This window comes from Dactylosporangium thailandense (genome assembly GCF_059739745.1).
The window spans coordinates 3,930,001-3,985,140 of record NZ_AP029195.1 but is presented as its reverse complement, the minus strand read 5'-3'; the positions used below and the strand labels follow the sequence as shown (position 1 = coordinate 3,985,140).

Annotated in this window: 57 protein-coding genes (2 of these 57 cut by a window edge); 33 read left to right on the top strand and 24 right to left on the bottom strand. The window is 74.0% G+C overall.

The window, feature by feature from the left end:
* Both AC6JBM_RS17910 and AC6JBM_RS17905 read left to right on the top strand, forming a co-directional pair.
* Positions 1–754, top strand: partial view of an FAD binding domain-containing protein gene (locus tag AC6JBM_RS17910; RefSeq protein ID WP_497984719.1) — the 3' portion only. The gene continues 50 nt to the left of window position 1, outside the view; only the last 754 of its 804 coding nucleotides appear in the window; its start codon lies off the left edge, out of view; its stop codon occupies positions 752–754.
* Between the two features lie 2 nt (positions 755–756).
* Entirely contained in the window at positions 757–1,236 is a 480-nt protein-coding gene (locus AC6JBM_RS17905; RefSeq protein WP_497984718.1) for a (2Fe-2S)-binding protein, read from the top strand.
* A gap of 41 nt (positions 1,237–1,277) precedes the next feature.
* Here the strand turns inward: AC6JBM_RS17905 and AC6JBM_RS17900 are convergent, their stop codons facing one another.
* The 8 genes from AC6JBM_RS17900 to AC6JBM_RS17865 form a co-directional block, all read right to left on the bottom strand.
* The gene (locus AC6JBM_RS17900; RefSeq protein ID WP_497984717.1) at positions 1,278–1,676 is read right to left on the bottom strand and encodes a ChaB family protein; all 399 of its coding nucleotides are present in this window, start codon (positions 1,674–1,676) and stop codon (positions 1,278–1,280) included.
* Positions 1,677–1,760: 84 nt separating this feature from the next.
* Positions 1,761–2,510, bottom strand: coding sequence for an AraC family transcriptional regulator (locus AC6JBM_RS17895; protein WP_497984716.1), 750 nt, complete (start codon positions 2,508–2,510; stop codon positions 1,761–1,763).
* A gap of 1 nt (position 2,511) precedes the next feature.
* On the bottom strand, positions 2,512–2,814 hold the full coding sequence (locus tag AC6JBM_RS17890; protein ID WP_350625417.1) for a putative quinol monooxygenase: 303 nt from the start codon (positions 2,812–2,814) through the stop codon (positions 2,512–2,514).
* A gap of 112 nt (positions 2,815–2,926) precedes the next feature.
* The gene (locus AC6JBM_RS17885) at positions 2,927–3,334 is read right to left on the bottom strand and encodes a four-helix bundle copper-binding protein (RefSeq protein WP_497984715.1); all 408 of its coding nucleotides are present in this window, start codon (positions 3,332–3,334) and stop codon (positions 2,927–2,929) included.
* Between the two features lie 85 nt (positions 3,335–3,419).
* Complete coding sequence (locus AC6JBM_RS17880) at positions 3,420–4,016, bottom strand: Hsp20/alpha crystallin family protein (protein ID WP_497984714.1); 597 nt, start codon at positions 4,014–4,016, stop codon at positions 3,420–3,422.
* 87 nt (positions 4,017–4,103) lie between these two features.
* Positions 4,104–4,517 carry a rhodanese-like domain-containing protein gene (locus AC6JBM_RS17875; protein WP_497984713.1) on the bottom strand — a complete coding sequence of 138 codons (414 nt, stop codon included), beginning with the start codon at positions 4,515–4,517 and terminating at the stop codon, positions 4,104–4,106.
* A gap of 29 nt (positions 4,518–4,546) precedes the next feature.
* Entirely contained in the window at positions 4,547–4,774 is a 228-nt protein-coding gene (locus tag AC6JBM_RS17870; RefSeq protein WP_497984712.1) for a hypothetical protein, read from the bottom strand.
* A 109-nt stretch (positions 4,775–4,883) separates the two neighbouring features.
* Entirely contained in the window at positions 4,884–6,401 is a 1,518-nt protein-coding gene (locus tag AC6JBM_RS17865) for a cellulose binding domain-containing protein (protein ID WP_497984711.1), read from the bottom strand.
* A 245-nt stretch (positions 6,402–6,646) separates the two neighbouring features.
* On the opposite strand from AC6JBM_RS17865, the gene AC6JBM_RS17860 reads away from it, so the two are divergent.
* The 6 genes from AC6JBM_RS17860 to AC6JBM_RS17835 all read left to right on the top strand — a co-directional run bounded on the left by AC6JBM_RS17860 (position 6,647) and on the right by AC6JBM_RS17835 (position 14,237).
* A complete protein-coding gene (locus AC6JBM_RS17860; protein WP_497984710.1) occupies positions 6,647–7,102 on the top strand; it encodes a hypothetical protein in 456 nt (151 codons plus the stop codon).
* Positions 7,103–7,174: 72 nt separating this feature from the next.
* Entirely contained in the window at positions 7,175–7,264 is a 90-nt protein-coding gene (gene kdpF, locus AC6JBM_RS17855; RefSeq protein WP_344617409.1) for a K(+)-transporting ATPase subunit F, read from the top strand.
* Complete coding sequence (gene kdpA, locus AC6JBM_RS17850; RefSeq protein WP_497984709.1) at positions 7,264–8,931, top strand: potassium-transporting ATPase subunit KdpA; 1,668 nt, start codon at positions 7,264–7,266, stop codon at positions 8,929–8,931. The genes kdpF and kdpA overlap by 1 nt, the downstream gene beginning before the upstream one ends.
* Entirely contained in the window at positions 8,928–10,940 is a 2,013-nt protein-coding gene (kdpB, locus tag AC6JBM_RS17845; RefSeq protein ID WP_497984708.1) for a potassium-transporting ATPase subunit KdpB, read from the top strand. The genes kdpA and kdpB overlap by 4 nt, the downstream gene beginning before the upstream one ends.
* The gene (locus AC6JBM_RS17840) at positions 10,940–11,740 is read left to right on the top strand and encodes a potassium-transporting ATPase subunit C (RefSeq protein ID WP_497984707.1); all 801 of its coding nucleotides are present in this window, start codon (positions 10,940–10,942) and stop codon (positions 11,738–11,740) included. The genes kdpB and AC6JBM_RS17840 overlap by 1 nt, the downstream gene beginning before the upstream one ends.
* 1 nt (position 11,741) lies before the next feature.
* Positions 11,742–14,237 carry a sensor histidine kinase gene (locus tag AC6JBM_RS17835; protein WP_497984706.1) on the top strand — a complete coding sequence of 832 codons (2,496 nt, stop codon included), beginning with the start codon at positions 11,742–11,744 and terminating at the stop codon, positions 14,235–14,237.
* Positions 14,238–14,246: 9 nt separating this feature from the next.
* On the opposite strand, the gene AC6JBM_RS17830 is transcribed toward AC6JBM_RS17835, so the two are convergent.
* The gene (locus AC6JBM_RS17830; protein WP_497984705.1) at positions 14,247–14,675 is read right to left on the bottom strand and encodes a DUF6069 family protein; all 429 of its coding nucleotides are present in this window, start codon (positions 14,673–14,675) and stop codon (positions 14,247–14,249) included.
* An 86-nt stretch (positions 14,676–14,761) separates the two neighbouring features.
* Complete coding sequence (locus AC6JBM_RS17825) at positions 14,762–15,370, bottom strand: TetR/AcrR family transcriptional regulator (RefSeq protein WP_497984704.1); 609 nt, start codon at positions 15,368–15,370, stop codon at positions 14,762–14,764.
* Between the two features lie 49 nt (positions 15,371–15,419).
* Between AC6JBM_RS17825 and AC6JBM_RS17820 the strand changes: the two genes are divergently transcribed.
* The 6 genes from AC6JBM_RS17820 (at position 15,420) to AC6JBM_RS17795 (ending at position 24,274) form a co-directional block, all read left to right on the top strand.
* Positions 15,420–16,328, top strand: a complete 909-nt coding sequence (locus AC6JBM_RS17820; RefSeq protein ID WP_497984703.1) for an NADP-dependent oxidoreductase — start codon at positions 15,420–15,422, stop codon at positions 16,326–16,328.
* Positions 16,329–16,393: 65 nt separating this feature from the next.
* Positions 16,394–17,110 (top strand): class I SAM-dependent methyltransferase, encoded by a 717-nt coding sequence (locus tag AC6JBM_RS17815; protein ID WP_497984702.1) that lies wholly within the window; start codon positions 16,394–16,396, stop codon positions 17,108–17,110.
* 167 nt (positions 17,111–17,277) lie between these two features.
* Positions 17,278–21,369: a SpoIIE family protein phosphatase gene (locus AC6JBM_RS17810; protein ID WP_497984701.1), complete on the top strand. Its 4,092-nt coding sequence runs from the start codon at positions 17,278–17,280 to the stop codon at positions 21,367–21,369.
* The gene (locus AC6JBM_RS17805) at positions 21,366–21,683 is read left to right on the top strand and encodes an STAS domain-containing protein (RefSeq protein WP_350625385.1); all 318 of its coding nucleotides are present in this window, start codon (positions 21,366–21,368) and stop codon (positions 21,681–21,683) included. Before AC6JBM_RS17810 ends, AC6JBM_RS17805 begins: the two co-directional genes overlap by 4 nt.
* Positions 21,680–22,882 (top strand): PP2C family protein-serine/threonine phosphatase, encoded by a 1,203-nt coding sequence (locus tag AC6JBM_RS17800; RefSeq protein ID WP_497984700.1) that lies wholly within the window; start codon positions 21,680–21,682, stop codon positions 22,880–22,882. Before AC6JBM_RS17805 ends, AC6JBM_RS17800 begins: the two co-directional genes overlap by 4 nt.
* Before the next feature lie 120 nt (positions 22,883–23,002).
* Positions 23,003–24,274 carry an SGNH/GDSL hydrolase family protein gene (locus tag AC6JBM_RS17795; protein ID WP_497984699.1) on the top strand — a complete coding sequence of 424 codons (1,272 nt, stop codon included), beginning with the start codon at positions 23,003–23,005 and terminating at the stop codon, positions 24,272–24,274.
* A 19-nt stretch (positions 24,275–24,293) separates the two neighbouring features.
* On the opposite strand, the gene AC6JBM_RS17790 is transcribed toward AC6JBM_RS17795, so the two are convergent.
* The 3 genes from AC6JBM_RS17790 to AC6JBM_RS17780 form a co-directional block, all read right to left on the bottom strand.
* Positions 24,294–25,196: a PfkB family carbohydrate kinase gene (locus AC6JBM_RS17790; RefSeq protein WP_497984698.1), complete on the bottom strand. Its 903-nt coding sequence runs from the start codon at positions 25,194–25,196 to the stop codon at positions 24,294–24,296.
* Complete coding sequence (locus tag AC6JBM_RS17785; protein WP_497984697.1) at positions 25,193–25,459, bottom strand: hypothetical protein; 267 nt, start codon at positions 25,457–25,459, stop codon at positions 25,193–25,195. The genes AC6JBM_RS17790 and AC6JBM_RS17785 overlap by 4 nt, the downstream gene beginning before the upstream one ends.
* A 114-nt stretch (positions 25,460–25,573) precedes the next feature.
* Positions 25,574–25,948 (bottom strand): STAS domain-containing protein, encoded by a 375-nt coding sequence (locus AC6JBM_RS17780; protein WP_497984696.1) that lies wholly within the window; start codon positions 25,946–25,948, stop codon positions 25,574–25,576.
* Positions 25,949–26,044: 96 nt separating this feature from the next.
* Here AC6JBM_RS17780 and AC6JBM_RS17775 point away from each other — a divergent pair, with 96 nt between their 5' ends.
* The 6 genes from AC6JBM_RS17775 to AC6JBM_RS17750 all read left to right on the top strand — a co-directional run bounded on the left by AC6JBM_RS17775 (position 26,045) and on the right by AC6JBM_RS17750 (position 29,447).
* Positions 26,045–27,283, top strand: a complete 1,239-nt coding sequence (locus AC6JBM_RS17775) for a PP2C family protein-serine/threonine phosphatase (RefSeq protein ID WP_497984695.1) — start codon at positions 26,045–26,047, stop codon at positions 27,281–27,283.
* 96 nt (positions 27,284–27,379) lie between these two features.
* Positions 27,380–27,808, top strand: a complete 429-nt coding sequence (locus tag AC6JBM_RS17770; RefSeq protein WP_497984694.1) for an ATP-binding protein — start codon at positions 27,380–27,382, stop codon at positions 27,806–27,808.
* 71 nt (positions 27,809–27,879) lie between these two features.
* Complete coding sequence (locus AC6JBM_RS17765; protein ID WP_497984693.1) at positions 27,880–28,281, top strand: phage holin family protein; 402 nt, start codon at positions 27,880–27,882, stop codon at positions 28,279–28,281.
* Positions 28,278–28,718 carry a DUF3618 domain-containing protein gene (locus AC6JBM_RS17760; RefSeq protein WP_497984692.1) on the top strand — a complete coding sequence of 147 codons (441 nt, stop codon included), beginning with the start codon at positions 28,278–28,280 and terminating at the stop codon, positions 28,716–28,718. Before AC6JBM_RS17765 ends, AC6JBM_RS17760 begins: the two co-directional genes overlap by 4 nt.
* A 10-nt stretch (positions 28,719–28,728) precedes the next feature.
* A complete protein-coding gene (locus AC6JBM_RS17755) occupies positions 28,729–29,061 on the top strand; it encodes a hypothetical protein (protein WP_497984691.1) in 333 nt (110 codons plus the stop codon).
* Between the two features lie 80 nt (positions 29,062–29,141).
* Positions 29,142–29,447, top strand: a complete 306-nt coding sequence (locus tag AC6JBM_RS17750) for an STAS domain-containing protein (protein WP_497984690.1) — start codon at positions 29,142–29,144, stop codon at positions 29,445–29,447.
* 69 nt (positions 29,448–29,516) lie between these two features.
* Here AC6JBM_RS17750 and AC6JBM_RS17745 read toward each other — a convergent pair whose 3' ends face one another.
* Both AC6JBM_RS17745 and AC6JBM_RS17740 read right to left on the bottom strand, forming a co-directional pair.
* Positions 29,517–30,782: a radical SAM protein gene (locus tag AC6JBM_RS17745; RefSeq protein ID WP_497984689.1), complete on the bottom strand. Its 1,266-nt coding sequence runs from the start codon at positions 30,780–30,782 to the stop codon at positions 29,517–29,519.
* Between the two features lie 119 nt (positions 30,783–30,901).
* The gene (locus tag AC6JBM_RS17740) at positions 30,902–31,918 is read right to left on the bottom strand and encodes a LacI family DNA-binding transcriptional regulator (RefSeq protein WP_497984688.1); all 1,017 of its coding nucleotides are present in this window, start codon (positions 31,916–31,918) and stop codon (positions 30,902–30,904) included.
* 57 nt (positions 31,919–31,975) lie between these two features.
* On the opposite strand from AC6JBM_RS17740, the gene AC6JBM_RS17735 reads away from it, so the two are divergent.
* Positions 31,976–32,773, top strand: a complete 798-nt coding sequence (locus AC6JBM_RS17735; protein WP_497984687.1) for a phytanoyl-CoA dioxygenase family protein — start codon at positions 31,976–31,978, stop codon at positions 32,771–32,773.
* A gap of 15 nt (positions 32,774–32,788) precedes the next feature.
* Here AC6JBM_RS17735 and AC6JBM_RS17730 read toward each other — a convergent pair whose 3' ends face one another.
* Positions 32,789–33,100 carry an STAS domain-containing protein gene (locus AC6JBM_RS17730; RefSeq protein ID WP_497984686.1) on the bottom strand — a complete coding sequence of 104 codons (312 nt, stop codon included), beginning with the start codon at positions 33,098–33,100 and terminating at the stop codon, positions 32,789–32,791.
* 337 nt (positions 33,101–33,437) lie between these two features.
* On the opposite strand from AC6JBM_RS17730, the gene AC6JBM_RS17725 reads away from it, so the two are divergent.
* From AC6JBM_RS17725 to ctaD, 4 genes are all read left to right on the top strand, one after another.
* Complete coding sequence (locus AC6JBM_RS17725) at positions 33,438–33,992, top strand: vitamin K epoxide reductase family protein (RefSeq protein WP_497984685.1); 555 nt, start codon at positions 33,438–33,440, stop codon at positions 33,990–33,992.
* A gap of 64 nt (positions 33,993–34,056) precedes the next feature.
* Complete coding sequence (gene ctaF / locus AC6JBM_RS17720) at positions 34,057–34,479, top strand: aa3-type cytochrome oxidase subunit IV (protein WP_497984684.1); 423 nt, start codon at positions 34,057–34,059, stop codon at positions 34,477–34,479.
* Positions 34,476–36,002, top strand: coding sequence for a cytochrome bc1 complex cytochrome b subunit (gene qcrB, locus AC6JBM_RS17715; RefSeq protein ID WP_497984683.1), 1,527 nt, complete (start codon positions 34,476–34,478; stop codon positions 36,000–36,002). Before ctaF ends, qcrB begins: the two co-directional genes overlap by 4 nt.
* Positions 35,999–37,663 (top strand): aa3-type cytochrome oxidase subunit I, encoded by a 1,665-nt coding sequence (ctaD, locus tag AC6JBM_RS17710; RefSeq protein ID WP_497984682.1) that lies wholly within the window; start codon positions 35,999–36,001, stop codon positions 37,661–37,663. Before qcrB ends, ctaD begins: the two co-directional genes overlap by 4 nt.
* A gap of 10 nt (positions 37,664–37,673) precedes the next feature.
* Here the strand turns inward: ctaD and AC6JBM_RS17705 are convergent, their stop codons facing one another.
* Positions 37,674–39,122, bottom strand: a complete 1,449-nt coding sequence (locus AC6JBM_RS17705; protein WP_497984681.1) for a GGDEF domain-containing protein — start codon at positions 39,120–39,122, stop codon at positions 37,674–37,676.
* 73 nt (positions 39,123–39,195) lie between these two features.
* A complete protein-coding gene (locus tag AC6JBM_RS17700) occupies positions 39,196–41,064 on the bottom strand; it encodes an acyltransferase family protein (RefSeq protein ID WP_497984680.1) in 1,869 nt (622 codons plus the stop codon).
* A 269-nt stretch (positions 41,065–41,333) separates the two neighbouring features.
* Between AC6JBM_RS17700 and AC6JBM_RS17695 the strand changes: the two genes are divergently transcribed.
* Positions 41,334–41,564 carry a CDGSH iron-sulfur domain-containing protein gene (locus AC6JBM_RS17695; protein ID WP_497984679.1) on the top strand — a complete coding sequence of 77 codons (231 nt, stop codon included), beginning with the start codon at positions 41,334–41,336 and terminating at the stop codon, positions 41,562–41,564.
* Here AC6JBM_RS17695 and AC6JBM_RS17690 read toward each other — a convergent pair.
* Entirely contained in the window at positions 41,516–42,523 is a 1,008-nt protein-coding gene (locus AC6JBM_RS17690) for an iron-containing redox enzyme family protein (RefSeq protein ID WP_497984678.1), read from the bottom strand. The two genes, AC6JBM_RS17695 and AC6JBM_RS17690, sit on opposite strands and share 49 nt — an antisense overlap.
* A 60-nt stretch (positions 42,524–42,583) precedes the next feature.
* Here AC6JBM_RS17690 and AC6JBM_RS17685 point away from each other — a divergent pair, with 60 nt between their 5' ends.
* Both AC6JBM_RS17685 and AC6JBM_RS17680 read left to right on the top strand, forming a co-directional pair.
* A complete protein-coding gene (locus tag AC6JBM_RS17685; RefSeq protein WP_497984677.1) occupies positions 42,584–43,564 on the top strand; it encodes a methyltransferase in 981 nt (326 codons plus the stop codon).
* Entirely contained in the window at positions 43,561–44,700 is a 1,140-nt protein-coding gene (locus AC6JBM_RS17680) for a carboxylate-amine ligase (RefSeq protein ID WP_497984676.1), read from the top strand. Before AC6JBM_RS17685 ends, AC6JBM_RS17680 begins: the two co-directional genes overlap by 4 nt.
* On the opposite strand, the gene AC6JBM_RS17675 is transcribed toward AC6JBM_RS17680, so the two are convergent.
* Positions 44,690–46,285: an MFS transporter gene (locus AC6JBM_RS17675; protein ID WP_497984675.1), complete on the bottom strand. Its 1,596-nt coding sequence runs from the start codon at positions 46,283–46,285 to the stop codon at positions 44,690–44,692. The genes AC6JBM_RS17680 and AC6JBM_RS17675 overlap by 11 nt on opposite strands.
* Before the next feature lie 45 nt (positions 46,286–46,330).
* On the bottom strand, positions 46,331–47,017 hold the full coding sequence (locus AC6JBM_RS17670) for an MgtC/SapB family protein (protein ID WP_497984674.1): 687 nt from the start codon (positions 47,015–47,017) through the stop codon (positions 46,331–46,333).
* Positions 47,018–47,188: 171 nt separating this feature from the next.
* Here AC6JBM_RS17670 and AC6JBM_RS17665 point away from each other — a divergent pair, with 171 nt between their 5' ends.
* Both AC6JBM_RS17665 and AC6JBM_RS17660 read left to right on the top strand, forming a co-directional pair.
* A complete protein-coding gene (locus tag AC6JBM_RS17665) occupies positions 47,189–47,311 on the top strand; it encodes a hypothetical protein (RefSeq protein WP_497984673.1) in 123 nt (40 codons plus the stop codon).
* Positions 47,312–47,445: 134 nt separating this feature from the next.
* Positions 47,446–48,474: a hypothetical protein gene (locus AC6JBM_RS17660; protein ID WP_497984672.1), complete on the top strand. Its 1,029-nt coding sequence runs from the start codon at positions 47,446–47,448 to the stop codon at positions 48,472–48,474.
* Here AC6JBM_RS17660 and AC6JBM_RS17655 read toward each other — a convergent pair.
* Complete coding sequence (locus tag AC6JBM_RS17655; RefSeq protein WP_497984671.1) at positions 48,468–50,525, bottom strand: WD40 domain-containing protein; 2,058 nt, start codon at positions 50,523–50,525, stop codon at positions 48,468–48,470. The genes AC6JBM_RS17660 and AC6JBM_RS17655 overlap by 7 nt on opposite strands.
* Positions 50,526–50,616: 91 nt before the next feature.
* Between AC6JBM_RS17655 and AC6JBM_RS17650 the strand changes: the two genes are divergently transcribed.
* A complete protein-coding gene (locus AC6JBM_RS17650; protein WP_497984670.1) occupies positions 50,617–51,102 on the top strand; it encodes a DUF3500 domain-containing protein in 486 nt (161 codons plus the stop codon).
* Here AC6JBM_RS17650 and AC6JBM_RS17645 read toward each other — a convergent pair.
* The gene (locus AC6JBM_RS17645) at positions 51,075–52,355 is read right to left on the bottom strand and encodes an MFS transporter (protein ID WP_497984669.1); all 1,281 of its coding nucleotides are present in this window, start codon (positions 52,353–52,355) and stop codon (positions 51,075–51,077) included. The genes AC6JBM_RS17650 and AC6JBM_RS17645 overlap by 28 nt on opposite strands.
* A gap of 175 nt (positions 52,356–52,530) precedes the next feature.
* Between AC6JBM_RS17645 and AC6JBM_RS17640 the strand changes: the two genes are divergently transcribed.
* Together AC6JBM_RS17640 and AC6JBM_RS17635 are read left to right on the top strand one after the other, a co-directional pair.
* Positions 52,531–53,316 carry a class I SAM-dependent methyltransferase gene (locus tag AC6JBM_RS17640; RefSeq protein ID WP_497984668.1) on the top strand — a complete coding sequence of 262 codons (786 nt, stop codon included), beginning with the start codon at positions 52,531–52,533 and terminating at the stop codon, positions 53,314–53,316.
* 336 nt (positions 53,317–53,652) lie between these two features.
* On the top strand, positions 53,653–54,351 hold the full coding sequence (locus tag AC6JBM_RS17635; protein ID WP_497984667.1) for a DUF6193 family natural product biosynthesis protein: 699 nt from the start codon (positions 53,653–53,655) through the stop codon (positions 54,349–54,351).
* A 352-nt stretch (positions 54,352–54,703) separates the two neighbouring features.
* On the opposite strand, the gene AC6JBM_RS17630 is transcribed toward AC6JBM_RS17635, so the two are convergent.
* Positions 54,704–55,140, bottom strand: the 3' portion of a protein-coding gene (locus AC6JBM_RS17630) for an alpha/beta fold hydrolase (RefSeq protein ID WP_497984666.1). 313 nt of this gene lie beyond the right edge of the window; only the last 437 of its 750 coding nucleotides appear in the window; its start codon lies off the right edge, out of view — the gene reads right to left on this strand; its stop codon occupies positions 54,704–54,706.

Genomic DNA, 55,140 nt, shown 5'->3' with positions numbered 1-55,140 from the left:
CCTCGACGCGCTGGCCGGCGGCGGGACCCGGGTGCTCGCCGGCGGGCAGAGCCTGGTGCTGGAGATGAACGCCCGGGCCGCCCGGCCCGCCCGCCTCGTGGACATCAACCGGGTGCCCGGCTTCGACCGGCTCGAGGTCGTCGGCGAGGAGCTGCGGATCGGGCCCCTCGTGCGGCACCGGGCGTTCGAGTCCGGCCGCGTCGGGGGTCCGCTCGGCTCGCTGCTGCACCGGGTGGCGCGGCACATCGCGCACCCGCCGATCCGGGCGCGCGGCACGATGCTCGGCAGCCTCGCGTACGCCCACCCGGCCGCCGAGTGGCCCGCGGTCGCCGTCGCGCTCGACGCCCGGCTGGAGCTCGCGAGCGCCGAGGGAAACCGGATCGTCGCGGCCGCCGACTTCTGGACCGGCCCGTTCACCACCGTGCGGGCGGCCGGGGAACTGCTGCTGGCGGTACACCTGCCGCTGCTGCCGCCCGCAACGGCCGTCGGATTCGTGGAGCACCGGCGCACCCAGGCGAGCTTCGCCACCCTCGCGGCCCTGGCGGCGGTGACCGTCGACGGCGGCCGGGTCACCACCGCCCGCATCGGCCTGGTGAACGCCGCCGACCGCCCGGTGCGCGCCGCGGACGCCGAGCGGGCGCTGACGGGCCGGCCGTTCGACGACGCGGCGATCGCCGGCGCCGCCGCCACGCTGGAGCACCCCGCCGGCGTGCTGGTGCGGCGCGCGCTGGGCCAGGCCCGGGACGGAGGCTGAGGGTGCGCGTCGTCCTGACCGTCAACGGCTCGGCCTTCGAGGTGGACGTGCCGCCGCGGCGCACGCTCGCCGACGCGCTGCGCGAGGAGTGCGGGCTGACCGGCACCCACCTCGGCTGCGAGCACGGCGTCTGCGGGGCGTGCACGGTGCTCGTCGACGGCGAGGCGGTGCGCTCGTGCCTGATGTTCGCGGTGCAGTGCGACGGCCGTGCGGTGCGGACCGTCGAGGGCCTCGAGCGCGACGGCCTCGAGCACCCGCTCCAGGCCGCGTTCTCGGCCGAGCACGCGTTGCAGTGCGGGTTCTGCACGCCCGGGTTCCTGATGCTCGTGGCCGGTGCGCTGGAGTCGGACCCGGCGGTCCTGGACGATCCCCAGCGGCTGCGGGAGCTGCTGACGTCGAACCTGTGCCGGTGCACCGGCTACGAGGGGATCAGGCGCGCGTGCGAGCGCGTGCGCGGGCTTCGGCCGCCGCCTCCCGGCTGAGCCGCGTCACTTGGCTGAGCCGGTCACTTGGCTGAGCCGTGTCACCTGCCGCGCGCGGCGCGGGTGGCGCGGTTGTTGGCCTTCTGGATGGCGTCGACGAGCTCGGCCTTCGTCATCCGGCTGCGGCCGGTGATGTCGAGCCGGCGCGCCTGGTCCATCAGGTGCTGCTTGCTCGCGTTGGCGTCCACCCCGCCCGCGGTCTGCGCGCGGGTGTTGCGCCCGCCGGCGGCCTTGGCGTCGCTCGGGCCCTTGCGGCCCTTCGCCTCCCAGTGGTCGCCGGTCTTCTCGAACGAGTGCTTCACCGCGGCGAACGCGGTCCGGTGGGCGCGCTCGCCCTCGCCGTACTCCTCGACGGCGGCGTCGTGCGCCTTGACGTAGGTGTCCTGGGCCTTCTTCGGCGACCGCTTGAGCGTGCTCGGCATGTCCTTCCTGGCGGGCATCGCATCCTCCTTCGAACGTGGGTCTGCAGGTCGCATTCCCGGCGGCGTGCCGATCAAACGCGCCGCACCGGGCACCGGCCCCGCTCAGAGGAAGCTCTCCCGGTACTGCGTGGGCGACTTGCCCGTCAGCTCCCGGAACGCCGCGTTGAACGCCGACAGGGAGGTGTACCCCACCGCGAACGCGATCTTCGTGACCGGCGTGTCGCCCGCGGCCAGCTCCTCGATCGCGCGCATGATCCGCATCCGGCGCAGCACCGCGCGCCAGGTGAGCCCGGTCTCGTCCTCGAAGCGGCGGGCGAGGGAGCGCGGGGCGAGCCCGATCTCGGCGGCGATGTCCTCGAAGCGGACCTGCTCGCCGATCCGGTCCTCGGTCAGCCGCAGGGCCCGGCGCAGCTCCGGCGACCGCCCGGCCGGCACGACGACCGGGCTCGGGGTTTCCGCCAGGCGCCAGGCGACGGCGGCCAGGGCGGCGAAGAGCTTTTCGCCGTACCGGGGCAGGGGTTCGGCGCTGTCGCCGAAGGAGCCGCACTCGGCGAGCAGGGCCCGGGCGAGCGGGCTGAGGTCGAAGACGGTCAGCGGCGCCGGCGCCGGCTCGGTGAACCCGGGCTCGAACAGCACCGACGCCGTGGTGACCGGCTGCGGGAGGCTGACCTGGATCGGCTCGCCGGCCGCGATGAGCGCGGCCCGGGCCGGCGGCAGCAGCCAGGCGCGGCCCCGCGCCTCCAGCCGGAGGGCACCGGCGGAGGCGCAGAGCAGGTAGTGCCGGTCGACGCACAGCTCGCGCGCGGGTTCGGGCGCGAAGGTGCGCACGAAGCTGTACGCCTGCCGGGTCATCTCAGGCCACCGTCTCCAGCAGTTCGGCATGGAAGCGCCGGCTCACCGGGGAGCCGGTCATCATGGGCCGCAGCACCTGGCCGGAGCGGATGAAGGCCTCGGAGGCGAGATACGGCTTGAACGCCTCCTCATCTTGCCACTCGTGCACGACGGTGACGGTCGAGTCGTCCTCCCGGGAGGCGTACACCCGGAACGCGAGATTGCCCGGCATGGCGCGGATCTGGTCCCGCTCGGTCTCGAGCTGGGCGAGGGCCGCGGGCCGATCGGCGGCGGCGGTCTGGAAATCGAGAATCGCGATGAACATGCACCGATCCTCGCGTTTCCGGACCTGTCGCTGCCGCCGCCGGTCGGACACGTTCACGCTTCCATCGGACATCCGGGCGCGGTCACCGGCGCCGGCCGGTGACCGCCCGGGGTCAGGCCATCGCCGTCAGCAGGCGGCGGCACGCCTCCTCGCACGCCCGGCAGGCCTCGGCGCAGATCCGGCAGTGCTCGAGCGTCTTCGCGTGGGCCGAGCACTCGTCCCCGCAGCTGCGGCACGCCGTCACGCAGGTCTCCAGCAGCGCGCGGGTGAGGTTCGGGTCGTAGTCGCTGTGCCGCAGCAGCACCCGGATGGTCGCGCCGCAGACGTCGGCGCAGTCGAGGTTGATGCGGACGCACCTGGCCAGCTCGGCGACGGTCCGCTCGCTCATGCAGGCGTCGGCGCAGGCGATGCAGGCCTGGGTGCACACGGCGATCGCGTCGATCGCCGCCGCGAGCTGGGCCCGGTCGACCTTGATGCGCTGCGGGTGGGTCTCCATCATCGGCACGGTGGTAGCGGTCATGGTTCCCTCCTTCGGAGTGGGTCGCGCCTTCGGTATTCACACGGGCCGCCCGAGCGGCGGCCCGGACATGGGGTCGCCGCCGGGTTCAGCGGCGCGGGCGGGGCGAGCCGCTCTGGCCGGGCATGCCGGGGCCGGCCTGCTGGGTCTGGGACGACGACCGGCCGACCTGGCGGTCGCGGGAGCCGGTGCCGGTGCCGCGGTCGATCGCGATGCGCCGCGGGTGCGTGTCGCGCGTCTTGCCGACGGTGATCGTGAGCACGCCGTTGTCGCAGGTGGCCTCGACCCGATCGGCGTCGATGCCGCTCGGCAGCTCCACGACGTATTCGAACTCGCCGCTCTGGCGGCCCTGGCGGCGCATGACGCCGCCGCGGTCGCGCTGCTCGAAGCTGCCCGAGACGCGCAGCTCCTCGCCGCGAATCTCCAGGTCGATGTCCGAGGGGTCGACGTTGGGCAGGTCGACGTCGATGACGTAGGCGTCGTCGGTCTCCTCGATGTCGACCGGTGGCTGCCACGCCGTCGCCATGGCGAGCGGCGAGGCCAGGACCGGCTCGCCGAAGTACGACCGGATCAGCTGCCCGAAGCGGGCGTTGAGCTCGTCGACCTCGCGGGCGGGGTCCCAGCCCTGCCTCCGGGCGAGGCCGCCGCCGTGACGGTGGCGGGCGGAGAACGGTGCGAGTGACATGGCGGGTCGTTCCCTCCTGAGCGCCGGTTGTCGCGTCCATGCTCGACCGGCCCCGGGTGAGGATGTCTCGCCTGGGCGGGATGGGGGTCAGCGGCGCACGTCGGCCTCGCCGCGGTGCAGCGGCCGGCCCGCCGCCAGCCAGGCCTCGACCCCGCCGGCCAGGTCCGTCGCCCGGTGCAGGCCCACCCGGCGCAGGCTCTGCGCGGCGAGGCTGGAGCTGTAGCCCTGCCGGCACACCACGACGATCTCGACGTCGTATCCGGTCGCCTCGGGAATCCGGGCGTCGGACGCGGGGTCGAGCCGCCATTCGAGCACGGTCCGGTCGATGACGATCGCGCCCGGCAGCTCACCGGTCTCGGCCCGCTGCGTCTCGGTGCGGGTGTCGACGACCAGGGCACCGCGAAGGCGCGCGGCCTCCGTCTCCTCCGGGCTGTACCGCCGGATGCCGCGACGGGCCTCGTCGAGCACCCGATCGACCCCGGCGGCGCTGCGTAGCTGCATGCCCCGATTCTGCCCGACGGGCGCGGGCGCTAGAGCTCGATCCCCGCTCCGGCCAGGCGCCGCCCGCGGACCACCACGACCCGCGCGCCGACCTCGCGGCCCTCGCGGGCGAGCTGGACGCCGTGGACGTAGTACCAGGGTTCGTCATTGTAGATGATCGGGTCCTCGGCCTCGACGAGCTGGACGCGCAGGGTGAGGTCTCCGACGCCGTACAGGTAGTCGTGCTCGGCAAGGACCAGCACGAGCCGTTCTGACACGGCGATGATCATATGCTTGCCGCCGGGCAAGTAAATGCCACGAGCCACCCGTTCGGGTCGCTCGTGGCAATTCCCACAGGCCCACCGGCCCCACAGCCCGGGGCGGGGGCTACCAGGTCAGCGGCAGGCCGTTGATGAAGCTGGTCAGGGTGTCGGCGATGATCCGGTCGTCGTGCAGCGAGGGGTGCCAGTCGCAGCCGAGGTGGTCCAGGCCGAGCGCGTTGTCGTCGTAGTACAGGCTCTTCACGCGCTGGTCGCCCTGGCTGTTGCGGGTCTGGACGATCTGCTGGACCGAGGTGGCGAACGCGGTGGTCTGGTAGGACAGGTCGGGGTAGGTGAGCACGATGTACGTGTTCGGGCCGTACCGGTCGCGCAGCCGGCCGATGAACGCGAGGTAGGCGGTGCGGTAGTCGGCGGCCAGCGCGTCGATCGTGCTCCACCGCTCGCCCGCCGTCAGCGCGGTCGAGAAGTCGTTGATGCCGAGGCCGACGACGACCACCTGCGGCTTCCAGGTGCCCGGGTTCGGCCACGGGGCGCTGTTGTAGAGCGCCTGCAGGTCGGTGTCGTAGTAGTCGCGGAAGCTCGTCGCGGTGTTCTGGCCGCCGTAGTTGCGCACCATGCCGAGGCCGGACCAGGCGATGGTCTGGTAGTCGGCGCCGAGGCTGCGGGCGCTCAGCGCGCCGAAGGCGGAGTCGGCGTTGGAGTTGCGGGTGACGCCGCCGTTGCTGTTGCAGTCGCGGGTCGTGGACATGTTGCCGTAGCCGGCGGTCCACGAGTCGCCGATGAACTCGATCTGGCGGCCGCGGGGCGTGGGCCGGCTCAGGATCGCCCCGCCGGGCGCGGCGACGAAGCCGGAGAACTCGCCGGCCGCCCACGGGCTCTCGGTGCGCTTCGCCAGGCGGACGGTGTGCTCGGCGTTGGGGAGGTTGGCGACCCAGTACGTGGTCCGGCCCGGGGTCACCAGCGTCGCGACGGTGGCGCCGTCGACCTGCACCACGTAGTCGTTGTTGGCGTCGTTGAGGCCGATGCCCACGCCGGTGCCGCGGAACCGGCCCTCGAAGTAGACGCCCGGCCAGGTGTACTGCATCACGGTGTCCACCGTCCGCACGCGGCCCGGGGTGTACACCTGCGCGAGGCCGGCGGGCGGGGCGGAGGCTGAGGGCGACGCCGAGGGCGACGCCGAGGGCGACGACGACGGTGAGCCCGGCGGCACCGGGCCGTTGCACGCCGTACCGTTGAACGTGAAGGCGGCCGGCACCGGGTTCGACCCGGTCCACGACCCGTTGAACCCGAACGAGGTGCTCGCGCCGCTGCCGAGGCTGCCGTTCCAGCCGGCGCTCGCCACGGTGACCTGCGCCCCGGACTGCGTCACCGTGCCGTTCCACAGCTGCTGGACGACCTGCCCGGCGGTGAACGCCCATCCGACCTTCCAGCTCGACACCGCGCTGCCCAGGTTGGTGACGCTCACGGTGGCGCCGAAGCCCCCGCTCCACTGGCTGGTCACGGCGTAGGTGACACGACATCCGGCGGCCGCCTCGGCGGGTGCGACCACCGTGAGCGCCGCGCCCACGGCGACGGCCCCGGCGGCGAGGGCCGCCATCCAATGCCGGTTTCTCGAGAACCGCATCAATCCACCTCCTGGTGTCACGCATCGACATACAGGGATGTCTGAGGCCCGTGCAACCGCTTCGACGCTCGCGTGCGGCCGAGCGCGCGGCCCCGGTGAAACATGCACGCGTCAAGAACGCGTTAAGAAACGCACCGGGCGCGTAGGGAAAGCATCAAGACATCTGGGCGGGGTACTCGCGCGGGTCTTCACTTGCAGCGAGCCGGACGGACAGCGCCGGACGCAGGTGCCGAAGCGGGTGCGAGATGAACGGGACATGGTGGCTGGTGCGGCCGCACGCCGCACCGACCGGCATCACCCTCGCCGCGGGCGCGGGCGCGGTCGTCGCCACGGCGCTGGTCGCCGCCGCGGCGACCGCGCCGGACGAGCCGGTGCCGCGGCTCGTCGCGATGGCCGCGGTCGTCGCCGCGGCGGGCGGGCTCGGCGGCAACCTGATCGCCGTGCCGGGCACGGCCGCGATCGCCTGGACGGTGCTCAACGGGTTCCTGGTGAACCGGCTGGGCGTGCTGACCTGGCACGGCTCCGCGGACGCGATCCGCCTGTCCGTGCTGGCCGGCGCGGCCCTGGCCGGCTGGCTGGCGGCCCGCGCGCACCTCGCCGGGCGGCACCGCCGGGATGTCCTGCGGATGCGCACCTGGCTCAACGGCGGCGGATTCGCGTCGTCGATCCATGCCCACAAGGAGGCGAGCCCCAGTGGCTGATGTCTGGTTCGTGCTGCTGACGATCGCGGCGTTCGCGATTCTCGGCCTGGCGGTGCGGGCGGTGGAGCGGCTGTGAACGCCGAGAACCTCGTCGGCCTCGTGCTCGCGGTCGCCCTGACCGCGTTCCTGATCGCCGCCCTGCTCTTCCCGGAGCGGTTCTGATGAGCCCAACCCTGGCGGGCGTGCTGTTCATCGCCTCGCTGATCGCCGTCCTGGCGCTGCTGTACCGCCCGTTCGGTGACTACATGTACCGCGCGATCACCTCGGCCCGGCACCTGCGCGCGGAGCGGGTGATGTACCGCGTCACCGGCGTCAACCCCGACGGCGAGCAGTCGTGGGGCGTGTACGCGCGCAGCGTGCTGGCCTTCTCCGCCGTGTCGATCCTGTTCCTGTACCTGTTCCAGCGCGTGCAGAACCACCTGTGGCTCAGCCTCGGCTTCGATCCCGTCAAGCCGGACCAGGCCTGGAACACCGCGGTCAGCTTCGTGACGAACACGAACTGGCAGTCGTACTCCGGCGAGTCCACGATGGGCCACCTCGTGCAGATGTCCGGCCTGGCGGTGCAGAACTTCGTCTCGGCGGCGGTGGGCGTGTCGGTCGCCGTGGCCCTGGTGCGCGGGTTCGCCCGCTCGAAGACGGACCAGCTCGGCAACTTCTGGGTCGACCTGGTCCGCGTCAGCGTGCGGATCCTGCTGCCGGTGGCCGTCATCGGCGCCACGGTGTTCATCGCGGCGGGCATGGTGCAGAACCTGTCCGGCGGCACCGACGTGACCACCCTCGCCGGCGCGACACAGCACGTCACCGGGGGCCCGGTCGCCTCGCAGGAGGTCATCAAGGAGCTCGGCACCAACGGCGGCGGCTTCTACAACGCCAACAGCTCCCACCCGTTCGAGAACCCGACCGGCTGGACCAACTGGCTCCAGGTGCTGCTGATCCTGCTCATCCCGTTCAGCCTGCCGCGCGTCTTCGGCCGGATGGTCGGCGACCGGCGCCAGGGCCTGGCCATCGCGGGCATCATGGGCATCCTCGCGCTGGGCAGCGTCATCGCGCTCAACGCGCTGCAGATCCACCACGGCGGCACCGTGCCGACCGCGGTCGGGGCGGCGACGGAGGGCACCGAGACCCGCTTCGGCGTGCCGCAGTCGGCCACCTTCGCCGCGGCCACCACGCTCACCTCGACGGGCGCGGTGAACTCGTTCCACGACTCCTACACCGCGCTCGGCGGCATGATCACGATGCTGAACATGATGCTGGGCGAGGTCGCGCCCGGCGGGGTCGGATCCGGGCTCTACGGCATGCTCATTCTGGCGGTCATCACGGTGTTCGTGGCCGGGCTCATGGTCGGGCGGACGCCGGAGTACCTCGGCAAGAAGATCGGCGCGCGGGAGATCAAGTTCGCGTCGCTGTACCTGCTGACGACCCCGGCCCTGGTGCTCGTCGGCACCGCGATCGCCATGGGGTCGGCGTCGGCGCGAAGCTCCATGGCGAACCCGGGGCCGCACGGCCTCTCCGAGGTGCTGTACGCCTTCACGTCCGCGTCCAACAACAACGGCTCCGCGTTCGCCGGCATCAGCGCCAACACGACCTTCTACAACACCGCGCTCGGCCTGTGCATGCTGCTGGGCCGGTTCCTGCCCATCGTCCTCGTGCTCGGCCTGGCCGGCTCGCTCGCCCGCCAGCAGCCCGTGCCGGCGTCCGCGGGCACGCTGCGGACGTACCAACCCCTCTTCATCGGCATGGTCGTGGCCGTCACGGTCATCGTCGTGCTGCTCACCTACCTGCCGGCCGTCGCGCTCGGCCCCCTCGCGGAAGGACTCGGCGCATCATGATCGCCGCGGGTCTGCTGGATCCCAAGCAGCTGTGGAAGTCGGTCCCCGACGCGCTGCGCAAGACGAACCCGGGCACGCTGTGGCGCAACCCGGTGATGTTCATCGTGGAGGTCGGCTCGGTCTTCACCACCGTCCTCGCCGTCGCGAACCCCTCCGTCTTCGCGTGGGCGATCACGGTGTGGCTGTGGCTGACCGTGCTCTTCGCCAACCTGGCCGAGGCGGTCGCGGAGGGCCGCGGGAAGGCCCAGGCCGACACCCTGCGCCGGGCCAAGCAGGACACCATGGCGAACCTGGCCGACGGCACCACGGTCAAGGCGGGCGACCTCAAGCAGGGCGACGTCGTCGTGGTCGAGGCCGGGCAGATCATCCCCGGGGACGGCGACGTCATCGAGGGCATCGCCTCCGTCGACGAGTCCGCGATCACCGGCGAGTCCGCGCCCGTCATCCGCGAGTCCGGCGGCGACCGTTCGGCGGTCACCGGCGGCACCAAGGTGCTCTCCGACCGGATCGTCGTGAAGATCACCCAGAAGCCGGGGGAGTCGTTCATCGACCGCATGATCGGGCTCGTCGAGGGCGCGAACCGGCAGAAGACGCCGAACGAGATCGCCCTGAACATCCTGCTCGCCTCGCTGACCATCATCTTCCTGCTCGCGGTCGCCACCCTCCAGCCGCTCGCCATCTACTCGGGCGCGCCCGTGTCCGGCATCGTCCTCGTGGCCCTGCTGGTCTGCCTCATCCCGACCACGATCGGCGCGCTGCTGTCCGCGATCGGCATCGCCGGCATGGACCGCCTGGTGCAGCGCAACGTCCTGGCCATGTCGGGCCGCGCGGTGGAGGCGGCCGGCGACGTCAACACGCTGCTGCTGGACAAGACGGGCACGATCACGCTGGGCAACCGGCAGGCGGGCGCCCTGCTGCCCGTCGACGGCGTGACGGTGGACGAGCTGGCCGAGGCCGCGCAGCTGTCCTCCCTCGCCGACGAGACCCCCGAGGGGCGCAGCATCGTGGTGTACGCCAAGGAGCACCACGGCCTGCGCGAGCGGGACGTCACCGGCGCCGCGTGGGTGCCGTTCACCGCCCAGACCCGCATGTCGGGCGTGGACGTCGACGGCCGCGAGATCCGCAAGGGCGCCGCGATCGCGGTGATGAAGTGGGTCCGCGACCACGGCGGGCACCCGACGAACGAGGTCGGCTCCATCGTGGACGCCGTCTCTTCCTCCGGCGGGACCCCGCTCGTCGTCGCCTCCCGGCGCGCGGGCGAGCCGGCCCGGACCCTCGGCGTCGTCCACCTCAAGGACGTCGTGAAGCTGGGCATGCGGGAGCGGTTCGACGCGATGCGCCGGATGGGCATCCGCACCGTGATGATCACGGGTGACAACCCGCTGACGGCCAAGGCGATCGCGGCGGAGGCCGGCGTCGACGACTTCCTCGCCGAGGCCACCCCCGAGGACAAGATGGACCTGATCAAGCGGGAGCAGGAGGGCGGCAAGCTCGTCGCGATGACCGGCGACGGCACCAACGACGCCCCGGCGCTCGCCCAGGCCGACGTCGGGGTGGCGATGAACACCGGGACGTCGGCGGCGAAGGAGGCCGGCAACATGGTCGACCTCGACTCCGACCCGACGAAGCTCATCGAGATCGTGGAGATCGGCAAGCAGCTGCTCATCACGCGCGGCGCGCTGACGACGTTCTCCATCGCCAACGACATCGCCAAGTACTTCGCCATCATCCCGGCGATGTTCGCCGCCCTCTACCCGGGCCTGGACACGCTCAACGTGATGCGGCTGCACTCGCCGGCCTCGGCGATCCTGTCCGCGGTCATCTTCAACGCCCTCGTCATCGTCGCGCTGATCCCCCTGGCCCTGCGCGGCGTGCGCTACCGGCCCGGCTCGGCCGCCGCGATGCTGCGCCGCAACCTGCTCGTCTACGGCGCCGGCGGCGTGATCGTGCCGTTCATCGGCATCAAGCTCATCGACCTCATCATCATGACCGTCCCGGGGATCTCCTGATGCGCCTACCCGCCTGGCTCGCCCAGCACCTCGCCGCCCTGCGCGCCCTGGTCGTGCTGACCATCGTGCTCGGCCTGGCCTACCCGCTGCTCATGGTCGCCGTCGCCCACATCCCCGGCCTGTCCGGCCCCGCCGGCGGCTCGCTCATCGAACACAACGGCAAACCCGTCGGCAGCGCGCTGGTCGGACAGTCGTTCACCGACGACAAGGGCAACCCGCTCAAGCGGTACTTCCAGTCCCGCCCCTCCGCCGCCGGCGACGGCTACGACCCCACGTCGACCTCGGCCAGCAACCTGGGGCCGGAGAACACGAAGCTCCTCGACGAGGTCTGCGGCCGCAGCAAGGCCGTCGGCGAGCTCGAGGGCGTGGACGGCGCCCGGCCCTACTGCACCCCCGACGGCCACGCCGCCGTCCTGGCCGTGTACCCCGACCACGCCGTGAGCGTCTACCAGACGTGCCCGGCCACGCCGTTCGTGCGCTCGTACGAGGGCCGGCCCGTCGAGTGCGCGAAGGAGGGCGAGGACCTCGGCGGCGGCGTGCTGACCCCGATCCGCGGCGACGCGCCCGCGAACCCGGCGGTGCCGGCCGACGCGGTCACCGCCAGCGGCAGCGGCCTCGACCCGCACATCAGCGTCGCCTACGCCGACCTACAGATCAAGCGCGTCGCCGCGGCCCGCAACAGGCCCGAGGCCGACGTGCGCAGGCTCGTCGCCGAGCACACCGACGGCCGTACGCTCGGATTCATCGGGGAACCGGCCGTGAACGTGCTCGAGCTCAACCTCGCTCTGGATCGGAGCTGACATGACGGCGCGCGGGATGCTGCGGGTGTACCTGGGCGCAGCCCCGGGCGTCGGCAAGACCTACAAGATGCTGGAGGAGGGGCGGCGGCGCCTCGCCCGCGGCACCGACGTCGTCGTCGGGTTCGTGGAGACCCACGGCCGCCCCTTCACCGAGGCGATGCTCGCCGGCCTCGAGGTCATGCCCCGCCGGCGGATGACCTACCGGGGCGCGGACTTCACCGAGCTCGACCTCGACGCCGTGCTGGCCCGCAACCCCGAGGTCGCGCTCGTCGACGAGATGGCCCACACCAACGTGCCGGGCAGCGACAACGCCAAGCGCTGGCAGGACATCGAGCAGCTCCTGGCGGCCGGCATCGACGTGCTCACCACGGTCAACGTGCAGCACCTGGAGTCGCTCAACGACGTCGTCGAGTCGATCACCGGCGTGCCGCAGCGCGAGACGATGCCCGACGCCGTGGTCCGGCGGGCCGAGCAGATCGAGCTCGTCGACATGACCCCGGAGGCGCTGCGCCGCCGGATGGCCCACGGCAACATCTACCGGCCCGAGAAGGTCGACGCCGCGCTCGGCAACTACTTCCGGGTCGGCAACCTCACCGCCCTGCGGGAGCTGGCCCTGCTGTGGCTGGCCGACAAGGTCGACGAGCAGCTCGACCGGTACCGCTCCCAGCACGGCATCGACAAGACGTGGGAGACCCGCGAGCGCGTCGTCGTGGCGCTCACCGGCGGCCCCGAGGGCGACACGCTCGTGCGCCGGGCCGCCCGCGTCGCCGCCCGCACCAAGGGCGCCGACCTGCTCGCCGTCCACGTCGTGCGCGGAGACGGCCTGGCCGGCGCGGACCCGGCCAACCTCACCCGCCAGCGGCTGCTCGTGGAGTCCCTCGGCGGGACCTACCACCAGGTCCTCGGCGCCGACGTCCCGAACGCGCTGCTCGACTTCGCCCGCGGCGTCAACGCCACCCAGCTCGTCCTCGGCGCCAGCCGCCGCGGCCGAGTCGCCCAGATCTTCTCGCCCGGCGTCGGCGTCACCACCACCGCCGAGTCCGGCGCCATCGACGTGCACCTCGTCACCCACGAGGAGGCGCGCCGCTTCGGGTTCCGCGCCCGCAGCCTCGGCGGGCTCGACCGGCGCCGGCGCCTCACCGGGCTGCTGCTCGCCGCGGTCGGCCTACCGCTGCTGACCGCCCTCCTCGATGGCCTCCGCGAGGACATGTCCCTGCCCAGCGACATCCTCGCCTACCTCGTCCTGGCCGTCGGGGCCGCGCTCGTGGGCGGGCTGCTGCCGGCGCTGATCTGCGCGGTGGGCGGGTTCCTGCTGCTGAACTGGTACTTCACGCCGCCGCTGAACCAGCTCACGATCGCCGAGCACGAGAACGTCTTCGCGCTCGTGGCCTTCGTCGGGGTCGCCGTCGCCGTGGCCACCGTCGTCGACGGCGCCGCCCGCCGCGCCCGCGACGCCGCCCGCGCCTCCGCCGAGGCCCAGACCCTCGCGACCCTCGCCGGCAGCGTCCTGCACGGCGACAACCCGCTCGAGGCGCTGCTGGAGCGGGTGCGGGAGTCCTTCGGCCTCGCCTGCGTCACGCTGCTGGAGCGGGACTCGCAGCGCGCGCCGTGGCAGGTGGCCGCCTGGGTCGGGGACACGCCGTGCACCTCGCCGGCCGACGGCGAGACCGAGGTGCCGATCGAGGAGAACGTGGCCCTGGTGCTGCGCGGGCACGCGCTGCCCGCGGCCGCCCGCCGCCTGGTCGAGGCGTTCGCCGCGCACGCCGCGATCGCGCTGCGCCAGCGCCGCCTCAGCGAGCAGGCGGCCGAGGCCGGCACCCTGGCCGAGGTGGACCGCCTGCGCACCGCCCTGCTCTCCGCCGTCAGCCACGACCTGCGCACCCCGCTCGCCGCGGCCAAGGTGGCGGTCGGCAGCCTGCGCAGCCCCGACGTCGACTTCTCGCCCGAGGACACCGCGGAGCTGCTGGCCACCGCGGAGGAGGCGCTGGACCGCCTCACCCGCCTGGTCGAGAACCTGCTCGACATGTCCCGCCTGCAGGCCGGCGCCCTCGCGCTGACGCTGGAGCCGGTCGACCTGGCCGACGTCCTGCCCCGCGCCGCCGACGACCTCGACGCCGCCGTGGCAATCACCGTGCCCGAGGAACTGCCGGAGGTGATCGCCGACCCGGCCCTGCTGGAGCGCATCCTGGTCAACCTGCTCGCCAACGCCCTGCGCCACAGCCCGCCCGGCCGCCCGCCGTCGCTCGGCGCGAGCGCCCACGCCGAGCGCATCGAGATCCGCGTCGTCGACCACGGCCCCGGCCTGTCCGAGTCCGACCACGAGCGCGTGTTCCAGCCGTTCCAGCGCCTCGGCGACCGCGACAACTCCACCGGCGTGGGGCTCGGCCTCGCCCTGTCCCGCGGCCTGGCCGAGGCCATGGGTGGCACCCTGGCCCCGGAGCCGACTCCCGGCGGCGGGCTGACCATGACCCTCACGCTGGCGGCGGTGCTGCGATGAGCCGGGCGCCTACGACTGGGGCGGGATGAGCCGCCGGTACGCGGGGACGGCGGCCGCCGCCACGCCCAGGTGCATGAGCATCAGGCAGAGAACTCCGGCGGTCGTGGTGCCCGGCTGTGATTCGGTCGCGAGCAGCACCACGTCCGGGATCCACGAGAGCACGAGCACGACGGGCACGAGGACGCGCAGCAGGCGGGTGGCGCCGCCCGACCGGGTCGCGATCAGGTGCCAGCCGACGGCGCCGGCGAGCGCGCCGACGAGGGTCAGCATGCCGTACACCTGCGGCTGGAGCGGCATGAACTCGTCCGGCGCGCCGAGCACACCCCGGCCGATCAGCGCGATCACGCTGTTGACGACGAACCCGCCGACCGCGCCGATGCCGGCGGCGGCGAGGGTGGACTTCCACGAGGTGCCGAGACGGGCGGTGGTGCTGGTCATGGCGGGCCTCCACGGCTGTCGATTGGTGTTGCACGCAGCAAACGGCACGCACGTGAGAAGTCCAGCAGCCTGCCGATAAGAAGCGGCTAAGAAAACCGTGCGGGCGGGGGCAGCGGGGCCGCGCCGGGCCGGGCCCGGAACGACTCGACCATCAGGGCCGCGAACCGCCGCGACGCCGCCGAGCGCAGCGCGGGCGACTCGGCACGGATGCCCTCGTTGGCCATCAGCGCCACGATGACGTCCTCGAGCTCGAGGTCGGGCCGCAGGTGCCCGGACGCCTTGGCGTTCGCGATGAGCCGCAGCAGCAGTCGTACCGTCCGGTCGCGATCGGCCCGCAGACGCTCCTCGGCCCGTGGCAGTCGCGAGGTGAACGTGCGCGAGAGGCCGCGGTCGAGGGCGTGTAGCCGCATCAGCTCCTCGACCACGTGGCAGAACCCGAGCCACGGGTCGGCCTCGGCCAGCCCCCGCTCGACCACGGCCGAGCACAGCGCCATCGGCTCGGCGAACGCCGCGGCGAACAGCGCCTCCTTGGTCGGGAAGTGCCGGTACACCGTCGCCGCCCCGACCTCGGCCCGCCGCGCGATCTCGCGCATGGGCACGTCGAGCCCGTCGGCCGCGAACGCCGCGCGCGCGACGGCGAGGATGCGGGCCCGGTTGTCGCGCGCGTCCGAGCGCTGTCTCACTTCCGCCGTCACCGCTCTCAGTTTAGCCAACCGGACGGGGTGTTCCGTTACGGTCCGGCGCATGAGAGCCGTCCAGTTCACGTCCTTCGGCCCGCCCGGGGTCGTCCACGTCGCCGAGGTTCCGCAGCCGCACCCGGGCCCCGGCGAGGTGCGCGTCGCCGTGCGCGCGTCGGGCCTCTCGACCGGCGAGACCCGCATCCGCTCGGGCGCCCTGCGCGACGCCGTCGCGACCCGGTTGCCGTTCCGCACCGGCTTCGACGCCGCCGGCGTGGTCGACGAGCTCGGCCCCGGCGTGACGGGCACGGCGCTCGGCGACGAGGTGTTCGGCTGGGTCGCGCCGGCCTCCCGCGGCGCCAACGCGGACCACGCCGTCCTCGTCGCCTGGGCCCCGAAGCCCCCGTCGTGGAGCTGGGCCGAGGCGGGCGGCGCCGCCGGGCCGGTGGAGACCTCGACGCGGGTCCTGGACCACCTCGGCCTCGTTCGGGGCCAGACGATCCTGGTGCACGGCGCGGCGGGCGGCGTTGGCTCGGTCGCGACCCAGCTGGCGACGGCCCGGGGTGCGACGGTCATCGGCACCGCCCGCGCGGCCAACCACGCCTTTTTGTCCTCCCTGGGCGCGATCCCGACGGTGTACGGCCCGGGCCTGCCCGACCGCGTGCGAACCCTGGCTCCCGGCGGCGTGGACGCGGTGCTCGACTGCGCGGGCGGCGCCCTGCCGGACCTGATCGCGATCGCGGGCACCCCGTCGCGCGTGGTCACCATCGCCGACCTGACCGCCGCGACCCACGGCGTGCCGATGTCCCAGCCGAACCCGCTGGCGGCGCACGCCCTGCCGCTTGCCGTGGACCTGGCCGCGTCCGGGCGCCTGCGCATCCCGATCGCGGCGCGGTTCCCGCTGGCCGAGGCGGCCGCGGCGCACGAGCTGAGCGAGACCCGCCACGCACCCGGGAGGATCGTCCTGATGCCCTGACACCCGTGGTTCCCGGCCTGATGCCGGGGCGGCGGCGAATCCATCGGTGTCGCTACCCTGGTGGCGTGAGCGAGTGGACCAACGAGCGCGCGATCGAGCGGTGGGGCACCATGCCGCGGGCGCTGCTCGAGGACATGGCGCACGACGGCGACTACGCCAAGCGCCACCTCGTCAACCCGGTGCTGCTGCGGCTCCTCGGCGACCTCGCCGGCCGGCGCATCCTCGACGCGGGCTGCGGCGGCGGCTACCTCAGCCGCATGCTCGCCGCCCGCGGCGCGGAGGTCGTCGGGGTCGAGCCGGGGCGTTCGCTGTTCGAGTTCGCCGCGGAGCGGGAAGCCGCCGCGCCGCAGGGCATCCGCTACGTGCGGGCCGACCTGTGCGCGCTGCCCGACCTCGGCGACCGGTTCGACGCGGTGGTGTCGAGCATGGTCCTGCCGGTGATCCCGGACTGGACCGGCGCCATGCGCGCGTGCGTCGAGCAGCTGCGGCCGGGCGGGCTGTTCGTGTTCACGGTGAACCATCCGTGCTTCGAGCAGCTGGCCCCGACGTGGCGCGCCCACGGTGAGTACCGCACGAGCCGTTACCTGGCCGAGTACGAGATCCCCGGGCCGAGCGGGGTCAACTTCCACCGGCCGCTGTCGGCCTACCTGAACCAGCTCGCCGACCTCGGCTGCCGGCTGACCGAGGTCGCCGAGCCCGGCCTGCCGCCCGGGACGCCGGACGCCGTCGAGGCCTACGTGCACCTGCCGAACTTCCTCATCGTGGCGGCCACGACCGCCTGAAGGCCTGGCCGTCCGACGCCAACCACATCGGCGCACCCGAATGTCGGCGTCCCCCGGCCGCGGTGTGGTTGACCATCCCCGCGCCCCGAACCGAGCGGCCGCACGGTAGTTCTGGTAGGCCTTTGGGTAACGAAACGATCGTGGCGCGAGCGGAGCAGGGGGACGGTATGTCCGAAGGGAGGCATCCCGACGGCGTGGACGTGTTCGCCGTGGATGCCGAGGTCGGCCGGGACCTCGCCGTGGTGGACTGGGCCGCGACCCCGCTCGGAGCGCCGGGCGGATGGCCGCAGAGCCTGCGCACCGCGGTCAGCATCCTGCTGGCCTCGCGCTTTCCGATGTGGATGGCGTGGGGGCCGGAGCTCACATTCTTCTGCAATGCCGCATATCGCCGCGACACGCTCGCCCGCAAGTACCCCTGGGCGCTCGGGCGCCCGGCCCGCGAGGTCTGGGCGGAGATCTGGGGCGAGATCGGGCCGCGCATCGAGTCCGTCCTGGCCACCGGGACCGCCACGTGGGACGAGGGGCTGCTGCTGTTCGTCGAGCGGTCCGGGTACCGCGAGGAGTCGTACCACACCTTCTCGTACAGCCCGCTGCGCAACGACGATGGCGCGCTCACCGGCATGTTGTGCGTGGTGAACGAGGACACCGAGCGCGTCATCGGCGAGCGTCGCATGGCCACGCTGCGCGACCTCGGGTCCGACCCGAGCGTGGTGCGCACCGAGCGGGAGATGCTCGCCTTCGCCGCCGAGCAGCTCGTGCGCAACGGCCGCGACCTGCCCTTCACGCTGACCTACCTCTTCGACGAGGACGGCGGCGCCGACCTGGCCGCCGCGACCGGGCTCGCCCCGGGGCACCCGGCCGCGCCGCAGCGCATCGCCCCCGGGGACACCGCCGGTCCGTGGCCGATCGCGGGCTCGCCGATGCCGATCGACCTGCGCGGCATCGAGGGGCTGCCGACCGGGGACTGGGCCGAGCCGCCGACCCAGGCGCTGCTGTTGCCGCTGCTGCAGCAGGGCACGACGCCATACGGCTTCCTCGTCGCCGGCCTGAACCGGTACCGCCTCCTGGACGAGGGGTACCGCGGGTTCCTCGATCTCGCCGCCGGACACGTGTCGACCGGCATCGCCAGCGCCCGCAGCTACCAGGCCCAGCAGCGGCGCGCCGAGGAGCTCGCCGAGCTCGACCGGGCCAAGACCGCGTTCTTCTCCAACATCAGCCACGAGTTCCGCACCCCGCTCAGCCTCATCATGGGCCCGCTGCAGGAGCTGCGCGACCACCTCCCGCCCGATGACCAGCGCGCCCGCGACGAGGTCGAGGTCATCCACCGCAACGGCCTGCGGCTGGGCAAGCTCGTCAACACGCTGCTGGACTTCTCCCGCATCGAGGCCGGCCGGATGCAGGCCCGCTTCGAGCCCGTCGACCTGCCGCTGTTCACGGCCGAGCTGGCCAGCGTGTTCCGGGCCGCGATCGAGCGGGCCGGGCTCGCGTTCGACGTCGACTGCCCGCCGCTGCCCCAGCCGGTCCACCTCGACCGTGGCCTGTGGGAGAAGATCGTCCTGAACCTGCTCAGCAACGCGCTGAAGTTCACGTTCGACGGAGGCATCCGCGTCGCGGTCGCGGCCCGGGACACCCACGCGGTGGTGACCGTCGCCGACACCGGCATCGGCGTGCCCGCCGCGGAGATGCCCCGGCTGTTCGAGCGCTTTCACCGCATCGCGACCGCCCGCGCCCGCTCCAACGAGGGCAGCGGCATCGGCCTGGCCCTGGTGCAGGAGCTGGTGACCCTGCACGGCGGCACCATCGAGGCCGAGAGCACCCCCGGTGCCGGGACCACGTTCACCATCCGGCTGCCGTTCGGCGCCGCGCACCTGCCGCCCGACCAGCTCGTGGAGGCGACGGGCAGCGACACCGCCACGGAGACGGCCGAGCCGTTCGTGCGCGAGGCCCTGCGCTGGCTCCCCGGCGCCGAGGAGGACCACCCGGCCGCCGGCCCGGTGGTGCCCGCGGCGCCCGGCGAGGGACCCCGCGCCCGGGTGCTCGTCGCCGACGACAACGCCGACATGCGCGACTACCTGCGCCGGCTGCTCGACCCCGGGTACGAGGTGACGACCGTGGCGGACGGTACCGCCGCACTCGCCGCCGCCCGGGCCCAGCCGCCGGACCTGATCGTCTCCGACGTGATGATGCCGGGCGTGGACGGCCTGGCCCTCGTCGCCGCGCTGCGCGCCGACCCGCGCACCGCCGGCGTGCCGGTCATGCTGCTGTCGGCGCGGGCCGGGCAGGAGGCGGCCGTCGAGGGGCTCTCCGCCGGCGCCGACGACTACCTGGTCAAGCCGTTCGCGGCCCAGGAGCTGCTGGCCCGGGTCCGGGCCAACGTCGATCTCGCGCGGCTGCGCAACCACCACGCCCGGTGGCGGACCGCGCTCATCGACTCGCTGCAGGAGGGGTTCTTCGTCGCCGACGAGGACGGCGCGGTCGTCGAGGTCAACGCCGCCTTCACCGACATCCTCGGCTACCCGGCCGACGGGGTGCCCTACCCGGCGCCGCACCCGTGGTGGCCCGACCGGCAGGCCGATCCGACCGCGCACGAGGAGGTCATGGAGCAGTACCGGCAGGTCGTCGCGGGCCGGCACGGCAACATGGTCCTGCCGCTGCAGCACCGTGACGGGCACCGGCTCTGGGCCGCGGTCACGATCAACTCGGTGCACGACGACGCCGGCTCCACGATGCTCGTCGGCACCCTGCGCGACATCACCACCGAGCGCTCCGCCGCCCAGCGCGAGACCGCCCTGAACGCCATGAACGAGCGGCTCGCCGACGCCCGGACCGTGCCCGAGGTGCTGCAGGCCGCCGTCGGGCAGCTGCGCCGCCAGTGGCACGCCACCGGGGTGACCGCCCGGGCCGGCGCCCTCACCGTGTTCGACGCCGCCGGCGAGGCCGCGGCGCCCGCGGTGCTCGACGGCCTGCTCGACCTCGGCCATTCGCGGATCCTCATCGAGATGGGGGCCGGCGGCCGCCCGATCGGCGCGGGCACGAGCCTCGACTCGCCGCTCGGGGCGGTCGGCATCCGGATCGCGCTCGACCCGGCCCGCGGCTTCGGCACCGAGGACCAGACGCTGCTGTTGCTGCTGTGCGGGTCGGTGGCCCAGGCCCTGCACCGGGCCTACGCGTTCGACCAGGAGCGCGAGGTCGCGGTCACGCTGCAGCGCTCGATCCTCGGCCCGGTCGTGCTCCCGGACGGGTTCGCGGTGCGCTACCAGCCGGCGACCCGCCCGCTGGAGGTCGGCGGCGACTGGTACGACGCCGTCGACCTGCCCGACGGGCGCATCGGCATCATGGTCGGCGACTGCGTCGGCCGCGGGCTGGAGGCCGCGACGGTCATGGGCCAGCTGCGCAGCGCCGCCCGCGCCCTGCTGCTGCAGGCGACCGGGCCGGGCCAGGTGCTCACCGCGCTCGACCGGTTCGCGGCCCTGCTGCCGGGGGCCGTGTGCACGACGGCGTTCTGCGCCATCCTCGACCCCGAGGACGGCGGGCTGACCTACGCCAGCGCCGGCCATCCGCCCGCGATCCTCGCGCTGCCGGACGGGCGGAGCGAGCTGCTCACCGTGGCCCGGGGACTGCCGATCGGCGTCCCGCGCGGCGAGGTCCGCACCGAAGCGAGCGTCACGGTGCCGCCGCGCGGGGTGCTGCTGGTCTACACCGACGGGCTGGTCGAACGCCGCCGGCGCCCGCTGACGGTCGGCATCGGCAACGCCGCCGACGCCGTGCAGTCGCACCAGGCCCTGCCCGTGGACGAGCTCGCCGACCGGGTCCTGGAGCAGATGATCGGCGACGAGGGGGCCAGCGACGACGTGGCCATGCTGCTGTACCGCCACCCGGCCCCCCTGGACCTGTCCTTCGCGGCCAGGAGCAGTGAGCTGGCCCCGACCCGGGCCGCGCTGCGCCGCTGGATGGGCCGGGCCGGGATCGGCACCTACATGGCCCAGCAGGTGCTCGTCGCCGCGGGCGAGGCGTGCGCCAACGCCATCGAGCACGGGCACCGCGAGGGGCAGGGCTGGGTGCGGCTGCTGGTCCGGGCGATGGGCAGCGACCTGCACCTGACCGTCACCGACAACGGCAGCTGGCGGCCCGAGCGCAGCGAGCCCGACCCGAACCGCGGCCATGGCATCAAGCTCATGCGGGCCCTGATGCAGCACGTCGACCTCCAGACCGGAGCCACCGGTACCACCGTCGAGATGTCCACGAGGATCACGCCATGACCACTCCGCTGCACATCACCACTGGTCGTGCGGTCGACGGCGTCGCCCGGCTCAGCGCCGTCGGCGAGATCGACCTCACCAACGCGGCCGAGTTCGCGGCCCGGCTGCGCGACGCGCTCGGCGACGGGGCCGGGCGGCTCCTGGTCGACCTGACGCGGGTCGAGTACCTCGACAGCGCCGCCCTGGCGACCCTGTTCGCGCACGCCGAGCGGCTCGACATCCGCATCAGCCCGCTCAACGAGGCCCTGCTGACCTTCAGCGGCCTGGACCAGCTCGCGGCGGTCGAGGTCGTGGCCGGGGACGCCGGCGCATGACGGAACCGCACGACAGCCGGGAGCAGCTGCGGCGCCTGCAGCAGATCACGGACGCCGCGCTGTCCAAGCTCGGCGTCGAGGACCTCCTTCACGAGCTGCTCGTGCGCGCCCGCGACCTGCTGCACGCCGACACCGCGACCGTCATGCTGCTCGACGAGGACAGCGGCGACCTCGTCGCCACCGCCGCCAGCGGCCTCGAGCGCGAGGTCAACCTCGGCATCCGCGTGCCCCTCGGCCGCGGGTTCGCCGGCGTGGTCGCGGCGGGCGCCCAGCCGGTCGCGATCGACCGGGTCGACGCGACGACGGTGGTGAGTCCGGTACTCCTGGACGAGCGCATCGCCGCGATGCTCGGCGTGCCGATGATCACCGCGGGGCGGGTCATCGGGGTGCTGTACGTGGGCGCCCGAGCCCCGCGCTCGTTCACGCCCGGCGACGTCGAGCTGCTGCAGCTCGTCGCCGACCGGATCGCCCCCGCCACCCAGGCCCGCCTGCACAGCCTCGACCGCGCGACCGCCTACGCCCTGCAGCGCAGCCTGCTGCCGAGCCGTCCGCCGGACATCCCCGGCCTCGAGGTCGCGGTCCGGTATGTGCCGGGCGCGCAGGTCGGCGTCGGCGGCGACTGGTACGACGTCTTCGAGCTGCCTTCGGGCGGCATCGGCGTGGCCGTCGGCGACGTGGCCGGCAACGGGCTGCGCGCCGCCGTGGTGATGGGCCGGATCCGCTCGGCCCTGCGCGCGTACGCCCTGGAGACCGACGACCCCGCCGACGTCCTGACCCGCCTCGACCGCAAGATCCACCACTTCGAGCCGGGCGCGATGGCCACGGCGATCTACGCGGTCATCGACCCGACGCTGGCCACGATGGCCCTGTCGGTCGCGGGCCACCCGCCGCCGATGCTGGCCGCGCCCGGCGCCGCCACGCAACTGCTCCCGGTCCGCGCGAACCTGCCGCTGGGCACCCACATCAGCCGGCCCCGGCACAACACCGAGTTCCCGCTGCCGCTCGGCGGCGCGCTGCTGTTCTACACCGACGGCCTGGTCGAGCGGCGGGCCCGGCCGATCGGCGAGGGGCTGGACCGCCTGGCCGAGGCCGTCACCGCCACGGACCCCGACGAGCTGTGCACGAGCGTGATGGCCACGATGCTCAACGACGAGCCGGCCGGCGACGACATCGCCCTGCTGGCCCTGCGCCGGATCTAGGCCGGCCGGACCCGGGTTCCGTCCCCGTCCGCGCCGCCGGCGCGGTGTTCTGTCAACCGTTGACAATTCATCGACGGTCGTCTTTGCTTGCCGTACCGAAGCATCGCCTGGGGAGGGACCATGCTTCGACGGCTTTCCGCTGCCCTGTGCGCGGCCGCCACCGCGCTCACCGCCACTGTGCTTGCCGCCACCACACTCGCCGCCCCTGCCGTGGCCGCCGGCCCGGCCGCGGCCGCCACGCCCCTGCGGATCATGCCGCTCGGGGCCTCCATCACGTGGGGGACCGCCTCCACCGACGGCAACGGCTACCGTGAGGAGCTGCGCCGCCATCTCGCCGACGACGCCGGGATCGCGGTCGACTTCGTCGGCTCCCAGCAGTCCGGCAACGGCGTGGACCGCGACAACGAGGGCCATCCGGGCTATCGCATCGATCAGGTCGCCGCCGGTACCGACGCCTGGATCGCCGCCGCGAAACCCGACCTCGTGCTGATCAACGCCGGCACCAACGACATGATCCAGAACTACGACGTGGCCAACGCGCCGGCCCGGCTCGGCGCGCTCGTCGACCAGATCCGGCGCGACGCCCCCGCGGCGACCGTGGTCGTGTCGACCCTCGTGCCCAACCGGGACGCGGCCGTCAACGCGCGCGTGGCCGCGTTCAACGCGAAGCTGCCGGCCCTGGCCCAGTCCAAGGGCGTGCGGCTCGCCGACTTCGCCGCCAACCTGACGCTCGCCGACATCGGCCCCGACGGCATCCACCCGACCGATGACGGCTACTCGAAGCTGGCCAACGTGTGGTACTCCACGCTGCAGCCCGTCCTCGGCGCCGGACGGGCCTGGCCGGTGTTCCGCACCGACTTCGGCACCACGGTGCAGCAGCTCACGTGGACCGACACGGTGCAGTCGTCGCTGAACGTCGGCGGCTACTGCTGCGGCCTGACGAGCATGGAGTCGGGCCGCCGGGCCGAGCTCGCCCACGGCGGGACGTACGCGCTGATGTACTCCGGCAACGACCTGAGCGCGTCCGGCTCGTACTCGTACAACCGCCTCTACAACGTGCACGTCGCGCTCACGGCCGGCACGACGCTCACGTACTGGATCTACCCGCAGCAGGCCAACGGCACCTACGTGGCCCTGGACCTGTTCCTGACCGACGGGCGCAGCCTGCGCGACTCGGGGGCCGTGGACCAGTTCGGGGTGCGCGCGCACCCGCAGTTCCAGGGCGAGGGCGGCCACCTGGTGCCGAACCAGTGGAACCGGGTCACGGTGAACCTGACCCCGCTCGCGGGCGGCACCGTCGACCAGATCCGCATCGGCTACGACCGGCCCGCGGGCACCGGCCTCTTCCGCGGCTACGTGGACGACATCGACATCACGCGGCCCGCCGTCTGATGAGCCGGGGCCGGAGCGATCACCCGAGGCCCAGCAGCGCGGGCCGGCCGCTCGGGTGCCCGACGGTAGCGCCGGACGCGGCCACCGCGAACCGCGCCGCGTCCGGCACCGGGTCACCGCGCAGCAGGGCCACGGTCAGGGCCGCGACGAGCGCGTCGCCGGCGCCCGTGGTGTCGACGACCTTCTCGCCGCCGAGGGGCAGCGTGAGCGTCTCGACGTTCGGGCCGGGGCCGCGCCAGGCGAACACGTTGCCCCCGGCGAACGCGAGCGCGGCCACCCGCGGCCCGGCGCGCACCAGGTCTGCCGCGGCGGCCTCGAGCCGTTGCGGGGAGTCGGCGCCGGTGAGCATCCGAGCCTCGTGCGCGTCGGCCCGCACGACGTCGGCGAGGGCGAGCAGCTCGTCGCGGGCGCGGTCCGGGGCGGCGCCGTCGAGCACCACGAGGGCGTCGGCGTTCGCGGCGCGCCGAGCCGCGGCCAGCACGGCCTCCTCGGGCTGCTGCAGCTGTACCAGTACCGCCTCGGCCGTCCCGAAGGCCCGATCGGCGCGCGTGACGTCGCCCGCGGACAGCAGCACCGGCTCGGGGAGATGCTCGAGGTAGCGCCACCGGTTCGGCTCCTGCAACACCTCGACGATGAGCCCGGTCGCCGTTCCCGGCCGGCGCACCACGGCGGAGACGTCGATCCCGTCGGCGCTCGCCTGCTCCAGCAGCACGTCCCCGGCCGGATCGTCCCCGGCCACCGCGACGAGCGCCGGGCGCGCCCCGAGCTGCGCGAGCGCGACGGCCTGGTTGGCGCCCTTGCCGCCGAGCTGCTCCCGCCGCTCCCGCACGGCCCCGGAGGTGCCCGCCTCCGGCAGCCCGCCGTCCAGCACGAGCACCAGGTCCCGCGCGAGCTGCCCGACGACCGTGACGTTCGCGTTCATGCGGCCACCCGCACGGTGTCGAGCCTCGTGCCGGCGGCGTCCGGCACGGCCCTGCCCGCGGCCGGCCCGGGGTGCAGGGAGTCCACGATCCCGGCGATCGGCCTGTGCGCGTCGCGGCTGCGCGGCAGCCGGCCCGGCCCGCTGGCGACGGCGAGTATTGCGGTCTTCACTGAAAGTGAGATGCCCGCGGTGACGAAGAACGTCTGCCGCGCCCCGACCGCGAGGGGCGGTGCCTGGCTGTGGTCCATCCAATACTGTCGCACCGGGGCCGACTACCACCGTTGAGGCCGCGGGAAACGAACTTGGTGCTTCCCGGCGAGCTGATCGCGCGGCGCCCGGCGCGCGGCTGAGGCCGGCCGGCCCGTGGCCCGGGCCGCTCAGGTCTGCGCGGCGGCCTCCTCGGCGGTGGCGAAAACCGGCAGGATCCACGTCAGATTGGTGATCTCCAGGACGCTGGCGACCATGGGCTGCGCGGTCGCCAGCCGCAGCCATCCGCCCGTCCCGTCCAGGGCCGAGCGGGTGCGGACCAGGAGGTTCAGCGCGCTGGAGTCGCACATCGGCACCTCGGCGAGGTCCACGACGATCCGGGAACGGCCCGCCTGGGCCAGCCCCTGCAGCGCCTCGGCGAGCGGGTGCAGCGTGTCGAACAGGAGCCGGCCGGTCACGCGGACGACGGCGGGATCGCCGTCGAGCACCTGCACGGTCACGGCATCGGCGGGTTTGCCGCCGTCGCCGAGGAATGAGGATCGCACGATCGTGAGCCTATCCGCGCCGGACGGCGGGCGGACAGCGCGCGGGTGCGAGATGGTGGTGATGTCGTCGCGCGGAGCAAGCGAGGAGGTCGTCCGGTGAGCACCCCCGACGAACCGTGGCCCTGGCGGGCGGCGATCGTCGATCTGCTGGCGCGGACCAGGCTGGCCCAGCCCGACGAGCTGGCCGCCGAGGTCGCCGCGGCCGTGCTGCCGCTCGGGCTGGAGGCCACGATCTACCTCGTCGACCAGGAGCAGCGCGCGCTGCGCCCGGTGCCCAGGCCGGGCGCGGCGGACACTGAGCCGATCGAGCCGATCCCGGTCGATTCGACGGTCCCGGGCCGGGTGTTCATGACGGTGTCGCGCGAGCCGGTGCCGGCCGGTGACGGGCGGCCCGCCCGGCTGTGGATGCCCGTGCTCGACGGCAACGAGCGCCTCGGCGTGCTGGAGGTGGTCGTCCGCGGCGACACCGGCACCGACCCCGGCGACGAGGCCTTTCTCGCCGGCTGCGACCTGTTCGTCCAGCTCGTCGGGCACCTGATCGCGACCAAGGTCCCGTACGGTGACGCTCTGCTCAAGGTTCGTCGCGCCCGGCGTATGTCGGAGGCCTCGGAGCTGCTCTGGCAGCTGCTGCCGCCTCTGACGTTCGTGTGCCACCGCGCGGTGGTCTCCGCGATCCTCGAGCCGTGCTACGAGGTCGGCGGCGACGGGTTCGACTACGCGGCGGACGGCGCGTCGCTGTTCTTCGCGATCTTCGACACCGCCGGGCACGAGATGCGGGCCGGTCTCGGCACGGCCGCGGTGATGTCGGCGATCCGGGCGGCCCGGCGGGCGGGCGACGACCTGGACGCGCTGGCCCGGGCGGCCGACCGGGCGCTGGAGGAGTACCTGCCGGAACTGCGCTTCACCACGGCGGTCCTGGCGCAGCTGGACCTGGACAGCGGCCGGATGCGCTACGTCAACGCCGGGCACCCGCCGCCGCTGCTCGTGCGGGACGGCCGGCTCGTGCACGGGCTCACCGGCGGCCGCCGGCTGCCGCTGGGGCTGGACGACGCCGGGCGGGAGGTCGGCGAGGTGATGCTGCGCCGCGGCGACCGGATCCTGCTCTACACCGACGGCATCACCGAGGCGCGCGACCGCGACGGCACCGCGTTCGGCGTGGACCGGCTCGCCGGGCTCGTCCGGCGCGACGCGGGCCGGCTCCCCGCGCCCGAGACGCTGCGCCGGCTCTGCCACGCGGCGCTGTCGCACTACGACGGGCCCCCGTCCGACGACGCCACGCTGATGCTGGTCGAGTGGTCGTACGACGCGGTCCGGACGATGTCGCCCCTCGCCTGACGCGAAATCGGCCCCGCGGGACCGGGCCCGTGTGTGCCGCGTCGATATCGGGGTATCCCTCCAACGCGTGGCCCGAGCGATTCGCGGGGGAATCTGATGGACGACGAGGACGGCGGCGAGGCCGAGGGCCGCTCGGTGCGCTGGCGGCCCCGCAACGGCCGCGACGTGTCCGTCGCCGCCGCCGCCCGCGAGTGGGTGCTCGGCGTCCTGCCCCGGCTGCTGGCCCGGCCCGCGACCGCCCGGCTGTGCGACAACATCGAGCTGCTCGTCTCCGAGCTGACCGCCAACGCGCTGCTGCACGCCGACGGCGTCGGGTACATCGACGTGTACTGCACCGACCGCGTCCTCGGCATCTCGGTGCACGACGACGTCGCCGCCCCGGTGGTGGCCGCGCAGGCGCCCGCGGCCGACGCCGATCACGGCCGCGGGCTGCTGCTGGTCGAGGCGATCGCCGCGCGCTGGGGCGTGCGCGACCACCCGGACGACGGCAAGGACGTGTGGCTGGAGCTGGCCCTGGATCACTGAATCGGCTCATTCGGACGTTTGATTGCCGAATGGCAAGGGAATGTTGACGGCGATTTCGGGAGGGTGCCGCAATGGTTGATGACGCGCCGACGGCCGAGCTCGTCCGGCGGGCCGCGGAGCAGATCTCGACGCTGGTCCGCGACGAGCTGGCGCTGGCGAAGGTGGAGCTCGTCGAGAAGGGCAGGCGGGCCGGGATCGGCGGCGGGCTCTTCGGCGCGGCCGCGGTGCTGGCCTGGTTCGCCGTCGGGCTGCTGCTGACGCTGCTCGTGGTACTGCTCGATCTGGTCTGGCCGCTCTGGCTCGCGGTGCTCGTCGTGCTCGTCGCGGTGCTGGCCGCGGCCGGGATCGCGGCGCTGCTGGGCAAGCGGGAGCTGGCGCAGGCCGCGCCGCCCGTCCCGCAGCAGGCGGTCGACGGCGTGCACGCGGACGTGGACACCGTGAAGGCCGCGGTGCGGGAAGGACGACGAGGATGAGCACCCAGAGCGAGGAGCCGGACCGGCTGCGGGCGGAGATCGCCGCGACCCGGGCCGAGCTCGCGGAGACGGCCGAGCAGCTCGCGGCGAAGACCGACGTGAAGGGCCGGGCCAAGGAAGCGGCCGCCGAGGCGGTCGACGGGGCCAAGCAGCGGGTCGGCGCCGCGGCACGCACCGTGGCCGACAAGGCCGGCAGCGCGGCGATCGTCGTGGCGGACCGGGCGAGCGGTGCGGCGAGCGCCGTGGCGGACCGGGCCGGCAGCGCTGCGAGCGCCGTGGCGGACCGGGCCACCGGTGCGGCGACATCCGTGCGGGACACCGTCCGCGACACCGACTTCGCCGCCGAGGCGCGCCGCCCGCTGCCGTGGGCCGTGATCGCGGGGGCGGCCGCCGCCGTGATCGTCATCGTGTACGCAGTCCGCCGCCGGCGGGGATGAGGAGAGACAGATGCGTCTGCTGACCTTGGCCGCGGGTGCGGCCGTCGGCTATGTGCTCGGCGCGCGGGCCGGGCGGGAGAAGTACGAGCAGATCGTGGCCAGCACCGGCCGCCTGCGCGCCAACCCGACCCCCGGGCAGGCCGTGCAGACCGTGCAGGAGCTGTTCAGCGCGCCCGCCCCGGCGGCGACCACGCCGGTGAAGGCGCTGCCCACGCCGGCCGAGGCGGTGCCCACGCCCACGCCCACGAGCACCGCGGCGCCGAAGCCGCGCAAGCGCACAGCCGCGAAGACCGCGCCGAAGACCGGCCCGGTGGACCTGGACAGCCTCGACAGCACGGTGTGACCGGCGACGGCCGGGCGGGCTGACCTCGGCGGCTGGCTATCATCGGGGCGACCGATACCGCATGGGCCGGGGGAGGGTCTGTGGTTCCCGATGGTGTCACCATCGCCCCGTCCGGCGTCATCGATCCGCAGACGGCGCCGGCGCTCGGCGAGCGGATCCGCGCCGCGCTCGCGGAGCTGCCCGCGGGTGGCCGACTCGTCGTCGACCTGCGTGACGTGCGGCTGCTGGACTCGGCGGGCATCCGCACGCTGCTGCACGCCCGCCGTGACGCCGACGCGGCCGGGCGCGAGTTGCGGATCACGGGGGCGCACGGCATCGTCCTGAGCGCCCTGGAGCTGACGGGGGTGGCCGAGCACCTCGCGGAGGGCCCCGAGGGCTCGGCGTGAACGACGAGGCCGAGAGCGCCGGCCGCCTAGCGCTCACCGCCCCCCGTGACGAGCGGCCGGCGGTGAGCGCTAGGCGGCGTCGGGCGCGGCGGGCAGGCTGTCCATGAACGAGCTCACCGAGAAGACCGCGCGGCCGGGGCCGGCCGGACCGTAGCCGGGCGGGCTCGTCAGGCCGTTGGCCTCCATGATCGCGCGGTACGTCTCCAGCAGCCGGACGTGGTACTCCAGCGGCGCCCCCTGCGGGTTGCCCTTGCCCAGCGGCGTGGTCGGCTCCGGGCACCAGGTGGTGAACCGCGGGGTGATGCCGCGGGACATGAAGTACTCCAGCCCCTCGGCGGTGGAGGCGATCGCCTCGTCGACGGTGGTGAATCCGGCCGGGGCGGCCATCTCCACGCCGGCCACGAAGTTCGGGATGACGTTGCGGGGGCCGAACACCTCGGCCGAGTCGAGGATGCGGCGGTGCCACTCCTCGCGGCCGACGTAGCGCTCCTTGCCGGGGCAGTAGAGCTCGAACAGCCGCTTGTCCCACACCTCGTAGTTGGGGTGGTAGATCTGGATACCGTAGTCCTTGAACCGCTGCACGTCGGCGCGGGGCAGGGCCTGGGCGACCACCTTGCCGATCCAGCGGCCCGGGAAGCGCTCCTCGATCGCCTGGGCATACTGCCCGTAGAAGTCGGCCTCGGCCTTGCCGCCCACGTGGGAGGTGATGCTGCCGCCGGTCAGCGTGTAGGCCTTCGACGCCCGCTCGGTGTCGTGCTTGTCGATGATGGCCAGCGCCTCGAGGATCTCGTCCACCGGCTTGACGCCCGTGTACGGCCGCCCGGCCGCCTTGTGCTGGCGCCAGTTGTGGTTGATGTCGCAGTACTGGCACTCCTCCTTGGCGCCGAAGTACTGGCACACCCGGAAGGCCGTCAGGTAGATGAGGTAGCCCCACTGGATGGTCGGCGCGACCTCCATGACGGACTTGCCGTTCGCGAGGGTGTGCCGGTAGTAGTCGGGCATCGGCGGGAGCCCGATGTCGGCGATGGGCCGGTCGTCCAGGTGCAGCCGGAGCCGGCCGTCCTCGTCGGTCTTCACACGGTACGGCGAGCTGGGGTTGATCCGCACGGAGACCACGGTGCGGCGCAGCTCGTAGGGCCCGCCGGTGAGCACGATCTCCTCCGGCGGCCGGCGCAGCGCGGCGGTGCCGAGGTCGGGCAGGGTGCGGTGGTCGAAGGAGAAGATGAAGTACGACTTCGGCTTGACGTCCCCGCCCTCGTTGTCGGTGAGGGCCGAGTCGTCGAAGGCCATGCCGCCTCGCAGCAGATCCTCCTTGATGACCGCCTCCCTCGGCACGTGGGGAAAGCGACCCATCAAGTCTTCGACGAGCTCCGTACGCGACTGCATCACCAGAACATCCTCCCGGACGACCGGCGGATGTGCGGCACCCGCCACCGATGTGAGCACCGTCTCCCTCAGGCGGAGCTCTCCCGCGCGACGAAGCGGTGCGGGACGACGACGCAGCGTGCCGGACCGGCGGCCGTGCCGCGGCCGAGACGGTCGGCGAGGCACTCCAGCGCCGCCTCCGCGATGGCCGCCTTGTCCGGCGCGACCGTGGTGAGCGACGGCGTGCTGAACCGGCCGTCCTCGATGTCGTCGAACCCCGCCAGGGCCACGTCCCCCGGCACCCTCACCCCGCGCTCGCCGGCGGTGCGCAGCGCCCCGAGCGCGAGCTGGTCGGTGAAGCAGAACAGCGCGTCGAACTTCCGCCCCTCGTCCAGCAGCCCGGCCAGCGCCGCGGCGCCGTCCGCGCGGTGCAGCCGCCGCACCGGGATCTCCAGCGCGGGATCGGGCCGGACGCCGGCCTCGGCGAGCGCGGCCCGGTAGCCGCGGTGCCGCTGCTCCGCGGTGCCGTTGGCCAGGTGCGGCTGCAGCCCGACGACGGCGATGCGGCGCCGGCCGGTCGCGAGCAGGTGACGGGTCACGTCCGCGGCCGCCGCGACGTTGTCGATCGCGACGCGGTCGAAGAGGCCGCCGCCGTCCTGCTCGCCGAGCAGCACCACGGGCGCGCCGCCCGGGTGCGGGCGCAGGTCGGCGGGGCTGAGCGCCCACGGGCTGATGAGCAGCCCGTCGACGACCTGCCCGCCCGGCGCCCGCCCGCCGTCGAGCAGCCGCCGCTCGCGCTCCGGATCGCCGTCGGTCTGCTCGACCAGCACGGTCCACGATCGGCGCTCCGCGGCCCGGGTCACCAGGGCGGCCAGCTCGCCGAAGTAGGGCGAGGCGATCTCGGGCAGCACCAGCCCGACGAGACCGGAGCGGCCGCCGCGCAGGCTGCGCGCGGCGGCGTTGGGCCGGTACTGCAGCTCGTCGATCGCCCGCTGGACGCGCTCGCGGGTGCCGGCCGCGACGAGCGGGAAGTCGTTCACGACGTTCGACACGGTCCGGATCGACACGCCCGCCCGCTCGGCGACGTCCTTGAGGCTCGCTCCCACCAATCGATCGTACGGCACCACTTGCAACGTTGCATGCCACGTTGCAAGCTGGAGCACATGCAGGCTTACGACGAGATCTACCACGACGGCATCACGGCGTGCCGCGGTGCGTTTCCGGTCGAGTGGGCGGATCGGATGCGCGAGGACATGGACGCGGCCCTCGCCGAGGCGCTCGCCCGGCCCGGCGGCGCGGTCGGCCGCGGCCCGAACCGCTACTACGTGGAGATCCACCCCGAGCAGCTGCGCGGCTTCGCCGACCTGGCGTCGCACCCGTGGGTCACGGCGGTCTGCGAGGCCGTGCTCGGTCCGCGGTACCAGATCGTGGAGCTCGGCTTCGACGTGCCCGGCCCCGGCGCCGCCGACCAGCCCTGGCACCGCGACTTCCCCATGCACCCGGTCACGCGCGACACCGGTCGGCTCAACTCGCTGGCGTTCAACCTCACCGGCGTCGACACCACCGAGGCGATGGGCCCCTTCGAGATCGCCCCCGGCACCCAGTTCGACGACGACCCGGCGTTCGAGCACGGCATGTTCCCGCCGAAGGACCACTACCCGCGCTACCTCGAGCGCGCGGTGCGCAAGTATCCGCGCCGCGGCGACATCTCGGCCCGCTCCGCGCTGACGATCCACCGCGGCACCGCGAACGTGTCCGACACGTCGCGGCCCGTCCTCGTGCTCGGCGTAGACGCGCCCGGGGCCGGCAACGACGAGCGGCACGCGATGGCGGTCACCCGCGACTACCACGCGGCCCTGCCCGCGGCGGTGCGCGACCACCTGACCTGCGCGGTGGTCGACACGCTGGTGCCGATCGAGCAGAAGCACACCATCGAGGGCCTCGTCATGGGCGACGCCTGACGTCGGCGGCGCCCGTCAGGCGGCGATGCCGAGCAGCCCGACGATCTTCAGCACCTCGCGGGCCGGCTCGCTGAGGTTGCCCACCCGGAACCGCACGCCGACCGTGCGGGCCCGGTTGCGCGCGGCCAGCAGCACGCCGACCCCGGCCGCGTCGAGCATCGTCACCGCCCCGAGGTCCACCTCGACCCGCCGCAGCCCGTCGCGGCCGAGCACGGCCGCGATCGCGTCGAAGAGCCGGTTGCCCGTGTCGAGGTCGACCACGCCGATGACCGCGACGGTCGCCGTGTCGGCGCCGCCGTCGACCCGCACGGCGAACTCGTCGAGCAAGCGATGGACCTCCTCTCGTCGAGCTGACGACCCCTGGACCGTCTGGTACCCAGCCGGCGCGAAGTTTGATCGCCGCCACTGGGGTTCGCCGGTCCGGCCGACCCCGGAAGGTGGCTCGCCCATATCTGAGACTCGCCGCGCCGCACATCGGTTCCAACCGGATGCTGACCGGCACGGACGAGGGCCGCCCCGGTACCCGGCCTCGGGACGGTCAAACGCCCGGGATGTGTGAGCCGCCCGCGCGGGGGAACCGGCAGAGGGTGACTCGGGTGCGAAGTGACTCCAGGCGCCGGTGGCGCCGCGTTCCGTCCCGGCGGTGGCGACGAGGAGCCGGTTCATGACCCGGCGCGCGGCCTCGATGCCCGAGTGGTTCCGGCGCGCCTTCGACGGCCCGTCGGCCTGGCCGGCGCGGATCATCGTCGCGGTGCTGGCGCTGACGGGCTTCGCGGTGTCGCTGCGGCTGGCCATGTTCCAGTACGGCGTGACCGGCGAGGTCTGGGAGCCCTGGTTCGGCGACGGCAGCGTCCGCGTGCTCGACTCCGCGTTCTCCCGGTCCCTGCCGGTGCGCGACGCGGCCCTCGGCGCCGCCGCCTACCTGCTGGAGATGGTGCTGGAGCTCTCCGGAGGCACCCGCCGCTGGCGCCGCCGGCCGTGGCTGGTCCTCCTGCTCGGCCTGACCGCCGCCGCCATCGCGCTCACGGCGATCGGCCTGATCCTGGTGCAGGCCCTGGTCGTGGGCACCTTCTGCACGTTGTGCCTGCTCTCGGCCGCGATCTCGCTCACCGTGCCGTTCCTCGTCGCCGAGGAGGTGACGGCGGCCTGGCGGCAGATCCGCCGGGCCCACCGCTACGGGTTGACGTGGAAGGTGGCGGTCCGCGGCGAAGGCGTTTGAACCCTGCCCGGCGGGATAGGTGGCGCTGCGGTGTCGGACGACCCGTCCGGGTGAAGGGGGCGCGGTGCGCACGGAGGCGAAGGTGTTCGGGGTCATCGCCGGGCTGATGTTCGCCGCGGCGGCCGTGTACCTGTGGTGGACCGGGAGCGGCGCGGTCGCCCACACGGAGTGGGCCGGCGGCACGGCGCTGGTCGTGTCGGGCCTGATGAGCACGCTCTGCGCGGGCTACTTCGCACTGGTCGCCCGCCGGATGCCGCCGCGACCCGAGGACCGCCCGGACGCCGAGATCGCCGACGGGGCCGGCACGGTCGGGTACTTCGCCCCGCCCGGCTTCTGGCCCTTCGGCATCGCGATCGCGGTGGCCACCGGGGCCGTCGGGATCGCGCTGAGCCAGTGGTGGCTGCTGGGCACCGCCGCGATCGCCTCGCTGCTGGCCATCGCCGGCCTGGTGTACGAGTTCTACGCCGGCTCCCCGGAGTCGCGGTGAGCCGGCGGCCGGACCGCGCCGAGCGGGCGGCCCGGGCGGCGGACGAGCGCTTCCAGGCGGCCACGCCACTGCGGCGGATGCTGAACAAGGTCTTCCCCGACAACTGGTCGTTCATGCTCGGCGAGCTGGCGCTGTACTCCTTCGTCATGCTCGTGCTGACCGGCATCATGCTGGCGCTGTTCTTCGACCCGTCGATGCGCGAGGTCCGCTACGACGGCTCCTACACGCCGCTGCGCGGGATGCCGATGTCGGCCGCCTACGACTCCACCCTGCGGATCACCTTCGACACCCGCGGCGGGCTGTTCCTGCGCCAGATGCACCACTGGTCGGCGAACCTGTTCATGGCCGCGATCGTCGTGCACATGGGCCGGATCTTCCTCACCGGCGCCTTCCGCAAGCCGCGCGAGGCGAACTGGGTCATCGGCATCCTGATGTTCTGGCTCGGGTTCATCGAGGGCTTCGCCGGCTACTCCCTGCCCGACGACGGGCTGTCGGGCACGGGCCTGCGCATCGCCGGCACCATCATCGAGGCGCTGCCCATCGTCGGCACCTGGGTGTCCAGCGCCCTGTTCGGCGGCGAGTTCCCGGGCGAGCTGATCATCGGCCGGCTGTACATCGTGCACGTCCTGCTGGTGCCCGGGGTGCTCATCGCGCTCATCAGCGTGCACCTGGGCCTGATCGTCAAGCAGAAGCACACCCAGTGGCCCCGCCCCGAGCACACCAACGCCAACGTCGTCGGCGAGCGGATGGTGCCGGGCTTCGCCGGGCGCTCCACGGGGCTGGCGCTCATCGTCTTCGCCGTGATCGCCGGGCTCGGCGGCCTCGTGCAGATCAACCCGCTGTGGCTGTTCGGCCCCTACGAGGCCGCCGTGGTCTCCGCGGGGAGCCAGCCCGACTGGTACGTCATGTTCCTCGACGGCGGCCTGCGGCTCATGCCACCGTGGGAGGTCCGCGCCTTCGGTTACACGCTGTCCCCGGTCTTCTGGCCCGGCGTCGTGCTCCCGGGCCTGCTGACCGTCCTCGCGATCGGCTACCCGTTCGGCCACGCCCGGCGGCATCCCGGCGAGGGCTATCAGAACCTGCTGCAGCGGCCCCGCGACGCGCCCACCCGCACCGCGGTCGCCGCCATGGCCGTGACGTTCTACCTGGTGCTCACCGTGTCGGCCGCCAACGACATCATCGCCGACAAGTTCCACATCAGCCTCAACGCGATGATCTGGGCGGGCCGCATCGGCGCGGTGCTGCTGCCCCCGCTGGCGTTCTACGTCGCCCGCCGGGTGTGCCTGGGCTTCCAGCAGCAGGACCGCCAGCGGCTCGCGCACGGGCTGGAGACCGGCGTGGTCGTCCGCATGCCCGACGGGGAGTACCGCGAGATCGAGCAGCCGCTCGCCCCCGCCGACGCCCTGCCGCTGCCGTACGCCGGATGGGCGGTGCCGAAGCGCATGCAGCGCGTGGGCGCCGCCCAGCCGGCGCTGCCGGAGCAGGAGACCGCCGATGCCGGAGCCGAAGGAGACCGCCGATGACCGATCGCGCGGTGCTGCCGATCGATCCGGTGCACACGCCCAACCTGCCCGGGCCCCGCCGCCGCACCTTGCCCGGCTCCCGGGTCGTGGACCTGCTGGCGACCACGGACGCCAAGCGCATCGGCGTCATGTACTTCGTGACGTCGTTCGGCTTCTTCCTGCTGGGCGGCGTGCTGGCGCTGCTCATGCGGGCCGAGCTCGCGCGCCCGGGGCTGCAGTTCCTCTCGACCGAGCAGTACAACCAGCTGTTCACGATGCACGGCACGATCATGCTGCTGCTGTTCGCCACGCCGCTGGTGTTCGGCTTCGGCAACTTCCTGGTGCCGCTGCAGATCGGCGCCGCCGACGTGTCCTTCCCGCGGCTCAACGCGCTCGCGTACTGGCTGTACCTCACCGGCGGCCTGATCACCATCGCCGGGTTCGCGAGCCCCGGCGGGGCGGCCGACTTCGGCTGGTTCGCCTACGCGCCGCTGAACAGCGAGCCGAGCTCACCCGGCGTCGGCAGCGACCTGTGGACGATGGGCCTGGTGGTGGCCGGCGTCGGCACGGTCATCGGCGCCGTCAACATGATCACCACCGTGGTCACGCTGCGGGCGCCCGGCATGACCATGTTCCGGATGCCCATCCTGACCTGGAACATCTTCATCACCGCGATCATGGTGCTGATGGCGTTCCCGGTGCTCACCGCGGCCCTGCTCGTGCTCGAGGCCGACCGCAAGCTCGGCGCGCACGTCTTCGACCCGGCGGTCGGCGGGGCGTTGCTGTGGCAGCACCTGTTCTGGTTCTTCGGCCATCCGGAGGTGTACATCGTCGCCCTGCCGTTCTTCGGCATCGTCACCGAGATCCTGCCGGTCTTCTCGCGCCGGCCGGTCTTCGGCTACAAGGGCCTGGTCGGGGCCACGATCGCCATCGCCATCCTGTCGATGGGGGTCTGGGCGCACCACATGTTCGTCACCGGGCAGGTGCTCCTGCCGTTCTTCTCCTTCCTGTCGTACCTCATCGCCGTCCCCACCGGCGTGAAGTTCTTCAACTGGATCGGCACCATGTGGCGCGGCCAGCTGACGTTCCAGACCCCGATGATGTGGTCGCTTGGCTTCCTCGTGACGTTCCTCTTCGGCGGGCTGTCCGGGGTGCTGCTGGCCTCGCCGCCGGTCGACTTCCACGTCAGCGACACGTACTTCGTCGTCGCCCACATGCACTACGTGCTGTTCGGCACGATCGTCTTCGCCGCGTTCGGCGGGCTCTACTTCTGGTTCCCGAAGATCACCGGCCGGATGCTGAACGAGCGGCTCGGCAAGGCGCACTTCTGGCTGACGTTCGTCGGCTTCCACACCACGTTCCTCGTCCAGCACTGGCTCGGCACGCGCGGGATGCCCCGCCGGTACGCGGACTACCTGCCCTCGGACGGCTTCACGACGTACAACACCATCTCCAGCATCGGCGCGCTCATCCTCGGGGTGTCCATCCTGCCGCTGCTCTACAACCTGTGGTCCTCGTACCGCTTCGGGCGCGTCGTCGAGGGCAACGACCCGTGGGGATACACCAACTCCCTCGAGTGGGCCACCAGCTGCCCGCCGCCGCGGCACAACTTCGCCCGCCTGCCGCGCATCCGCTCCAACCGCCCGGTGTTCGACGAGGTGTACGGCCCCCAGGAGCCCTGATCCCGCGCGGTCAGCCCGCCCGGCCCGCCGCGAGCGCGACCCGGTCCCGCCCGGCCCGCTTGGCCGCGTAGAGGGCGGCGTCGGCCCGGGCGACGAGCTCGTCGGAGCCCTCGCCGTCGGCCAGCATCGCGATGCCCGCCGAGAACGTCTGGCCCAGCGGCGTCGCCTCGCGCATGCGGTCGAGCACGCGCCCGGCCTCGTCCGCCGAGGCGTCGGGCAGCAGCACGACGAACTCCTCGCCGCCGTAGCGGGCGAGCAGGTCGGCCGAGCGCAGGTGGTGCTGCCAGGCGGCCGCCGCCTCCTTGAGCAGCCGGTCGCCGGCGGGGTGGCCGTAGCTGTCGTTGAACCGCTTGAAGTGGTCGAGGTCGACGAGCGCGACCGCGAGCGGCGTCCCGGTCCGGCGCGCGCGTTCGACGGCGCGCGGCACCTCGGCATTCCAGGCCCGCCGGTTCGCCAGGCCCGTGAGGTCGTCGGTGACGGCGAGCTCGCGGACCCTCTGCGACTGCACGTCGAGCTGGGTGAGCAGCTGGGACATGCGGGTCACGACGAGCAGGAACAGCGCCGCGCAGCCGAGCGCTATGGCCACGGCATCGGTCACGTCGCCGGTCAGCGCCTCGGCGAGCAGCAGCGCGGGGCCGACGAGCGAGGTCGAGGCCAGCACGGCGAGCATGCGCCGGCTGGGCCGCACCGGCCGCGGGGGCGCGGGGCGGGCGATGGTGCGCACGTCCGGGTGCAGCGCCGTGGCGCCGAACGCGAGGAACCCGAGCAGGTACACGTCGGCGAGCAGCTTGTGCGCCATCGGACCCGGCTCCAGGGCGAGCTGGTTGACCACGGCCCACGCGGTGTCCCCGGCGAGGAAGGCGATCAGGGCGGTGCCGAGCAGCCGGAACGACGTGTTGTGCGCCGCGCCGTCGAGCAGCAGCCGCACCGTCATGGCGAGCAGCACGATGTCGCCGACCGGGTAGGCGACGCTGACGACGTGCCCGAGCAGCCCGATGTCGGGGTCGGACGCCGCCGGCTTCACCATGAAGATCCACGCGAGCAGGCTGATGCCGGTGGTCAGCGTCCCGGCGTCCACGACGGTGGACCAGTTGCGCAGCGGGCTGCGGCGCCGGATGAGCAGGAACATGCCGGCCGCGGCGAACGGGTACAGCGACAGGTAGGCGGCGTCGGCCCACGAGGGGAAGCCCGGTTCCGCCTTGGTCCAGGTCAGGATCGCCTCCACGCCGATGCCACTGGCGTTGCCGGCCACCCCGGCGGCGACGAGCCACCACGCGGCCGGGGCGGCGGGCCGGTGCCGCCGGACGCCGACGACGATCGCCGCGGCGCCGAGCCAGCCGCACGCGACCTGCCATATCGTCTGGGCCAGGCTGCCGTCGGGCACCATCGGGAACCCCGCCAGGATCAGCCCGGCGAGGGCGAGGTAGGCCGAGGCCAGCCGACTGCGTACCGCTTGCACGGCCATACCTTCGGCACGCGGCCCGCGATGCTGCGTTGCGCCCCCGGTGCGAGCCCGGCGTGATCCGGGTCCGTCACGCGCCGGCCAGCCGGGCCAGCTGCGGGGCCAGCCACGGGGCGACGACCTGCCGGACGCCGTCCGGGGTGAGGTGCAGGCCGTCGCTGCGCACCCGGACGCCGCCGACCGACCAGGCGAACGCGCCGGCCGGGCACAGGAGCCGGTTGAGGTCCAGCACGACCGGGTGCGCCGGGTCGGTCGCGGCGGCCGCGCCGAGCAGCCGGTTCCAGGCGTCGACGCGCGCGGGCTCGTCCTCCGGCCACAGGCCGCCGTCGGGGCGCTCCTCGCGGTGGGTGTACGGCGCGCTCAGCAGCGCGACCCGGGCGCCGTGCGCGGCGGCCAGGCCGATCGCCCGGCCGAGCTGGCCGGCGAGGTAGGCGTCGTAGCCGGGCTCGCCGACGTGGGTCCAGCGCCCGTCGAGCCTGCGGTCCATGAGCTCCCAGCGGTCGAGCAGGATCACCACGACGTCCGGGTCGTCGGCGGCGACGGAGCTGCCCCAGCGCGACTCCCACGTGGTGCAGTAGGGGTAGTTGGTGTGCGGGGCACCGGCGTAGCGGATCTCCGGCAGCACCGCGATGCCGCAGCCCTGCACGCCCTGGTTGCTCAGCGTGAACTCGGGGACACCGGGCCAGTAGGCGCCGAGGGTCCACGACACCGAGTCGCCGATGACGGTCACCCGCGGCGGCCCCGGACGCCGCCCGGCCCGCTGGACCGGCGCGGTCGTGGGCGGGGTCGTCGGCGGTGCGGGCACGGGCGCCGCCGCGGGCACGGCGGGCACCGGCGGCGCCGCGGCCGTGCCGGGCCGGCCGGCGGCGGGGACGACGGCGAGGGCGGCGACGACGGCGGCCGTCGCCGCGGCCGTGGCGGTGGCCGGCCGGGCGGGCAGGCGGCGGATGGGCTGCTCGACGAGGTGGAAGCTCGCGGCGGCCACGGCGAGCGTGGCGCCGGCCCGCACGGCGAACAGTCCGGCGCCCGTCAACCCCGTCCGGCCGGCGTCGAGGACGGCGAACAGGGGCCAGTGCCACAGGTATCCGCCGTAGGAGATCCGCCCGATCCAGCGCAGCGGCGCGGCGGCGAGGATCCGGGCGGGCGCGGCGACCACCGCCGCGGCGGCGAGGGCGACGAGCGCGAAGCCGCCCCGGTAGAGCGCGGCGGTGTCGCCGTGGACGAGCAGCGCGGCCGCCCCGAGCGCCAGCGCCCCGGCGGCGGCGAGCCAGCGGCGGCCGAGCAGCGCGGGTGGCGCCGCGGCGAGGGCGGCGCCGACGAGCAGGGCGCTCGCTCGCGTGTCGGTGCCGAAGTAGACGCGGTCCGGGGCGAGCGGGTCGTAGAGCAGCGCGGCCGCCACCGCCGAACCGGCCGCCCCGAGCAGGCAGCCGGCCCCGATCCACCGGCGCGGCCGGGGCCGGCTGAAGGCGATGAGGAGCAGCAGCGGCCACAGCAGGTAGAACTGCTCCTCGATGCCGAGCGACCAGGTGTGCTGCAGCGGTGAGGCGGCGGCGGTCTGGGTGAAGTAGTCGCCGCCGCGGTAGATCATGCGCCAGTTGACCCAGTAGGTGAGCGCCGAGACGGCGTCGAGGCGCAGCGGTCCCGGGTCCTGTTCGGGCAGCAGCCGCGGCCCGGCCAGCGCCACGAACGCGACGACGAGCACGAGCGCGGGCAGCAGCCGCCGGGCGCGGCGCCGCCAGAACGCGCCGAGCCGGATGCGGCCGGTGGCGTCGTGCTCGGCGAGCAGCAGCGACGTGATCAGGTAGCCGGAGAGCACGAAGAACAGGTCGACGCCCAGGAACCCGCCGGGCAGCACCGCGGGCAGGCCGTGGGCCAGCACCACCCCGCCGAGCGCGACGGCCCGCAGCCCGTCCAGCGACGGCTGGTAGCGCAGCGACACGCGGCGCCCGCTGCCCGGGGCCGGGGCCGCGAAACCCCGCGGCCGGGCTAGCCCCGACGCCGTGCAGCGTAGGCGGTCGTAGCTCGCCCTCGATGCGGTACCCGTCGGGATCGGTGACCCACGACGTGAACATCCCCGCTCCCAGGTCCGCCGGGGGCTCGGCCGCGATGCCGCGCGCGGACAGGCATCCGCATTCGCAGCAGCCTAGCCCCGACCCACTCGCGCGGCGGTCGTCGTTTGGCCGCGGGCGACGCGGGCACAGCGTCCGTATGGATGAGATCGCCTCCGTGACGCCCTGTGAGGACGGGCCGCTGCTGCTGCGCGGCAACTTCACGCTGACGACCCAGGACGGCGAGGTCATCGACCCGGGCCGGCGGACCGTCGCGCTCTGCCGGTGCGGGCGATCGGCGATCAAGCCGTTTTGTGACGGTACGCATAAGGTGGTGGGATTTCACGCCCCGAGCGCTCCGGCGAGCGGCCGGCCGATCGACTCGGCCTGACCCCGCAGCGAGGACTCGCCGGCCGCCCAGCGCGTCAGCAGGTGGCCGGCGAAGCGCGCGTCGAGGGCGAGGGCGCACGCGGCCCCGAAGAGCACCAGCGAGGACTGCTCGGGCCGGTCCGCGCAGTAGGAGCCGCACAGGTCGTGCGCGGCGATCTGCTCGTGGACCGCGTCGGCCTCGACGTGCTCGTCGTAGAAGCGGGTGGCGGCCGGGCCGAAGCCGAGCCGGCGCAGCCCGTTGCCGTAGCGGCGGTTGGGCAGCGACGAGGTCATCTCGTAGATCGCCAGGTGCCCCAGGATCGCGCCCAGCAGCCGCCGGTGCAGGCCGAACAGCGACATGAGGTTGTTGACCGCCAGCGTGGCGGCGGGGGCGGCGTCCAGGTAGGCGCCGTACGTGTCGTCGAGCCCGAGCTCGCGCATGGTGCCCCGGAACAGCTCGGCGTGCATGCGCTCGACGCGGCCGCCGCCGTACTCGTCGGCCTGCACCTCTACCAGGGCCGCCTTCGCCCGCCCGCCGAGCCGCGGGATCGCCCATGTGTGCGGGTCGGCCTCGCGCTGGTGGTAGATCGAGCGGTGCATGACGAACTCGCGGAACTGCTCGAGCGTGGCGCGGCCGGTGAGGTACTTCGACAGCGGCGGCCCGTCGTCGGCCTCCATGACCGCGGCCAGCGCGCGCGGCACCTCGGCGGGCGGCACGGGATCGGGCATCGGCACCAGCCGGCGCAGCTCGGCCTCGAAGCAGCGCTCGGCGGCCCGGTGCAGCGCGATCCGGGACGGCTGCCATTCCCACGCGTCGTCGACGCCGTCGAAGCCCCGGTAGTGCAGCTCGTAGCCGATGTGCAGGGCGAGCTGCAGGTCCTCCTCGTCGCTCGCCTCGATGCGGGGGATGTCGCGCGGGGGACCGGCGAGCGCTTCGGCGAGGGCGGCCGACACGGGCCCGCGGGGCTGCGGTAGCTGCATGGGTGATCTCTTCCCGCGCAAACTTCGGTTAAGCATGAGATTTCGGGGAAGTCGCAGTTCATGACCTCCACGATCGTGGCCCCGCCCGCTGCCGACGCGGCGCTGCGCCGGCTCGGGGACCGCCTGAAGGCGGCCGGGTACCGCTTCACGACGGTGACCCCGGCCACCCACGAGCGGGTCAACCGGCGCCCCGGCAACGCCCGCGGGCACAGCCTCACCGACGTGCTCGGCTGGAGCCGCCCGTTCGACCGCGACGCCCTGCCCGCCGACATCGTGGCGCTGCTGGACGCGGCCGGTGCGCTGCGGTGCGAGCGCGACGGCTGGCGCAGCACGATCCGGGTCTCCGGCTACGACGGCGAGCTGTTCGTGCACTCGGCCTTCCCGGCGGCCGGGCGCGACGCGGTGTTCTTCGGCCCCGACACCCACCGAACCGTCGACGCCGTGCTCGCGCACCTGCACGAGCGCACGGCCGGGCGTGCGGACCGGCCGGCCCGGGTCGCCGACATCGGCACCGGCAGCGGGGCAGTCGCCGTCGCGGTCGCCAAGCGGCTGCCCGGCGCTGAGGTCGTCGCGGCCGACGTCAACCCGACGGCGCTGCGCTACGCCCGCGTCAACGCCGCCCTGGCCGGGATGGGGAACGTCCGCCCCCGCCCCAGCGACCTGCTCGGCAACGTGCCCGGCGCCTTCGACCTCATCGTGTCCAACCCGCCGTTCATGATCGACCCCGAGGGTCGCGCCTACCGCGACGGCGGCGGCGCGCACGGCCACGACCTGCCCCTCGCGGTGCTCGACACCGCCGTGCACCGCCTCACCCCGGGCGGGTCGCTGGTGCTGCTGTGCGGCACGGGCATCGCCGCCGGGCGCGACCCTCTGCTCGACGCGGTGACCGACCGGCTGACCGGCACCGGGATGCGCTGGGCGTACCGCGAGATCGACCCCGACGTCTACGGCGAGAACCTGCAGGAGCCCGCGTACCGCCACGCCGACCGCATCGCCATCGCCCTGCTGACCGCGACGCGCCCGGCGGAGGTGAGTCGATGACGCTGACCGCCCTGAGCCCGGCCCAGGTCGCCCGGAGCGCGGCGGGGCTCACCCTGACCGTCGGCGTCGAGGAGGAGTTCCTCCTGCTCGACCCGGACTCGTGGCAGAACGCGCCGCTGGCCGCCGCCGCCCGCGACGCCCTGCCGGCCGACCTGCGCGAGCGCAGCCGGGTCGAGTTCCGGCGCAGCATGCTGGAGATGGTGAGCCCGGTCTGCACGCGACTGCGGCAGCTGTACCGCGCGCTGCGGCAGAACCGAGCCGCCGCCGCGGCCGCCGCCGAGTCCGTCGGCGCGCGGCTCGTCGCGGTCGGCGCGACCCCGGTCGGCGAGCCCGACCTCGAGGTCGCCGACACCCCCCGCTACCGCGCGATCGCCCGCCACTACGGCCCCATCGCCCACGACCCGGCCCTGTGCGGCTTCCACGTCCACGTCGGCGTGCCCGACCGCGACCTCGCCATCCAGGTGTGCACCGCGATCCGGCCCTGGCTGCCGGCGCTGCAGGCCCTCACCGCGAACTCCCCGTTCACCGCGGGCGCCGACACCGGCCACGCGAGCTGGCGCGGGATCGCCCTGGAGCGCTGGCCGACCATCGGCCCGTCGCCGTACCTGGACTCGTCCGCCGACTACGAGCGCGTCGTCGGGGAACTGGTCGCGACCGGCGTGATGCTCGACGCGTCGATGGTGCTGTGGTGGGCGCGGCCGTCGTCGCGCTACCCGACGGTGGAGATCCGCGTGGCCGACGTCGGACCGACCGCCGCCGAGACCGTCGTCGTGGCCGGGCTCGTCCGCGCCCTGGTCGCCACCGCCATCGCCGACATCGCCGCGGACCGGGAGCCCGTGGTGCCACCGGAGCACCTGCTGCGCGCCGCGCACTGGAACGCCGCCCGCGCGGGCCTCGGCGGGACCCTGCTCGACCTGCGCACCCACGCGCCCCGCCCGGCCTGGGACCTGATCGACGACCTCGTGGCGACCGTCGGCGACGCCCTGGACCGCCACGGCGACCGGCCCGACGTCGAGGCGGGCCTGGCCCACCTGCGCGAGCACGGCACCGGCGCCGACCGCCAGCGCCGCGCCGCCGCCGAGCACGGCCTGCCCGGCGCGCTCGCCGCGCTCGCGGAGGAGACGGTCAGCGGCTGACGTCGGCCGGCAACAGGTGCACAACGGTGGGCGGGCGCTCCGACAGCGCCCGCACCCGCAGGTCGATCTCCTCGTCCGACCCGGTGAGCCGGCCGGTGTGCTGGCGCAGGTGCTCGTCCCAAGTCGGCACCACGTAGACCTCGACCATCTCGCCGGCCACCTCCCCGGCGCGGAACAGGCCCCACTGCACGGCGCCGGTGCGCATCCGGGTGCGCCGCAGCGCGTCGGCCGAGGCCAGGAACTCCGGCTCGTTGCCGGGGGCGACGATGTACGTCACCTCGACCACGATCGGCCCGGCGAAGCGCTCCGGCTCGACGGTCAGCTGCGGCTGCGGCCACGGGCGGGCCGGTTCCCGGTTGAGATGCCGCGTCTCGATGAGCGGCCAGAACCGCACGGTCGCCGCGCCGGCCGCGGTGACGGCGGCCGCGGCCAGCAGCGCGGGCACCAGCCCGAAGCGCACGGCGAGCAGCCCCCAGGCGAGCGCGCCCACCGCCTGCCCGCCGAAGAACGCGCCCTGGTAGGCCCCGAGCCCGCGCGCCCGCACCCAGTGCGGCAGGAACAGCTGCAGCCCGGCGTTGATGTTGGACAGCACCGCCATCCACGCGAGCCCGGCCGGCACGAGCGCGAGCACGGCCACCGCCGGCACCCGCACCACGGACACCACGGCCAGCGCGACCGCGTAGACGAGACTGCCGCCCCAGAGCATCGCGTTGTCCGACAGCGCCGCCCGCAGCCGCGGCAGCACCGCCGCCCCGAGCACCGCGCCGGTGCCGAGCGCGGCCAGCAGCAGGCCGTAGCCGCCCGCGCCCATGTGCAGCCGCTGGCTGGCCACCAGCGGCAGCAGGGCCCACAGCGCGACGGCGGGGAGGATGAACAGCTCGACGCGCAGCAGGAACCGGCGCAGGGCGGGGGAGTGACGCACGTACCGGCCGCCGGCGCGCAGGGCGGCAAGGAACGGCTCCGGCAGCGCGTCATCCGGTGCGGGGTGCCGCCGCCACAGCAACAGCACGACGGCGAAGCCCAGGAACGTGGCGGCGTTGATGCCGAACACAGCGGCGACGCCGGTGTGGGCGATGAGCACCCCGGCCGCGGCCGGCCCGACGGCCCGGGCCAGGTTCACGCTGATCGAGCCGAGCGCGGCGGCCGAGGGCAGCTGGGCGCGCGGCACCAGCTCCGGAATCATCGCCTGGTACGTCGGGTTGGTCATCGCCGTGCCACAGCCGAGCGCGAAGGTGAGCGCCAGCAGCAGCGCCGGCGTCATCTGCCCGGCGATCGTCAGCCCGGTGAGCAGCACGCCGACCGCGAGCATGAACACCTGGACCCAGATCAGCAGCCGCCGGCGGTCCAGCGAGTCGGCGAGCACCCCGGCGGGCAGCGCCAGCAGCACCACCGGCAGCGTGCCCGCGGTCTGCACGAGCGCGACGAGCACGGCCGCGCCCGGCTGGTCGACCAGCAGCCACTGCGCCCCGACCATCTGCATCCAGGTGCCGACCTGGCTGCCGAGCACGGCGAGCCACAGCACGCGGAACACGCCGATGCGCAGCGGGCTCCACGTCGAGGCGGGGACATTCGCGACGGTCGTCACCTCCCGCCGCTACCCGTGACCCGGGCCCGGAAACAACCGCCCGAGCTAGGTGGACAGGTCGTCGAGGGTGATGGCCAGGATGCCGTCGAGCCTGGCCAGGGCCGCGGTCAAGGGGGCCAGGTCCCGGTTGCCGGTCAGCGTCAGCAGGACCGCGACGACCGCGGGCTCCTCGTCACCGCGGGGCTGCTCGACGTGCAGCTCGGCCACCGTGAACCCGCGCTCCGTGCAGGCGGCGAGGGCGTTGCGCAGGACGCCGTGGCCGTCCAGGTAGGTGAGGCGCAGGCGCCACGGGGCGTACCTCGAGCGCGGCAGGAGCGCCGCCAGCGGTGTGAAGGCGAGGAGGACCAGCAGGTGGCCGGCGGTCACGGCGATGGCCAGGACCCACAGGCCGGCGCCGGCCGCCATGCCGACCGCGGCGGTGAGCCAGATGACGGCGGCGGTGGTGAGACCCCGTACGGCGTCGCGGCGGACGAAGATGAGGCCGCCGCCGATGAAGCCGATGCCGGAGACGATCTGGGCGGCGATGCGGGACGGGTCGAGGACCACGTGATCGCCGACGACGTCCGCGAAGCCGTACTTCGAGACCTGCATGATGAGGGCCGCGGCGAACCCGACGAGGGTGTGGGTGCGCAGCCCGGCGCTCTTCTGGCGGATCTCCCGCTCGAGGCCGATGATCGCCGACAGCAGGAGCGCGAGCCCGAGCTCGCCGAGTTGCACCCACCCCTGCGCCATCGAACAACCCTAGCCCCGGGGCGGGTGGCGCGCCGGAAACGGCGCAACCGTTCGGCACCTGAAGGGAACCGTCCGGGAACCGATGAGTTCGCGCGGCGCGGCTCGTCTCGACTGGCATGAGCGACGACACCGAGCGGGCTCATCGACGAGATCGACATCCATATCGCGCCGGTGCTGTTCGGGCAGGGCATCCGGCTCTTCGACAATCCCGGCGGCCGGCCCGTGCGGCTGTTCGGAGTCGACGGGTCACGGACGGTCGTCAACGTCCGGTACCGCCCCGAGCGCCCGAGCTGAGGTCGCCGTGGTGCGGGGCCTGTCCGACACCCGGGCGGGGCATTGCGGCCACGGGCTTGATTGACACCACGCTCCGTGATGGCGACTCTGGGCGGACCAAGCCGTCCGTCACGTGCGCGAGGAGTCACCACAGGATGCCGTACCGTCACCGCCTGTGGATCGTCGCCGTGCTGACCCTCGCCGTGGCGGTCGCGGCCGGTCTGGGCTGGGCCACCCCGAGGGTCGCGGCCGAGATCCCCGCGGCCGCCGCGCTCGTCAACGGCGTCGCGGTCGTCGACGAGGCGACCGGCCGCCCGGTGCTCGGCCTGAGCCCGCTCACCGACGGCACCGTGATCGACCTGACCCGGCTGGCCGGCCACCGCCTCGCGCTGCGCGCGGACGACCACGCGGACGTCGCGGTGCCGACCACGCCGGGTGAGTACACCGTGACGGACGACGGGGAGGCGATCCACTACTCGGTCACCACCGCGCCGGCCGCCCGCGCCCCGATCAGCGTGCTGTTCGTGGGCAACAGCCTGCTGGGCAGCTACACGAAGGCCACCGGCGAGAACACGCCCGCCCTGGTGCGCCGGCTCGCGGCCGCCGCCGGCCGGCCGATCGACGTCACCGAGGTCCTGCACTCCGGTTACACGCTGCGACAGACCTGGAACGACGGGCTGGTCGCGAGCGCGATCGGCGCGGCGCGACGCTACGACTACGTTGTGCTGCAGGAGTACAGCACGCTGGTCGCCACGGACCCGGGGGCGGCGACGGACACGCTGCTGCACACGTACGCCCCGGCGCTGCGGCACGTGCTCAAGCCCGGCGGCCGCGTGGTCCTGTTCAAGAACTGGGCGCTGGCCGACCCGGCCCCGTTCCCGTCCCGCGCCGCGGCGAAGGCCGCGATCGACGAGCGCTACGCCGGCCTCTGCGCCGCGCTGGACCTGCCGAACCTGCTCGCCCCGATCGGCGACGAGTTCGAGACCGTCATCGCCGAGCGGGGCCTGTCCTACCTGATCGTCCCGGACGGCAAGCACCCGACCGACGCCGCGCGGTACCTGGACGCGGTGACGCTGTTCGGCATCGTGTTCCAGGAGTCGCCCCGGGACCTGGCCGACCTGTACCTGCCGGCCGCGGAGGCGGCGCCGCTGCGCTCGGTGGCCGCCGCCGCGATCGGTTACTGAGGCCGCCGCGTCCGCTGGGCTGGGTGGAAGGCGAACACGTAGGACTCGCCGCCGCCGGTCGCGCTCAGGGCGGTACCGTCGCCGGACCAACGGCAGCCGTTGAGCAGCCGGGCGTCGACCCGCGCCGACGCGCTCAGCTCGCCGGTGCGCACCTCCCACACGTGCAGGACGCCGCCGTGACCCCCCGCCGCGATCCACTCGCCGTCCGGCGCGATCGCCACGGTGGCCGGCCAGTCGGTCAGCCCGAACAGCACCGTGCGCGGCTTGCCGGTGCGGGCGTCCCAGGTCCGCACGGTGCGATCCCAGCCCGCGGTGGCCAGCCACGTCCCGTCGGGAGCCAGGGCGACGGCGGCCACGGCGTGCGCGTGGGCGCGGATGACCCGCCGGTTGCGGCCGGTCGCGACGTCGACGATCCGCAGCCGCCCGTCGGAACAGGCCAGCGCGAGCCATCGGCCGTCGGCGCCGAAGGCCAGGCCGTGCACCTGCTTGCAGTTGATGCGCACCTGGCACAGCACCTTGCCGGTCGCGACGTGCCAGACGACCACGACGGCATCGGCGATCGCGGCGAGCAGGCGCCCGTCCCGCGACACCGCCCGGGGCCGGGACGCGCGGCCCTCCGCATCCGGCATCGTGCGCGGCGGGTCCCCGCCCGTGTCCCAGATCCGCACCGCGCCGTTCTCGCTGCCGGCGTACCAGGACCCGTCGGGCGCGGCGACCAGGGCCCGCACCGGCTCCGCCGCCTCCAGCGTGTGCACCGACTTACCGGTGTCGACGTCTCGGACCTGCGTGCCCACCCAGACCTGGTCGGCCCCCGCGACCAGGCCCGCGATCCGCTCGGGCGCCTCGTCGCCGCCGGCCTCGGCGAGCAGGTCGGCCACGGCCCAGATCCGCACCGCCGGGTCCTGCACGGCGACCACGGCGAGCCAGTCGCCGGCGGGCCCGATGCGCACGCGGCTGAGCCCGAACCCGGGCACGCGCACCACCGCCCGGCAGCGGCCCGTGCGGCTGTCCCAGAGCCGCAGCGTCCGGTCGTGCGAGGTGCTGGCCAGCCAGCTGCCGTCGGGGGCGACCGCGACATCGCTGACGGCGCCGGTGTGGCCGTGCAGCACTGCGCGCGGCTCGGTCGCGCCGACGCTCCACATCACGACCGTTCCCTCGCTCGTACCGGCGGCCAGCCACCCGCCACCGGGCGCGACCGCGATGCGGCTCACGGTCGCGGCGGGCCCGCGCAGCAGCGCTCGCGTGGCGCCGGAGCCGGTGTCGCGCAGCTCGACCCGCAGCCCGTTGTCGCGGTACGCCGCGGCGATCCAGCTCCCGTCGGGGGCGATCGCGGCGGCGTTGAGCGGCCACGGGTACCGCTGCGGCGCCAGCTCCCGGCCGGCCTGCAGGTCCCAGCGGTACACGCCGTCCCAGCGCGCGACGGCGAGCCAGTCCCCGCCGGGCCCGACGGCCATCGACTGCGGCCAGTGGAACACGTCGGGCAGCTCGCCGCGGACCCGCCCGGATTGCACATCCACGAGCCGCACGACGCGGTCCTCGCCGACCCCGGCGAGCCACGTCCCGTCGGGCGCGACGGCGAGGCGGCTCAGGCCGGTCGGAGCGGCGGGCAGGGGCCGCCGGAGCCCGGTGGCGACGTCCCACACCTCCAGCGGCCGCCGGTTCCCGCCGACGGCGAGCCACGACCCGTCCGGCGCGAGCGCGACCCCGGTGATGGGCCCACCGGAGGCGATGACCCGGCGCGGGGCGGGCGACTCGGGCCGCCGGACCGTCTGGACGAGCCGGGCGCCGCCGGGCTCGTGCGCCGCGGCGAAGTCGTCGGCCGCCTCCCGCAGCTCCGGTACGGCCCGAGCCTGCCCGATCAGCGTGTCGGTGACCGAGTGCGCCGGCTCGAGCGGCTGCAGCAGGTGCGCATGGCGGGCGAGCACCCCGCGCAGCGCCGCCGCCTCGGCCCCGTCGGAGGCCGCGAGCGCGGCTTCCGCGGCCGCCGGCCCGTCGCGCCGCACCAGCCCGTCGATCCACGCGAAGTCCACCCTGCGTTGACGGCGTTCCATGACGTTCCAGACGATCAAGGCCCGCGGGTGGTTGCCTGCTCAGGACCGTCGCGCAGGACACAGCGGCGATGCGGGGCTAAAGTGGCGATTTGTGCGTGGTTCGTTGCTCGTGCTCGGCCTGACCCTGGCGGTCGCGGCCGCCTGCGCCCCGGCGGGCGGCCCCGGGGCGGACGCGCCGACCCCGACCCCGGCCGCGAACGTGAGCGTCTGTGCCGCGCCGATGCCGGGCACCAGCGCGGCGCCCGAGGACGTGCTCGACGCCACCAAGGCCCTGATGGGCACCCTCGACGACGACCAGCGGCCGGCTCTGGCCAGCCCGGGGCTGTCGCTGGACTCGCTCAGCGCCGTGCAGCGCGCCGCCGTGCTGGGCGTGCTCAAGGCGGGGCTGAGCGAGCGCGACTACCGGCAGCTGGCCGGCGCCGGCATCGGCGGGTATCGCATCCGCGTCCTCGGCACCCCCAGCGCCGCCGGTGCCTGGACGGTGCAGGTCGGCGGCGTCGGCCGCGTGCTCGACTTCACGGTCAGCAACGGTGTCGTCACCACATCGTGTTACGGCGCGGCCGGCTGGAGCTCCTGATCGTTCCGCGCCGCCTGGGCGTGTGGTGACGTCCGCTCGTCGTATCGGGTGAAACCGGGCATGAACACCGTGCACAGGGCGACGGCGCCGGTGCAGAGCAGCCCGCCGGCCGCGATCGCGCCCCGCAGCCCGACCGCGCCCGCCATGAGCCCGGCGCGCATCTGGCCGGCGGTCGGGCCGATCGAGTACGACAGCAGCTCGATCCCGGCCAGCCGCCCGCGCAGGTGGTCGGGGATGGTCTGGTTCCAGATCGTCGAGCGGAACAGCCCGCTGACCATGTCCGCCCCGCCCGCCACGATGAGCAGCGCGATCGCGATCCCGATGTTCGGGGCGAGCCCGAAACCGGCGATGGCCAGCCCCCACACCGCGGCCGCGATGAGCACCATGAGCCCGTGCCGGTGCACCCGCGAGGCCCACCCGCTCGTGAGCGAGACCAGCATCGCGCCGATGGGGATGCAGGCGTACAGCAACCCGAGCGCCCAGCGCGCGTGCAGCTCGTCGGCGATGAACGGGTACAGCGCGACCGGCATCGCCAGGAACATCGCCGCGATGTCGACGAAGTAGGTGCCCAGCAGCTCCGGGCGGGACCACGCGTACCGCGCCCCCCGCGCGATCCCGCGCAGGCTCGGGCGCTCGGCCTCGGCCGAGGGCGGCACCGGGCGCAGCGCCCACAGCAGCCCGATCGAGAGCAGGAACGTGAGCACGTCCACGGCGTAGGCCAGCCGGACGCCGGCCAGCGCGACCAGCACCCCGCCGACCGCCGGCCCGGCCACGGCACCGATCTGCCAGCGCACGCTCGAGATCGCGTTGGCCGCAGTCTGCTCGTCGCGGGGCACCAGCCGGGGCGTCATCGCGTCGAGCGAGGGCCGCTGGAGCCCGTCGAGCGCGGCGACGGAGCCCGCCACCACGTACAGCGGCCACACCGCCGGACGCGGCATCATCGCGTTGACCAGCAGCCCCGCGGTGCACAGGGCCATCGCGAACTCGCAGATCAGCACCACTTTGCGCCGATCGGCCGCGTCGGCGATCGCCCCGCCCCAGAGACCGCTGAGCACCATCGGCACCAGCTCCACGACGCCGACCGCCCCGACCGCGACGTACGAGCCGGTCAGCTGCTTGAGCTGGAACGGCACCGCCACGACGGTGATGAAGCTGCCGAACATCGTGATCGCGCCGCTGGCCATGAGCAGCCGGAAGTCGCGGCGCCGCAGCGGCCGGAGGTCCATGCGCAGATGCCGGAGCCGTTTCAACACGGCGGGCAGCGTAACGACCGCCTGCCGCTTCGGCACTCGATTTACCCTGTCGTGGCGCGCGTCGGGGCCGCGCGTCGTCGGCGTGGCGCCGCTGGGTCGCGTCCTCAGTGTGGTGTCGCTCGGTCGCGGCGGGTCTCGGGGCGCCTGCGTCCGCGGCCGGGCATAGGCTTTCGGCATGGCTGACCCTGCGGCGAAGTGGACCGGCCGCGCGGCGGCGTTCGCGGACAGCTACGCGCACCTGTGCGCGCACACCGCCGGCCCCCTGCTCGAGGCCGCGGGCCTGGCTCCCGGCCGGACGCTGCTGGACGCGGGCACCGGCAGCGGCACGGTGGCCGCCCTGGCGATCGCCCGAGGCGCGAAGGTCACCGCGGCCGACGCCGAGCCGAGCATGGTAGCGCTGGCGACCGAGTCCCTGCCCGAGGCCGACGTGCACCTGGGCCGCCTGCCCGACCTGCCGTTCGCCGACGCCGCCTTCGACGCCGTGGTCGCCAACTTCGTCGTCAACCACGTCCCCGACCCGGCCGCCGCGGTCGCCGACCTGGCCCGGGTCACGAAACCGGGCGGCCGCGTGGCGATCACCGTCTGGCCCCGCCCGGCCCCGCCCCTGCAGCAGCTGTGGAACGACATCCTGGCCGCACTCGACATCGAGCCCGCCCCGTCGATCGTCCCCGAGCCCCTGAACTTCCCCCGCACCGTGGACGGCGTAGCGGCCCTGCTGTCGAAGGCGGGCCTGCGCAACGTGTCCAGCGAGACCATCGAGTGGAGCCACCACACCGACCTGGAGTCGTGGTGGATCGGCCCCGCCAACGGCATGGGCGCCCTGGGCGAGGCCCTGGCCGGCCGCGACCAGCAGACCCGGACAAGGGCCCGCCACGAGTACGAGCGGCGAGCGGCCCCCTTCCTGGACAACGACGACCTGATCCTGCCGACCGCCGCGCTGCTGGCCTGGGGCGAACGATGATCTCGCCCAACGCCCCCGTCTCGAAGCGGCCGCGCGGTGCCCACCACCGGCCGCGGCCGCGGTAAGAGCGACCGCCATCCGGACCTCGCGCCCGCGCGCGGCCTTGCGGATCGTTCGCCTGAACGAGATCCGGACGCCGTGGCGGGGGAGCGCAGGTCATGACCCTGTTGAATATTACGATGGTCTCGGCTCAGTGCTCTGACGCGAGCGGGGCGTTGCAATGCTCGGGGGTCGCGATGGTGCTCGGACCCAGTGCGTTGACGCGCGGGCGTGATCTGTCGCGGCGCGGGGGCGATGCGATGGTTGTGCGTGTCCGGCGCCGGATACGGTCGCGTCATGAGCGAGTTCTATCCGGACGTCGTGGCCGCGGGCGGTCTTGCGGAGCTGCTGCGTGAGCACGGCGTGGACGCCGTCGCGGACGAGCGCAACCCGCTGCACCGCGCGACGGTCGTGACGCCTGTCGGGCATCGCAACGGCCTCGAGGTCAGCGCCTTCCAGCACGAGCGCAAGTTCTCCGTCGTCGGCGGGGAGGCACACCAGCACCTGCCGCTCGTCTCCGGATACACCCACGACCTGCGCGAGGTAGCCGCGGTCGCCGAGGCCTGGCGCGACGGTCTGCCGCTGTCCGGCATCTGCGAGCGCGCCCCCTTCATGGAGCCCACCGGCCGTTTCGAGGTGCCGGACGGCGACCCGGTGGCCCTGGCCGAGTCCGAGTGGCAGGCGGTGCGCACCGAGATGGCCGGCGCCGGCCTGCCCCGCCTCCGCCTGATCACCGAGGCGGCCTACGCGACACCCGCACTGCGGCGCCTGTACCCGTACACCAGTCACTGGGTCCTGAAGTTCTCATCCACCACCCGCCCTTTCCTGCGCGACGTGGGCCTGAGCCTGTGGGCCGAGGCCGAGGACGCCTTCGTGGTCCGTTCCCGCTACCTGGGCGACGTGATCGGCGAGAGCACGACCGCGGAGGACGCCGTGGCGATCGCCGCCCGCCAGCTCCCGCCCGACCTCGGCCCGGTCACCGCCGGCACCGAGTAGACCGGACCTCGCCCACGCAGCCCCCACGCAGCCCCACGGACTCGCCCACGGTCGACCGCTCCGACCCGCAGCGTCCCGGCACCGCAGCGTGCGATCCGCTCGCCGCTCGCCGCTCGCCGCGGGCCGACGTCGTCGTGCGGCGGCATCGTGGTGTGCGGCGCGTGTCCGGACCACGAGCAGGTAGGCATGCTGGTCAGGTCGTCGTCATCCCGTCGCCCGGCAGTCCTGTCGGCGCGCCTCGGCGCGGTGGTGTGCGTGGTGCCAGTCGGTTACGGGGCCGGTGCGCATGGTGCTGGCGGCCACGCGCGGTGGTGTGCGTTCTTGGCGTGGTGGAGCGGTGGCCGGGTGGAGTTCAGCTGAGGAACTCGTCCACCATCGGCGCGATCCAGTCAGCGCGCTGCGGCACCGTCGTGTGGGTCGTGCCGGGCAGGATTGCCAGGCGGCAGGTTGGCAGGCCGGTCAGGTCGCCCACGACGCCGCCGCCGAGCAGACGGAACAGCTCCACCGCGTGCTCGGGCTGGATGATGTCCGAGTCGGCGAGGATGACCATCGTTGGGGCCGCCAGCGCGCGGATCTGCTCCGGTGTCCACTGCGGCAGGCCGGCGTCGAGGACCTTCACCTTCGTCACCAGGTTCGCCCAGCCGGCCGGGTCCGGGGCGGTATGCACGTATCCCTCGTGGAACTCCGACCCGTGCAGGTGCTCCGGCTGCAGGTCCGTGATGCCGTCGAGCAGCCCGGGGTGCATCCCGCCGTTGTGAAAGCTCACGGACGCCAGCACCAGCCGGCCGA

Excerpts from the sequence above, each read along its gene's own strand:
- AC6JBM_RS17835 (WP_497984706.1), top strand. The coding sequence starts at position 11,742 with ATGACGGCGCGCGGGATGCTGCGGGTGTACCTGGGCGCAGCCCCGGGC.
- AC6JBM_RS17820 (WP_497984703.1), top strand. The coding sequence starts at position 15,420 with ATGAGAGCCGTCCAGTTCACGTCCTTCGGCCCGCCCGGGGTCGTCCAC.
- AC6JBM_RS17890 (WP_350625417.1), bottom strand. The coding sequence starts at position 2,814 with ATGTTCATCGCGATTCTCGATTTCCAGACCGCCGCCGCCGATCGGCCC.
- AC6JBM_RS17725 (WP_497984685.1), top strand. The coding sequence starts at position 33,438 with ATGACCCGGCGCGCGGCCTCGATGCCCGAGTGGTTCCGGCGCGCCTTC.
- AC6JBM_RS17680 (WP_497984676.1), top strand. The coding sequence starts at position 43,561 with ATGACGCTGACCGCCCTGAGCCCGGCCCAGGTCGCCCGGAGCGCGGCG.
- AC6JBM_RS17840 (WP_497984707.1), top strand. The coding sequence starts at position 10,940 with ATGCGCCTACCCGCCTGGCTCGCCCAGCACCTCGCCGCCCTGCGCGCC.
- AC6JBM_RS17670 (WP_497984674.1), bottom strand. The coding sequence starts at position 47,017 with ATGGCGCAGGGGTGGGTGCAACTCGGCGAGCTCGGGCTCGCGCTCCTG.
- AC6JBM_RS17755 (WP_497984691.1), top strand. The coding sequence starts at position 28,729 with ATGCGTCTGCTGACCTTGGCCGCGGGTGCGGCCGTCGGCTATGTGCTC.
- AC6JBM_RS17885 (WP_497984715.1), bottom strand. The coding sequence starts at position 3,334 with ATGACCGCTACCACCGTGCCGATGATGGAGACCCACCCGCAGCGCATC.
- kdpA (WP_497984709.1), top strand. The coding sequence starts at position 7,264 with ATGAGCCCAACCCTGGCGGGCGTGCTGTTCATCGCCTCGCTGATCGCC.
- AC6JBM_RS17795 (WP_497984699.1), top strand. The coding sequence starts at position 23,003 with ATGCTTCGACGGCTTTCCGCTGCCCTGTGCGCGGCCGCCACCGCGCTC.
- AC6JBM_RS17695 (WP_497984679.1), top strand. The coding sequence starts at position 41,334 with ATGGATGAGATCGCCTCCGTGACGCCCTGTGAGGACGGGCCGCTGCTG.
- AC6JBM_RS17895 (WP_497984716.1), bottom strand. The coding sequence starts at position 2,510 with ATGACCCGGCAGGCGTACAGCTTCGTGCGCACCTTCGCGCCCGAACCC.
- AC6JBM_RS17685 (WP_497984677.1), top strand. The coding sequence starts at position 42,584 with ATGACCTCCACGATCGTGGCCCCGCCCGCTGCCGACGCGGCGCTGCGC.
- AC6JBM_RS17900 (WP_497984717.1), bottom strand. The coding sequence starts at position 1,676 with ATGCCCGCCAGGAAGGACATGCCGAGCACGCTCAAGCGGTCGCCGAAG.
- AC6JBM_RS17800 (WP_497984700.1), top strand. The coding sequence starts at position 21,680 with ATGACGGAACCGCACGACAGCCGGGAGCAGCTGCGGCGCCTGCAGCAG.
- AC6JBM_RS17635 (WP_497984667.1), top strand. The coding sequence starts at position 53,653 with ATGAGCGAGTTCTATCCGGACGTCGTGGCCGCGGGCGGTCTTGCGGAG.
- AC6JBM_RS17830 (WP_497984705.1), bottom strand. The coding sequence starts at position 14,675 with ATGACCAGCACCACCGCCCGTCTCGGCACCTCGTGGAAGTCCACCCTC.
- AC6JBM_RS17790 (WP_497984698.1), bottom strand. The coding sequence starts at position 25,196 with ATGAACGCGAACGTCACGGTCGTCGGGCAGCTCGCGCGGGACCTGGTG.
- AC6JBM_RS17765 (WP_497984693.1), top strand. The coding sequence starts at position 27,880 with ATGGTTGATGACGCGCCGACGGCCGAGCTCGTCCGGCGGGCCGCGGAG.
- AC6JBM_RS17875 (WP_497984713.1), bottom strand. The coding sequence starts at position 4,517 with ATGCAGCTACGCAGCGCCGCCGGGGTCGATCGGGTGCTCGACGAGGCC.
- AC6JBM_RS17760 (WP_497984692.1), top strand. The coding sequence starts at position 28,278 with ATGAGCACCCAGAGCGAGGAGCCGGACCGGCTGCGGGCGGAGATCGCC.
- AC6JBM_RS17810 (WP_497984701.1), top strand. The coding sequence starts at position 17,278 with ATGTCCGAAGGGAGGCATCCCGACGGCGTGGACGTGTTCGCCGTGGAT.
- AC6JBM_RS17690 (WP_497984678.1), bottom strand. The coding sequence starts at position 42,523 with ATGCAGCTACCGCAGCCCCGCGGGCCCGTGTCGGCCGCCCTCGCCGAA.
- AC6JBM_RS17660 (WP_497984672.1), top strand. The coding sequence starts at position 47,446 with ATGCCGTACCGTCACCGCCTGTGGATCGTCGCCGTGCTGACCCTCGCC.
- AC6JBM_RS17880 (WP_497984714.1), bottom strand. The coding sequence starts at position 4,016 with ATGTCACTCGCACCGTTCTCCGCCCGCCACCGTCACGGCGGCGGCCTC.
- AC6JBM_RS17735 (WP_497984687.1), top strand. The coding sequence starts at position 31,976 with ATGCAGGCTTACGACGAGATCTACCACGACGGCATCACGGCGTGCCGC.
- AC6JBM_RS17805 (WP_350625385.1), top strand. The coding sequence starts at position 21,366 with ATGACCACTCCGCTGCACATCACCACTGGTCGTGCGGTCGACGGCGTC.
- AC6JBM_RS17860 (WP_497984710.1), top strand. The coding sequence starts at position 6,647 with ATGAACGGGACATGGTGGCTGGTGCGGCCGCACGCCGCACCGACCGGC.
- AC6JBM_RS17865 (WP_497984711.1), bottom strand. The coding sequence starts at position 6,401 with ATGCGGTTCTCGAGAAACCGGCATTGGATGGCGGCCCTCGCCGCCGGG.
- AC6JBM_RS17770 (WP_497984694.1), top strand. The coding sequence starts at position 27,380 with ATGGACGACGAGGACGGCGGCGAGGCCGAGGGCCGCTCGGTGCGCTGG.
- kdpB (WP_497984708.1), top strand. The coding sequence starts at position 8,928 with ATGATCGCCGCGGGTCTGCTGGATCCCAAGCAGCTGTGGAAGTCGGTC.
- ctaD (WP_497984682.1), top strand. The coding sequence starts at position 35,999 with ATGACCGATCGCGCGGTGCTGCCGATCGATCCGGTGCACACGCCCAAC.
- AC6JBM_RS17640 (WP_497984668.1), top strand. The coding sequence starts at position 52,531 with ATGGCTGACCCTGCGGCGAAGTGGACCGGCCGCGCGGCGGCGTTCGCG.
- AC6JBM_RS17655 (WP_497984671.1), bottom strand. The coding sequence starts at position 50,525 with ATGGAACGCCGTCAACGCAGGGTGGACTTCGCGTGGATCGACGGGCTG.